47 protein-coding genes (2 of these 47 cut by a window edge) are annotated in these 57671 nt (G+C 55.2%); 29 read left to right on the forward strand and 18 right to left on the reverse strand.

The window, feature by feature from the left end; genetic code table 11:
- Together OEL83_13570 and OEL83_13575 are read right to left on the reverse strand one after the other, a co-directional pair.
- Nucleotides 1-1558 carry the 5' portion of a PAS domain S-box protein gene (locus tag OEL83_13570; GenBank protein ID MDK9708065.1) on the reverse strand. Its footprint begins 797 nt before the window's first position, so the window shows 1558 of its 2355 coding nt (coding positions 1-1558); it begins with the start codon at nucleotides 1556-1558; its stop codon lies beyond the left edge, outside the window.
- Nucleotides 1542-2180, reverse strand: coding sequence for an MEDS domain-containing protein (locus OEL83_13575; protein ID MDK9708066.1), 639 nt, complete (start codon nucleotides 2178-2180; stop codon nucleotides 1542-1544). Before OEL83_13575 ends, OEL83_13570 begins: the two co-directional genes overlap by 17 nt.
- A gap of 586 nt (nucleotides 2181-2766) precedes the next feature.
- On the opposite strand from OEL83_13575, the gene OEL83_13580 reads away from it, so the two are divergent.
- Nucleotides 2767-3867, forward strand: coding sequence for a hypothetical protein (locus tag OEL83_13580; protein MDK9708067.1), 1101 nt, complete (start codon nucleotides 2767-2769; stop codon nucleotides 3865-3867).
- Nucleotides 3868-3887: 20 nt separating this feature from the next.
- Here OEL83_13580 and OEL83_13585 read toward each other — a convergent pair whose 3' ends face one another.
- On the reverse strand, nucleotides 3888-4217 hold the full coding sequence (locus OEL83_13585) for a hypothetical protein (GenBank protein MDK9708068.1): 330 nt from the start codon (nucleotides 4215-4217) through the stop codon (nucleotides 3888-3890).
- Between the two features lie 441 nt (nucleotides 4218-4658).
- On the opposite strand from OEL83_13585, the gene OEL83_13590 reads away from it, so the two are divergent.
- The 4 genes from OEL83_13590 (at nucleotide 4659) to OEL83_13605 (ending at nucleotide 8557) form a co-directional block, all read left to right on the forward strand.
- Complete coding sequence (locus tag OEL83_13590; GenBank protein MDK9708069.1) at nucleotides 4659-5609, forward strand: diguanylate cyclase; 951 nt, start codon at nucleotides 4659-4661, stop codon at nucleotides 5607-5609.
- A 193-nt stretch (nucleotides 5610-5802) separates the two neighbouring features.
- Nucleotides 5803-6159, forward strand: coding sequence for a DMT family protein (locus tag OEL83_13595; GenBank protein MDK9708070.1), 357 nt, complete (start codon nucleotides 5803-5805; stop codon nucleotides 6157-6159).
- 104 nt (nucleotides 6160-6263) lie between these two features.
- Complete coding sequence (locus tag OEL83_13600; GenBank protein MDK9708071.1) at nucleotides 6264-6668, forward strand: hypothetical protein; 405 nt, start codon at nucleotides 6264-6266, stop codon at nucleotides 6666-6668.
- Between the two features lie 149 nt (nucleotides 6669-6817).
- Nucleotides 6818-8557, forward strand: coding sequence for a cyclic nucleotide-binding domain-containing protein (locus OEL83_13605; GenBank protein ID MDK9708072.1), 1740 nt, complete (start codon nucleotides 6818-6820; stop codon nucleotides 8555-8557).
- 39 nt (nucleotides 8558-8596) lie between these two features.
- On the opposite strand, the gene OEL83_13610 is transcribed toward OEL83_13605, so the two are convergent.
- Entirely contained in the window at nucleotides 8597-9763 is a 1167-nt protein-coding gene (locus OEL83_13610) for a response regulator (GenBank protein ID MDK9708073.1), read from the reverse strand.
- A 409-nt stretch (nucleotides 9764-10172) separates the two neighbouring features.
- Nucleotides 10173-10913 carry a protein phosphatase 2C domain-containing protein gene (locus OEL83_13615; protein MDK9708074.1) on the reverse strand — a complete coding sequence of 247 codons (741 nt, stop codon included), beginning with the start codon at nucleotides 10911-10913 and terminating at the stop codon, nucleotides 10173-10175.
- Nucleotides 10914-11113: 200 nt separating this feature from the next.
- Here OEL83_13615 and OEL83_13620 point away from each other — a divergent pair, with 200 nt between their 5' ends.
- A complete protein-coding gene (locus OEL83_13620) occupies nucleotides 11114-13129 on the forward strand; it encodes a protein kinase (protein MDK9708075.1) in 2016 nt (671 codons plus the stop codon).
- 26 nt (nucleotides 13130-13155) lie between these two features.
- Here OEL83_13620 and OEL83_13625 read toward each other — a convergent pair whose 3' ends face one another.
- Nucleotides 13156-13644: an FHA domain-containing protein gene (locus OEL83_13625; protein ID MDK9708076.1), complete on the reverse strand. Its 489-nt coding sequence runs from the start codon at nucleotides 13642-13644 to the stop codon at nucleotides 13156-13158.
- Nucleotides 13645-14201: 557 nt separating this feature from the next.
- On the opposite strand from OEL83_13625, the gene OEL83_13630 reads away from it, so the two are divergent.
- The 3 genes from OEL83_13630 to OEL83_13640 are packed head-to-tail and all read left to right on the forward strand — an operon-like array spanning nucleotide 14202 to nucleotide 19015.
- Nucleotides 14202-15137 (forward strand): ABC transporter ATP-binding protein, encoded by a 936-nt coding sequence (locus OEL83_13630; protein ID MDK9708077.1) that lies wholly within the window; start codon nucleotides 14202-14204, stop codon nucleotides 15135-15137.
- 12 nt (nucleotides 15138-15149) lie between these two features.
- On the forward strand, nucleotides 15150-18059 hold the full coding sequence (locus tag OEL83_13635; GenBank protein ID MDK9708078.1) for a Gldg family protein: 2910 nt from the start codon (nucleotides 15150-15152) through the stop codon (nucleotides 18057-18059).
- A 2-nt stretch (nucleotides 18060-18061) separates the two neighbouring features.
- The gene (locus tag OEL83_13640; GenBank protein MDK9708079.1) at nucleotides 18062-19015 is read left to right on the forward strand and encodes a DUF4340 domain-containing protein; all 954 of its coding nucleotides are present in this window, start codon (nucleotides 18062-18064) and stop codon (nucleotides 19013-19015) included.
- 35 nt (nucleotides 19016-19050) lie between these two features.
- Here OEL83_13640 and OEL83_13645 read toward each other — a convergent pair whose 3' ends face one another.
- Nucleotides 19051-21123 carry a hypothetical protein gene (locus OEL83_13645; protein ID MDK9708080.1) on the reverse strand — a complete coding sequence of 691 codons (2073 nt, stop codon included), beginning with the start codon at nucleotides 21121-21123 and terminating at the stop codon, nucleotides 19051-19053.
- A gap of 11 nt (nucleotides 21124-21134) precedes the next feature.
- Nucleotides 21135-22589, reverse strand: a complete 1455-nt coding sequence (locus tag OEL83_13650; GenBank protein ID MDK9708081.1) for an MBOAT family protein — start codon at nucleotides 22587-22589, stop codon at nucleotides 21135-21137.
- Nucleotides 22590-22918: 329 nt separating this feature from the next.
- On the opposite strand from OEL83_13650, the gene queC reads away from it, so the two are divergent.
- The 10 genes from queC to OEL83_13700 all read left to right on the forward strand — a co-directional run bounded on the left by queC (nucleotide 22919) and on the right by OEL83_13700 (nucleotide 29927).
- Entirely contained in the window at nucleotides 22919-23623 is a 705-nt protein-coding gene (gene queC / locus OEL83_13655; GenBank protein MDK9708082.1) for a 7-cyano-7-deazaguanine synthase QueC, read from the forward strand.
- Nucleotides 23624-23980 (forward strand): 6-pyruvoyl tetrahydropterin synthase family protein, encoded by a 357-nt coding sequence (locus tag OEL83_13660; GenBank protein ID MDK9708083.1) that lies wholly within the window; start codon nucleotides 23624-23626, stop codon nucleotides 23978-23980. It abuts the gene before it with no gap.
- Nucleotides 23977-24702: a 7-carboxy-7-deazaguanine synthase QueE gene (gene queE, locus OEL83_13665; protein ID MDK9708084.1), complete on the forward strand. Its 726-nt coding sequence runs from the start codon at nucleotides 23977-23979 to the stop codon at nucleotides 24700-24702. The genes OEL83_13660 and queE overlap by 4 nt, the downstream gene beginning before the upstream one ends.
- Nucleotides 24703-24778: 76 nt before the next feature.
- Nucleotides 24779-25246: a preQ(1) synthase gene (queF, locus tag OEL83_13670; protein MDK9708085.1), complete on the forward strand. Its 468-nt coding sequence runs from the start codon at nucleotides 24779-24781 to the stop codon at nucleotides 25244-25246.
- A gap of 25 nt (nucleotides 25247-25271) precedes the next feature.
- The gene (locus tag OEL83_13675) at nucleotides 25272-25637 is read left to right on the forward strand and encodes a translation initiation factor Sui1 (GenBank protein MDK9708086.1); all 366 of its coding nucleotides are present in this window, start codon (nucleotides 25272-25274) and stop codon (nucleotides 25635-25637) included.
- A 12-nt stretch (nucleotides 25638-25649) separates the two neighbouring features.
- Nucleotides 25650-25868 carry a YwbE family protein gene (locus OEL83_13680; GenBank protein MDK9708087.1) on the forward strand — a complete coding sequence of 73 codons (219 nt, stop codon included), beginning with the start codon at nucleotides 25650-25652 and terminating at the stop codon, nucleotides 25866-25868.
- 163 nt (nucleotides 25869-26031) lie between these two features.
- Complete coding sequence (locus OEL83_13685; GenBank protein MDK9708088.1) at nucleotides 26032-27081, forward strand: tetratricopeptide repeat protein; 1050 nt, start codon at nucleotides 26032-26034, stop codon at nucleotides 27079-27081.
- 180 nt (nucleotides 27082-27261) lie between these two features.
- On the forward strand, nucleotides 27262-27819 hold the full coding sequence (locus OEL83_13690; GenBank protein MDK9708089.1) for an RNA polymerase sigma factor: 558 nt from the start codon (nucleotides 27262-27264) through the stop codon (nucleotides 27817-27819).
- 69 nt (nucleotides 27820-27888) lie between these two features.
- A complete protein-coding gene (locus tag OEL83_13695; protein MDK9708090.1) occupies nucleotides 27889-29022 on the forward strand; it encodes a tetratricopeptide repeat protein in 1134 nt (377 codons plus the stop codon).
- On the forward strand, nucleotides 29019-29927 hold the full coding sequence (locus OEL83_13700; protein ID MDK9708091.1) for a hypothetical protein: 909 nt from the start codon (nucleotides 29019-29021) through the stop codon (nucleotides 29925-29927). Before OEL83_13695 ends, OEL83_13700 begins: the two co-directional genes overlap by 4 nt.
- Nucleotides 29928-30116: 189 nt before the next feature.
- Here the strand turns inward: OEL83_13700 and OEL83_13705 are convergent, their stop codons facing one another.
- A complete protein-coding gene (locus OEL83_13705) occupies nucleotides 30117-32159 on the reverse strand; it encodes a methyl-accepting chemotaxis protein (protein MDK9708092.1) in 2043 nt (680 codons plus the stop codon).
- Between the two features lie 211 nt (nucleotides 32160-32370).
- Nucleotides 32371-32838, reverse strand: coding sequence for a cache domain-containing protein (locus tag OEL83_13710; protein ID MDK9708093.1), 468 nt, complete (start codon nucleotides 32836-32838; stop codon nucleotides 32371-32373).
- A 412-nt stretch (nucleotides 32839-33250) separates the two neighbouring features.
- On the opposite strand from OEL83_13710, the gene OEL83_13715 reads away from it, so the two are divergent.
- From OEL83_13715 to OEL83_13730, 4 genes are read left to right on the forward strand one after another with little or no spacing between them, the layout of a single operon-like run.
- Nucleotides 33251-34678 (forward strand): efflux transporter outer membrane subunit, encoded by a 1428-nt coding sequence (locus OEL83_13715; protein ID MDK9708094.1) that lies wholly within the window; start codon nucleotides 33251-33253, stop codon nucleotides 34676-34678.
- Nucleotides 34679-34695: 17 nt separating this feature from the next.
- Nucleotides 34696-36009, forward strand: coding sequence for an efflux RND transporter periplasmic adaptor subunit (locus OEL83_13720; GenBank protein ID MDK9708095.1), 1314 nt, complete (start codon nucleotides 34696-34698; stop codon nucleotides 36007-36009).
- Nucleotides 36006-36728, forward strand: a complete 723-nt coding sequence (locus tag OEL83_13725) for an ABC transporter ATP-binding protein (GenBank protein ID MDK9708096.1) — start codon at nucleotides 36006-36008, stop codon at nucleotides 36726-36728. Before OEL83_13720 ends, OEL83_13725 begins: the two co-directional genes overlap by 4 nt.
- Entirely contained in the window at nucleotides 36728-37939 is a 1212-nt protein-coding gene (locus tag OEL83_13730; protein ID MDK9708097.1) for an ABC transporter permease, read from the forward strand. The genes OEL83_13725 and OEL83_13730 overlap by 1 nt, the downstream gene beginning before the upstream one ends.
- A 24-nt stretch (nucleotides 37940-37963) precedes the next feature.
- On the opposite strand, the gene OEL83_13735 is transcribed toward OEL83_13730, so the two are convergent.
- Nucleotides 37964-40429 (reverse strand): transporter substrate-binding domain-containing protein, encoded by a 2466-nt coding sequence (locus OEL83_13735; GenBank protein MDK9708098.1) that lies wholly within the window; start codon nucleotides 40427-40429, stop codon nucleotides 37964-37966.
- A gap of 724 nt (nucleotides 40430-41153) precedes the next feature.
- Between OEL83_13735 and OEL83_13740 the strand changes: the two genes are divergently transcribed.
- The 3 genes from OEL83_13740 (at nucleotide 41154) to OEL83_13750 (ending at nucleotide 44728) form a co-directional block, all read left to right on the forward strand.
- Complete coding sequence (locus tag OEL83_13740; protein MDK9708099.1) at nucleotides 41154-41771, forward strand: SH3 domain-containing protein; 618 nt, start codon at nucleotides 41154-41156, stop codon at nucleotides 41769-41771.
- Between the two features lie 275 nt (nucleotides 41772-42046).
- Nucleotides 42047-43459, forward strand: coding sequence for an FAD-binding protein (locus tag OEL83_13745; GenBank protein ID MDK9708100.1), 1413 nt, complete (start codon nucleotides 42047-42049; stop codon nucleotides 43457-43459).
- A 3-nt stretch (nucleotides 43460-43462) separates the two neighbouring features.
- Nucleotides 43463-44728: a (Fe-S)-binding protein gene (locus tag OEL83_13750; GenBank protein ID MDK9708101.1), complete on the forward strand. Its 1266-nt coding sequence runs from the start codon at nucleotides 43463-43465 to the stop codon at nucleotides 44726-44728.
- Nucleotides 44729-44755: 27 nt separating this feature from the next.
- Here the strand turns inward: OEL83_13750 and OEL83_13755 are convergent, their stop codons facing one another.
- The 3 genes from OEL83_13755 to OEL83_13765 all read right to left on the reverse strand — a co-directional run bounded on the left by OEL83_13755 (nucleotide 44756) and on the right by OEL83_13765 (nucleotide 49590).
- The gene (locus OEL83_13755; GenBank protein ID MDK9708102.1) at nucleotides 44756-45847 is read right to left on the reverse strand and encodes a response regulator; all 1092 of its coding nucleotides are present in this window, start codon (nucleotides 45845-45847) and stop codon (nucleotides 44756-44758) included.
- Nucleotides 45844-49299: a response regulator gene (locus OEL83_13760; protein ID MDK9708103.1), complete on the reverse strand. Its 3456-nt coding sequence runs from the start codon at nucleotides 49297-49299 to the stop codon at nucleotides 45844-45846. The genes OEL83_13755 and OEL83_13760 overlap by 4 nt, the downstream gene beginning before the upstream one ends.
- 132 nt (nucleotides 49300-49431) lie before the next feature.
- Nucleotides 49432-49590 (reverse strand): hypothetical protein, encoded by a 159-nt coding sequence (locus OEL83_13765; protein MDK9708104.1) that lies wholly within the window; start codon nucleotides 49588-49590, stop codon nucleotides 49432-49434.
- Nucleotides 49591-49643: 53 nt separating this feature from the next.
- On the opposite strand from OEL83_13765, the gene OEL83_13770 reads away from it, so the two are divergent.
- Entirely contained in the window at nucleotides 49644-50054 is a 411-nt protein-coding gene (locus OEL83_13770) for a hypothetical protein (GenBank protein ID MDK9708105.1), read from the forward strand.
- A gap of 128 nt (nucleotides 50055-50182) precedes the next feature.
- Here OEL83_13770 and OEL83_13775 read toward each other — a convergent pair whose 3' ends face one another.
- The 4 genes from OEL83_13775 to OEL83_13790 form a co-directional block, all read right to left on the reverse strand.
- Nucleotides 50183-50638, reverse strand: a complete 456-nt coding sequence (locus OEL83_13775; protein MDK9708106.1) for a TraR/DksA C4-type zinc finger protein — start codon at nucleotides 50636-50638, stop codon at nucleotides 50183-50185.
- Between the two features lie 106 nt (nucleotides 50639-50744).
- Nucleotides 50745-52751, reverse strand: a complete 2007-nt coding sequence (locus OEL83_13780) for a substrate-binding domain-containing protein (protein ID MDK9708107.1) — start codon at nucleotides 52749-52751, stop codon at nucleotides 50745-50747.
- 186 nt (nucleotides 52752-52937) lie between these two features.
- On the reverse strand, nucleotides 52938-54284 hold the full coding sequence (locus OEL83_13785) for a PhoH family protein (GenBank protein MDK9708108.1): 1347 nt from the start codon (nucleotides 54282-54284) through the stop codon (nucleotides 52938-52940).
- A 32-nt stretch (nucleotides 54285-54316) separates the two neighbouring features.
- Nucleotides 54317-55828: a 1-acyl-sn-glycerol-3-phosphate acyltransferase gene (locus tag OEL83_13790; GenBank protein MDK9708109.1), complete on the reverse strand. Its 1512-nt coding sequence runs from the start codon at nucleotides 55826-55828 to the stop codon at nucleotides 54317-54319.
- Between the two features lie 336 nt (nucleotides 55829-56164).
- On the opposite strand from OEL83_13790, the gene OEL83_13795 reads away from it, so the two are divergent.
- Complete coding sequence (locus OEL83_13795; GenBank protein MDK9708110.1) at nucleotides 56165-57160, forward strand: radical SAM protein; 996 nt, start codon at nucleotides 56165-56167, stop codon at nucleotides 57158-57160.
- A gap of 46 nt (nucleotides 57161-57206) precedes the next feature.
- Nucleotides 57207-57671 carry the beginning of an NrtA/SsuA/CpmA family ABC transporter substrate-binding protein gene (locus tag OEL83_13800; protein ID MDK9708111.1) on the forward strand. The gene runs 510 nt beyond the window's last position, so the window shows 465 of its 975 coding nt (coding positions 1-465); its start codon is at nucleotides 57207-57209; its stop codon lies beyond the right edge, outside the window.

Genomic DNA, 57671 nt, shown 5'->3' on the forward strand with positions numbered 1-57671 from the left:
TGACGGGCCACAGGCCGGAGCCGGGCAACCATGCAAGATCGATATCCTCGCCTATGAGCCGGCGGAGCATTTTCAGCATACCCTCAATGGTGTCGTTGAGGTCTATTACCCTTGGGGCAATTGTTTGTCTGCGGGCAAAAGCGAGTAACTGTCTGGTAATATCGGTGGATCGGCTGGCGGCCTTATGGATTTCTTGTAGGTCGGCATACAGGGGTTGAGAGGGATCAAGCTGCTCCATGATCATTTCCGTGTGGCCAAGGATAACGCCGAGCATGTTGTTAAAGTCGTGTGCTACTCCCCCGGCAAGCTGGCCAACCGACTCCATCTTCTTAGCCTGTAGCAACTGACTTTCAAGTCGTGACTTTTCCTCTTCAATGCGTTTTCGCTCAGTGATGTCGTGGGCTACACCATGCACGAGCCGCAGGTTGCCATTATCAGCATAATGGAAGTTGCAGGTCCACAGTAAGTGAAAAACTTCCTGGGTGATTTGGTTGATTTGGCGATTTTCAAATGAGCTTCGCAGGAGGTGGTGGTTTGTACAATCGCTAAACCATTTTTCTGTTTTTTCCAGGTCTTCCGGATGGATAAAGGCGAAAGCAGATTTTCCAAGACATTCCTCTGGTGGAAATCCGAAAATCCTTTCCGCGCAATGGTTTACATAGGTAAATCGGCCAGTTTCATCAGTTCTGGTAATCAGATCACTGGTTTCTTCGACAATCCTCCGATATTTCTCCTCGCTGGCTACAAGTTCCTCGGCAACCCGATATTCGTCTGTTACATCTCGAAAGACCAGGACTACACCACGAATATTTCCAGTATTATCAAGAATAGGTGCCGCAGAATCGGCAATCTGATAGTGAACCCCGGATTTTGAAATGAGCGAGGTATGATTGGCAAGATCGACTACTTTTCCTGAGGCCAATACGCTTTTGACTGGGTCGGGGGCCGGTTGCAAGGTGTGGGTATTGACAATGCGGAAAACCGTGGACAGATCGACTCCCAAGGCCTCTTCAGCCACCCATCCGGTCAAGGCCTCGGCGACCGGATTCATGTTGGTGACTTTACTTTCTATATTCGCAGAGATTACCGCATCACCAATGGAATTGAGGGTGATGCGCAGATCTTCCTGTTTCTCCTGGAGTTCCATGGTTCTTTCCACCACCCGCTGCTCCAAATCGGCCATAAGGGCCTCATTGAGTGTTCTCTGGGCCTTTTCTTCAAAAACCACGCCGAGCATGTTGGTGAAATTCTGTAAAAATGGCACATACGGCTCAAAGACATCGCTTTCAGCAATTTCGAGATACAACTCCGCATAGGTAACTGTCTTGTATTTAACCGGAAGAATCCTGGTCATCGGGGAAATTTGGGTGGCGCTGACTGATGGAGGAGAAGTCTGGCAACCGAATCGGTACGACAATTTCTTTATGCCAGCCACCCCCTTGAGCCCCTGACAAACGAAATCGAGCATCGATGTCTGGCTTGGCATGAGGGTAACCATACTCTGCAGTATGGTGATTCGCCCGAGATTTTCGACCGAAAGGCTATTGGCGGTGCTCATCGGATCCGTCTCCCTGCAGATAGTCTTCCGGCTCGATATAAAAAGGATTGTTGATTACACTGCCGTTTACAATCATCTGCGGGTGAACCTTGAGTACTTCGAGAATCGTCGCCCCATCAAACAAGTTGGCATCATACTGACAAACTGCGGTGACTGGATGATCCCTCAGCAGCATGCTCACCCGCGATTCGTATTCAAGAAGACGCTCTCCGCCGGGAACCTGCTGCACCTCCGGAGTCATCTCGCCGATAACTCTGGCGGCATGAAAGCCCATTGCCAGTGCGTCGTTATAGTACGTGGTAAGTATCTCCAGCATGCGATCAGGGTCAAAAACCCCATCCTTAAAATATACCTCTCGTGTTCCCCCGAAAATGATGGCGTTTTGTGCCTTCCGGTCATCGTAGGAGATATTGTTGGTGTGCAGATACGCCCTGATTTGATCTTCAGTCAGTCTTCCAGAAAAACATGCGGTGCGTTCACCTGCTTGGAGACCGGAAAGGAGAAATTTGAGAAGCGAGTCGACTCGCTCTTCCTCGCTGGTGAAAACCAGGCACAAGTGGGTCCCGATAGGAACTTTTTCCGCTGTAAAACCAAGGGATACCTCTGGGTGGTTGTGGTTCATGATAACCTCCTGTTTATCGGATTTGCGTCTTTAATAACAGGCCCTCCTCAGGCGGCAATAGTTGGCACTGGTTTGTAATAGTATTATAAACCGGCAACTATTGGTAGGGGTGTTTTATATGCAAGGCGGTGATTCTCGGTAATCTCTTAGTAGCTTACTCCTGAAAAGCTGCTATAAAAACCAAGAATATGGGTTTGGTAAAACCTTGGTAATCGAGGTACCTCCAAGGTACTTATACCCCTCAAGGGGGCACTAAAAAGAGTCCCCTCTACAGTGGGAGGGGATAATAGCCCGCTTTTAAAGAGGATAGGGATGATACTTTAAGGGTGCAACCGAAATTGGCTGCAACTACCAAGTCATTTGGCGATATGTCTGACGCTTTGAGCATTGTCCTGTAGCCGGGTCATTTTTCAACAACGGCTTAGCGTTATAGAAATTCATTAAATATGCCGGTCCTTCTTGATGGGAGGGGGGCTGCGCCCTATACTGTCTGAAGGTGGTAAGCATGTTTGTTTTCTCCATACATTGCAGCACAAGACAATCAAACACAAGGTCGTGAACAGCGCCTTGTCCCATAAGGAAATCTATGAAATCGCCAACTCCGCCACCTGCACTGCTCCAGATTATTCAGCATAACTGTGATGTTTCCGATGCCCGGGATCACGGTGTTTATTCAATGTGCACGATGGTTCTCAAGCTCCGCAATCTTTATAAGTGGGAGAATGGCCTCCAGCCGTGGCAAGAGCCTGATGCAGCTGAGCTTCTCGACTGGATTGAGGCAAAGGAAAATTATTGGGCAACTATAGGAGGAGAGGCGCTTTTTCCGCTGCCGCTAGCCGGCAAAACCCTCGATCCGTTCCAGCTCGAAGAGATCAATGGCACTCTTGCAGAAACCTCCCTGGTGTATGGAGCCGGATTCGGGAGGTCGATGAAGACCATTTTTTTTCTCGCCGAAGTCGTTGAAAAGAGGGAGATAGAGAGCTGTCCAGTGATTATCCTCGATAAAGAATTTGCCAGAGAGATGGCTAGTCCGTTTGCCATGGTTCAGGATGGCCTTATCCTCATTCGCAAGGAGTCGCTGCGATTTTTTCTTTGGGATCAGATCCAGGAAGTGCGTTCTTCCTGCAGAAATTCCATACTACAGGCACTGCGCACCTATCCGGTCTTCAAAGACGGTTTGCTTGACCAGGAACTGCTGAAAACGGAACTCGACACCATCGTAGAAAAAGAGATGAACCTCTTCGTGTATCACGAAGTCGGTGAGATTCTGCAGACCACTCTAAATTCGGAGGCACTGCAGATGATAGTCGGGCATTTCCCGGGTACGGTGATCGAACATGTCGGCAGGGCGGTCAAAGATCTCCTGGCCGACACGCATCCTCACGGCCTTTTGGCGTATCTTACCAGGGAACAGCGTGAGTCATCCCTTGGTTTTTATCTGTCCTTTGCCGATGGCCTTCGGCAAAGGCTCTTTCCGGAGATCATGGCCGCCTGGCCGCAATTTCTTGCCGATCGGGACTGGCAGCATGTCGAGCAGGCGCGAATTGCCTGTTGGGACAGAAACCAGGCGCTGGCCGAGCAGATCCAGGCGATCTGCTCAATGATCGGCAACGATTCGGATGAGCTCATCATGAACCGTTTTAACCTGCAGGTTCTGTCACCATTGGGCCTGGCAAAACCGCTGTGATAAGGGGCTGAAAATGGTGTCTATTGCACCTTCACCCGCACCTCGATGGCGTTGATCCTGTCGATGACGACTATTGCGTCGAAGAATTCCTTCTGGCTGAGTTTTTCCAGGTGCAAAAGGCCGTTTTTGACGTTTGCCACCACCCCCGAAATCGTCTGCCCGGAGGATAAGGTGACGGTGACCATCTTGCCCTTGTAGGCGAGGAGGTTGTCGGTAAGGCTCGTTTCAATGTTGATCTTTGGTGCGGCACCTGTAGGTTCAGCTGCGGCTGAGATTGTCTGAGCGCAAAATGTTCCTGATATGATCATGGTCAGTGCTAGGGCAATGGCGGTGATTATTCCGTACTTCATGGTTCGGATCCCCCTGGTTGTTGGTGTGCTTGATGGGCAGCTTGTCTGCTCAAACGAAACCTGTCCTTGTGGTATAACCGGTTTTATTTGCACCGTTACCAACGATTTGAATACGGATTGCTAATTATTTCAAGAGAATTGCAGGGCGCACCGGTATGTCGAGGCAGGATTAGTTTCTTGCCGACCGGCGATCCTTCGTTGCCGGCCTTGCACCGGCTGTGGGCGGGTCGCGAGGGAAAACTTTTCTTTTGCCATTGTTCGGGAATGTGGTAATTAAAAACTGCCTTTCGAGGAAGACCAGGTTGGCCAAAGAACTGCGGTGTTTGGCTGTTTGGCGAGGGGCCGGCCATGTTTTGTGGTTTCCTCAGCCTTGGTTCAGGTATGGCTCTGCGCGCCGAGCGCAAGGTGAACGGGTGCTTCTCTTCACGCTCTCAAACTGATATGGAAAAAAAAACGGAAGAAGATTCCCCGACCATTCTGGTGGTCGATGACAACCCGGTCATAACCAAGATTCTTGAAGAGCTGTTGCTCCGTGCCGGCTATCGGGTGGTAGTTGTCACTGGAGGCGAGGAGGCCTTGCGGAGTCTGGATGCCCACAAGGTAGATCTCATTCTCCTTGATGTCGATATACCCGGCACATCGGGCTATACGGTTTGTAGAACTATTAAACAGAACCCCAGCACTGCCTATATTCCAGTAATCTTCGTAACTTCCCGAGGTGAGCGGGAGGATATCGTAAGCGGTTTTGAGGCGGGCGGTCAGGACTATATCATCAAACCGTTCACCCGTGCCGAACTGCTTGCCCGGGTGCAAACCCATATGACCCTGCGCAAGGTTCAGAAAGAACTCCAGGCAAGCGTTATCCGCTACCGCAACTTGTCCATCCTCGACGATCTCACCGGTTTTTACAATACCCGCTATCTGTATCAAACCCTGCAGGTCCAGCTGGAAAAGAAACAGAATCTTCCGCTTTCGGTGGTTTTTATCGATATTGACAGTTTTAAGAATGTTGTCGATACCCACGGCCACCTCAACGGCAGCAGCACCATCGCCGAACTGGCGGAGGTCATTATGCCGCTTTTGCCCGAGGGCTGTTATGGGGTGGCGTATGGCGGTGATGAGTTCGTTCTGGTTTTACCCAGGCATGGTCGTAGCGAAGGCGGCAGACTAGCCGAGCAGATCCGCGTGGCAATTGAACAGGAGAAGTTTTTGACGTTTTGCGATCTCAATGTGCATATCACCATCAGCAGCGGTATCGCCACCTATCCAGACGATGCTCAAACCCTCGACGACCTGCTGGCTGATGCCGATCATGCCCTATTTGAAGCGAAACGCTTAGGGAAAAACAAGGTGGTGAGTTTTTCCGAGATGGTGAAAATGGAACCAGCTTGAAGCTGGATTGGCGCTGCTTGTAGAGATTTTTCTACCCTGGCGGCAGCTTTTTGACTATCAGGAAAATAAGCCTGTGGTGTACACTGAGAGTGATCCGTACCGCAATGAATATGCGGGTCTGCTTCGATTGGTAAAGACATTTCCTTGGTTTTCCCGCTTTGTACGGTATTGAATTGAAAAGAAGAGTCTTTGTATGAATAGATTGGCAATCACCGTATTTTTGTTGTGCTGCAGCAATATCTTCATGACCTTTGCCTGGTATGGGCATCTCCGTAACCACGCGCATAAGCCGTGGATCATCGCGGCATTGATCAGCTGGGGGATTGCCCTGTTCGAGTATCTGTTACAGGTGCCCGCCAATCGAGTGGGACATGAGATTATGCCGGTGGGACAGTTGAAGATCCTCCAGGAGGTTATCACCCTCTTCGTGTTTGTACCTTTTTCGGTCTTTTACCTAAAAGAAAAACTATCCATGGATTATCTATGGGCCGGTTGCTGTCTGCTCGGTGCGGTTTTTTTCCTGTTTCGCAGCAAACTGTTTCCCGCCTAAGTGGATGAAACGATGTTGATCGACTGTGCTTTTCTATCACTGCTTTCTAGATTGTCTACGCGAGTATAGTGGCTGGTGCGGTAAAGTTTCGGGCGAGGGTGGAAATGATCGAAAAATCGCGAAAGGAGGGTGGTCGGGAGATCAGGATGGGCCGCATCGGTGATCGGCCGTATTGGGTTCTCAACCTGTCGATTTTGATCAGGGCTGTCCATCTGGTCGGGGCAGCTGTCGTACTTTCCTCCTTTTTGCTGGCTGGGGTAGTCCGGCCTCCCACTCATTACGCAGTGATTGCCTATGCCAGCGGAGTGGCGCTGTTGATCGCCGAAGGCATCAGGCACCGGCAGATTTATCGCGAATTGGCGGGGGTGTCGACTTTTGTCAAGTTGTTGCTTCTGGGTGCCGCGTACCATGGGCTTGTGCCGCCCCGGGAAACCTTGCTGTTGATTTTCATCCTCGCGTCGATTGCCGCGCATGCCCCGAAACAGGTGCGACACCGGCTTCTTCTGTAGGATTGGTAAAACGGCACTGTTGTAACATATTGTAAGTATATAGCAAGGGCATAGGTTTCATAAGTTTCGTTTGCGCAAACAAGCTGCTCAACTCAGTTTTATACTGGATAACCAAGAAGTTCTTTGTCGAACGTACCCTGAATGTCTTTATGAACAGCTTTTTAGCAAAAATAGCGCAACTTGATTCAATACGGGATGTCATTCTCCTCTCCCTTCATGGTGAACTGCTTTTTGGCAGTCAGGCCCAGTCTTCGCCCTTGGCTGAACAGGAGATTGCCCTGTGGCGGGCAATTATCAACGATCTGGACAATCCGCTATCGGTGGACTTCGTTTTCGACAAAGGCCGGTATTATCTGCATGCAACCGATCTTGGTTTTGTCATCGTCGGCATGCATCACGGCAAAGGTATAAAAAAGATCCGCACCGCCTGTGCGAATATGCAGGAAAAACTCGCCGATCCGAAAGTCAGAAAGAAAGTGTTGCTGAAGATGCTCGACGACAGTGACGAGAAAGTGAAGCCGCATATTGTTAACGCCCTTGTCCCCCTCGCCGATGAGGAAGTCGGTAAGATCCTTCTGCCGTATCTTCAAAAAGGTGGACAGTTCCAGCCGAGAGTATGGGAGAAATTGCTGCTTTCGCTCTGCAAGGTGCTTGGTCAGTGCGCATTCTACGAAGCCTTGCCGCCATTAAAGAAGGTGGTCCGGACCTATTCCGTCATTACTAACGGCGCTGGTGGGGTAATTGGAACCGCTGCCAAGCGGGCGGTGGAGCAGTTGGAGTCGGCCCGGGTGGAGGCAAGGAAAGCGGCGGAAAACACCTTGGGGATGCGTTTGCCGCAACTTGGCGAAAAAGCAATGAGGCCCGAGGCCGATGTATTGCCGCCGGGCGAGGTAGGGGCGACGGAGCAGCAGGTGGTGGAACTATTGGGGCAAGGACAAAAAGGGCAGGCGGTTGCCCTGGTTCTCCAGCTTGTCGTCAGCAACGCTAGGGCGAAACGGTTTCAAAAAGCGGAGCAGCTTCGTGATTGGCTTATGCAGATTGATCCCATGGCCCTGGTCGAAGGCATTCGCGCTGCCGAGATCATTGAACAGGAAAAAACTGCAGCCATTGATGCCGCATATTTAGTGACCTGGAAAGAACTCCTGGACATCCTGTCGCCGGAAGAATTTTCCGCCCTGTACCATTCAATGACCCGGAAAATCTATACCATGGGTGAGATGGTCGCAAAACAGGGCGAGTTTCTAACCACCTTGTTTTTCGTCAACAGCGGCAGCGTCCAGATCTATGCCATCAGTCAAGGGAGGGAGGTGCCCTTGCAAACTGTCGGGCCGGGGGAGGTCATAGGTGGGGAAATCCTCCTGGATGTCTCTGCCTGGACGGTCAATGCAGTCAGTAAGGTGGCCGATCTGTCACTCCTGAGCCTTGCCAGTCTTGGGCGACAGAAGGAGAGTTTCCCGGCCCTGTATTCGAAAATCCAGGACTTCTGCAGCAGATTTTCCTCCCCCAATGTCCTCTTCAGAAAAACCAACAAGACCCGCAGGAAGCATCCGGACCGGAAAAAGATATCCGGCAGGATAAGCATCGACCTGCTCGATAAACGGGGAAAAGAAACCGGAATGGCAATAAAGGGGGATCTCCTTGATCTCTCCAAAGGAGGGGTTGCCATCAGTTTACGTTTTTCTAAAAAGAAAAACGCCCTGGCCTTTTTTGGCAAGGCGATCAGACTGAGCATTGGTGCCGATGCCTCGGCTGCGCCTTTTGTTTGCAGGGGAAAGGTCATGGCGGTACGGTGCCATGACTTTATCGGCAACGACTATTCGCTGCATGTGGCTTTTGCAAAAGAACTGAGCAATACGGAGATCCTATTGGTCAGCGGCAAGCAGCGATAATCGCGGTTCAACAGCAAATTTTTGTGTTGGGCGGCACCGTCATTTTAATACTGGTGTAGTACCGGCTCCAGTGCGCAGGAGATCGATTATCTTGTCTTTTGGGCTGTTCGGCTGGACGTTGACAATGGTCGCCGGCTGCCGGGGCAGGAGGACGCGGTCGGTCTTTCCTCCGGTTGTGATGTATCCCACCCGAAATTCACCGAATTGTGAACCGGCCCCAAGTGCACTGAGCTGCAACAGGGCCATATTTAAGGCCGGTTCGTTATCGATGTCGGTGGGGCTGCAGCGTATCCCGGCCCCCTTCCCGAGGAGGTCAATGAGTTCCCTGTTCGGCCCGGCGTCTTCTTCATCCTCGTCAAGCCTCAGTTCCACCGCCTCCAGATCGGCAAAAGTCTGAGGTGTGGGGAAATCTTCCGGCAGGACCAGGTCGTCAAGGTCGCTGGCCATGGCCACAGGTGCCTTGGTGGCTATGGCCGCTGGTGCCGGCAGAGACTCCTGGCTGTCGCCGGGCTCCATATCGTCACCCCCTGATTCGTCCTTCATCCCCGCGGCCTTCATGATGATCGGTTGCAGTCCGCTGTTAATGATGTCCGTTCGCGGCGCGCAGGCATTGCGAAGAAAAAGCGTTACCGCATCCCAGGTAAAGACCTCCAGCGCTGCATCCATGCCGGTCATCTCGCCAATCCGCGCATCAACCAGCTGACCGTCGATAAAGAAGAGGACTCCACCTTGCTGCGACACCTTGTCAAGGACGCGGATTGTGCAGGTTTTGGCATCCATTTCCATGAATTGCAGGAAGACCGCCGGAGAAACATCATGCATGGTACCGCCTTCGGCCTCCTTGCGCAGAGTCGTCATAATCACTGAGATGAGGTCATCGGCTTGGAAGGGTTTGCTGATATAGGCGACTATGCCGCCGGTGGTGGCCAGCTGGTGCATCTTTTCCAGGGGCATCCCGGAAATAATTGCAACAGGAATATCGGGATAATTGTCACGAATATGCTTGAGAAGACTGATGCCATCCATCCGTGGCATCACCAGATCAAGAATGACCAGGGAGAACGGAAGTTTTTTCAGCAGTTGGACGGCCTCAAAGCCATCGTTGGCCATGACCGCGGTAAAATGGTCACGGTAGCCCGCCAAAATTTGTTCGAAGGCGGCCCGCAGTATCCGGTCATCGTCGACAAAAAGAATCTTCCTCAGCATGTAGGTCCTCGCGTTTCGTTTCTCGCTAATTCCCCTCCTGGCCGGCAATTCGAAAATGGCGGAACGCCATGAAAAGGCCACTTCCCTGCCAGAACCCGGTGACGGATTGCCAGAGTACCCGGATTTACAGGCTTGGCCAAGTATTTTTACAGAGAAATAGCTGTCTCTCTGCCTCTCCCGTACAGACTTCTTTTTATAATGGCTGTTATTTATTCAGGAAAAGATTATCGATATACCCCACCGATCCAGGGCCATAGAAGGTTGCCTAGTCCGGGGTATTGAGGGGGGCGATCGGAGAGGAAGTGGGCCAGCAGATTCGGATTGGCAAGGGGACATTCTGTCAAGTTGCAGAAGGGTGCCCAGATTCTTCTTCATCGCCAATACCGTCTGGTTAAAGATGAATGGGATGTCAGGGAAGGATTTCAACGAGGGTCACGGAGGTGTTGTCGCCGCCGCCGGCATCGTTGGCCATGTTGATGAGAATATCGGCCTTGAAGGAGAGAGGCGCGTCGTAGCCGAGTATAGGCAGGATTTCCCACTCATCGACCATGCCATGCAGACCGTCGGTGGCAAGGAGATAGATATCGCCCGGTTGAACCTGCCGGCAGACAATATCGACGATGAGCTTGGCATCGATTCCGACCGCCCGGGTGAGGACGTTGCGCAGGTTGCTTCTTTCGGCCTGCTCCCAGGTGAGTATTCCCCGGTCAACTTGGTCCTGCACCAGAGAGTGGTCGATGGTCAGCCTGTCGAGGATTCCCCGGCGAAAGCAGTAGGTCCGGCTGTCGCCGACATGGCCGAGGACAATATGGTCCTGACAGAGGATGAGCAGCTCGCCGGTGCAGCCCAGGCCCTTATGTGTCGGGGTGGCGGCGGCATGGGCCTGAATTTTGGCATTTGCCAGGAGAAAGGCGGCATGTACCCGCTCTCTTCCCTTGTCCACGGAAGGCTCCCGGGGGCCAGCGAAGGTCTCGGTGACCGCTGCAAGAAAGAGGGCGCTGGCCACCTCTCCTCCGGCGACTCCTCCCATGCCGTCGGCTACCATAAAGAAGCCGCGGTCGAGGTCTGCCGCGCACACATCCTGGTTGTCGGGGCGTTTTAAACCGGGATCGGTTTTGCTGTATGCGGCGACGCGGCTGCTGTGGTTCATTTCTTGGAAAGATCCCCTTGAGAGGTGGTTTTGCCGAGCCCGCCTTTTCAGCTTACTGCCTTGTACCAACTCTTCACCGGATAGAAATAACAATTATATCGATCAGCGGAGGAGGTATGCTATTATGACAGGGACAGAAACGCTATCCGGCCAAAGAACGATCATATCATTTTTCTCAACAATCTACCAAGACACTTCGTATGGCTACCAATCAACCACAGCAACTCGGCGATAAATACCTCCTTCTCGACCGCATAGGGTCAGGCGGAATGGCGGAGGTGTACCGGTGTAAAATGTCCGGGACAATGGGTTTTGAGAAACTCATCGTCATAAAAAAACTCCTGCCGCAGTTTGCCGGGGACAGGGAGGTGGTTTCGCAATTTATCGCTGAAGCGCGCCTGGCTGCCCTTCTGCAACATGAAAATATCGCGTATGTTTATGATTTCGGAGAGATAGACGGAAATTATTTCATCGCCATGGAGTATCTGTTCGGCAAGGATTTGCAAAGCATTATGCAGCGAGCCGGGGAAATGGGCCGGCCTCTCACTGTCGACCAGGCCCTGTACATCGCCATGAAGATCTGTGAGGGGATGGCTTATGCCCACGCCCTGAAAGACCTGCAGCAGCGGCCGCTTCATATCATTCACCGCGACCTCAGCCCGCACAATATCTTTGTAACCTACGATGGCAAGGTAAAGATCATCGATTTCGGCATCGCCCGCGCCGAGTTGTTCGACAATCGGACCAGGGCCGGGATGGTCAAGGGCAAGATCTCCTATATGTCACCGGAACAGCTCACCGCCCTGCAGATCGACCGGCGCTCGGATATCTTCTCCATCGGCATCCTGCTTTATGAGATGCTCAGCGGCAAACGCATGTACAACGGTGACACGGCAACCCTTATCCGCAAGTGCATGGACGTCGACTACGAAAAACTCGAGGATAGCCTTCCCGGGCTGCATCCGGCCATCTACCGGATAGTCGGTAAGGCACTCGCCAAGAACAGGGACGAACGCTACGAGTCATGCGCCGGGATGCGCGCTGACCTGGAGGAATGCCTGTTCATTCTCGCCGAGCGACCGACGGCGGAAACCTTGCAAACAGCAGTACTCCGTTTGTTCGCCAAGGAATTCGAGGCAGAACGCCTGCTCATCCCGGCGGGAGCGGCCAAACCCATTGAGGGTAGCGCGTCGGCTGCCGATGGCGTTTTTGAACGGACAGTTGTGTGTGAGATTCCGGAAAAGGGGGCACCTATTGCCATTGACCCGCCGACTGCACCGCCTCCTCCGAAAAGATCTTCCCGCCGGATGAGCTGGAGGGCGGCTGTCATGGCGGCGGGCCTAGGGTGCCTGTTTGCCGTGTTTATGCTGTTGCGGTCTGGAGGGAACGGGGAGCAAGGGCAGAAACTCGCCGCCGAATCGCCGAGCCACGATCAGGCGGCTGGTGCTCCGCAGCTTGCGGCCTCACCACCGCAATCTGTACCTAAGGTCGAGGTTGAGCAGCAGGTTCACCAGCAATCGCCGCAAAATTCTTCACTACAGGAGGAGGTGAACGGTCAGGACAACACGGTGCAAGCCCTCCTATCCCAGGCCGAACAGGCGATGAATGGTCAGGGCGGGAAAAAACCCGACCTCTATCTGGCCCTCGATTTTTTCCGCCAGGTTCTGGAGAGGGAGCCCGACAATGCCCAGGCCCTGGCTGGAATGCGCTATATCGGCGAGCAGTATGGCGTGTCTGCCGAACAGGCGATGCGAGCCGGACATTTCTCTGAGGCGGAGGCCCATTTGCAGAAGGGTCTGGCCATTGCCCCGGCAAACCACCGGCTTGGCGAACTGCAGGTAAGGCTTGATGATGAGCGGCGGGAAGCAAGCAGGAAATTGATCGCCAGGGCCGAGGATGCCCTGCAAAGGGACAACCTCACCACCCCGGCTGACGATTGCGCCTACGGGTACTATCAGCAGGTTCTGAGGATGGACGACAAAAATTCCGCGGCGACGCGAGGAATTGCGAGGATTGCCGATAGATACGCCGAACTCGCCGAGGAGGCCTACCGTAATATGCGCATCAATAATGCCAAGGAATATGTGCGGCAGGGGCTGAGCATTGCCCCGCAGCATCGCCAGCTCCGGCAGTTGCAGAGGGATCTGTCGCGCAGCAAGCCGGGGATTTTCTTTAAAAGCATCGAAAAATCAATCCGGCCAGTTTTTCAGCAGTAGTCTGCTGGTGGTACGGTGCTTGCCGCTCAGCCGAAGAGTTTTTGCAGAAGCCGGGAGAAAAACGATGTCTGCGGTTGCTGCGGCGCGGCTGCGGTACCGGGGCTCTTTTTGTTTGCCGTACTGCCTGTGTCCACCTGTTGCCCGCCGATGAACTGGCTGGTGTCGATGATCCGTGTCTTGTCATCCTGATAGATGTCCGGTTCCTTTGCCGCCTTCTTAATAAGGTCAGAGCGATCAAAGATCAGTTCATGCTTGCCGATGGTAATAACATCGTTATGGCGGAGATTGTGCATGGTGATCTTGATATCGTTGACAAAGGTGCCATTGGTACTGTCCAGATCCTTGAGGACAAAGGTCGTCGCAACCGATTCGATCCTGGCGTGGTGGCCGGAAACCGCCAGATTATCGATGACGATATCATTGTCCTTTCTTCGCCCAATCCGGCAACTCTGCCCAACCGCCAGCGGATACTCCAGTATCTTTTTTTCCTTGAGACGTAAGATTACAATCGGCATGCTGTCCTCCTCGGGCGAGTCTTTGCTTGGTCACTGAGCACCTCATCTTCATATATCAAATTTTTATATAGCAATTTCCGCAGTTGGCGGAAACGTTTTTTAACGGCTCCTCTTGACATCGCCAGGGCAGTTTTTACCTTTAGTGCCGATTGCGGTTTTGATCCGGAAGTGGCTGTTCCGGAGGAAAACTGAAGTGATGGCGGGGTAGGGCCGGGTCTTGCTGTGGAGGTGGCGGACGTGGCTTTTCGGGAGGGTACCGGTATCCTGCGTGAACGAACTTTGTCTTCGGCATTTGCCGGGGTTTTGCCCGATTTTTTGTCATGCAGGTCCGCAGTTCTTCTCTTTTCCTGGTTTTCGCCGCTTTTCCTGATCGCCATTTATCCCGCAAGCAGGTACAGAAAAATTCGTACCGCAAACGGATATGAAAGGCTCCCATTACATGGGACTCCCGGTGGGCTCGGTACTTACCGGAAAGCGGTGTTTATACCGCAAGGATATACGTTTCGTTTGAGCAGACCAGCTGCTCAACTCAGCTTTATCAAAACATGGAGTGGATAATGATAACTGTTGAAAATATTACGAGAAAATACGGTGATTTCGTGGCGGTTGACAATGTCTCTTTTGCGATATCGCAAGGCGAGATTGTCGGACTTCTCGGCCATAATGGGGCGGGCAAGACGACGATCATGAAGATGATAACCGGCTATCTCGAACCGACCAGCGGTACGATCAAGGTGGGGGGCCGGGAGATCGGCACCGATCGCCGGCTCATTCAGCAGGACATCGGTTATCTGCCGGAAAACTGCCCGGTGTATCCGGAGATGACGGTCTTCGACTATCTCGACTATGCCGCGGCCCTGCACGGCCTGACTGAGGCGGAGCGGGCGCCGCTCATCGCCCGGGCCATTGCCCGGACCGAGCTGCAGAACAAGGCGATCAAGCCCATCGCCACCCTGTCACGGGGCTATCGGCAGCGCACCGGGGTAGCCCAGGCGATTCTCCACAATCCGGCTATCCTCATCCTCGACGAACCGACTAACGGCCTCGATCCGACGCAGATCCAACATATGCGCGGCCTGATCACCCAGCTTGCCGAACATTCGACGGTCATTATCTCCACCCATATCCTCCAGGAGGTCCAGGCGATCTGCGACCGGGTCATCATTCTCAAAGACGGCAAGAAGGCACTTGATTCCCGCTTAGGCGATCTGCGCACCGAAGGCCGGTTGCGGCTCACTGTAGGCACTGATGCGGACAAGGCCCTGGCTTTGTTTAGCACGGCCACCGGGGTATCCCAGGCAGCACCTTGCGCATCGGTTACTCAGGAAGGGCCAGGCAGTACCTTTGCCCTGACTCTCTCGGACCACGTCAATCGCCATGAAGTGGCGGCGGCCATCGCCCGCGCCGTTCATGACCAGGGCTGGCAGCTATATTCCATGGGCTTTGAGGCAAGAACCCTGGAAACCGTCTTCGCCGAGATCAGCGCGCAATAGGAGGGGAGAATCATGAAGACCATTTTTCGTATCGCCAAAAAAGAGTTTGAGGCATTTTTCAGCTCGCCCATTGCCATCATCTTCATCGGCGTCTTTCTGGCGGTGACGCTGTTTGTCTTTTTCTGGGTGGAGACCTTTTTCGCCGGCAATATCACCGAGGTGCGGCCCCTATTTAAATGGATGCCGATTCTCCTCATCTTCCTCACCGCCGCCGTAACCATGCGGCTATGGGCCGAGGAGCGGCGGGCCGGGACGCTGGAATTTCTCCTTACCTCGCCGGTGCAGCCATGGGCCCTGGTGCTTGGCAAATTTCTCGCCTGCCTTGGATTGATCGGCGTCTCCCTGCTGCTCACCCTGCCGCTGCCGATCACCGTCAGTTTTATCGGGCCACTTGATTGGGGCCCGGTACTCGGCGGCTATCTGGCGACGCTCTTTCTCGCGGCGGCGTATATCGCCATAGGTCTCTATGTCACCGGTAAGTCAGAGAACCAGATCGTCAGCCTGATCACCACCGTCCTCGTCTGTTCACTGTTTTATCTCCTGGGTTCCGAGACGCTGATTGCCTTTTTCGGCAACAAGGGCTCGGAGCTGCTGCAGCTTCTCGGTTCCGGATCGCGGTTTAATTCGATTACCCGCGGCGTGGTCGATCTCCGCGATCTGTACTACTATCTCTCGATCACCGGGGTCTTTCTGGCCTTGAATATCTACGGCCTGGAAAAGATCCGCTGGGCCGACAACCCGACGAACCGCCATCATCGCCGCTGGCAGCTGGCGGTTGGGATGATCATTGCCAACCTCCTTGTCGCCAATTTTTGGTTGGCGGGCATAGGCGTGCTCCGTACCGATCTTACCCAGGGCAATATCTATTCGATCTCCGAGGCAACCAAGGGCTATCTCGGCCAGCTGAAGGAACCGCTGCTCATCCGCGGCTATTTTTCCGCCCAGACCCATCCGCTCCTGGCGCCTCTCGTGCCGCGTATCCGCGATCTGATGGAGGAGTATGCGGTGGCCGGTGGCGGCAAGGTCCGAGTTGAGTTTATCGATCCGCAGGAGCACCCGGAGCTTGAACAGGAAGCCGGGCAAAAATACGGCATACGCCCGGTGCCGTTTCAGACCGCGAGCAAGTACCAGGCGGCGGTTACCAATTCCTATTTCGATGTGTTGATCCAATACGGCGATCAGTTCGAGGTCCTTGGCTTCCGCGATCTTGTTGAGATCAAGGCCGGGGGCGAAACGGATCTTGAGGTCGAATTGCGCAACCCCGAATACGATATGACCCGGGCCATCAAGAAGGTCCTGTACAGCTTTCAGGGTGGCGGTGACCTCTTCGCTGGAATCGGTAAGCCCGTTGAGTTTACCGGCTATATGTCAGGCGACGGCAAATTGCCGGCGGAGCTGGTTGCCCTGAAAAAAGACCTGCAGACAATCCTTGCCGACATGGCCAAAGAAGGCGGGCAACTCTTTTCCAGCCGAATGCTTGATCCGGATGCCGATGGCGGCAGCCTCGCGGAAAAGATCAGCAAGGACTACGGCTTCCGGCCGATGGCCGTCGGCCTCCTCGATCAACGGGTCTTCTGGTATTACATGACCCTTGCCAGCGGCGACCGGGTGGTTGAGGTGCCGCTGCCGGAGGACCTCAGCAAGGAAGGTCTGAAGCGGGCGATAGAGGCCGGATTGAAAAGGTTTTCGGCGGGATTCGGCAAGACCATCGCCCTGCATACCCCACAGGTCACACCGCCGATGCCCCAGTATGGCATGCCGGGACGGGGTATGCCGCATGAGGTCATGAACGATATCCTCGGCAAGGAGCATCGGATCACCCCAACCAACCTTGCGACCGGCCATAGCCCGGAGGACGCTGATCTTTTGATGGTGGTGGCCCCCGAGGCGGTTGACGACAAACAGCTTTTTGCCATCGATCAGTTCCTCATGCGCGGCGGCACGGTGGTGATTGCCACCTCGCCCTTTGCCATCGGCCTCGACCGTGACCTGACGGTGGAGAAAAAGACCTCCGGTCTTGAGGAATGGCTGGCCTTTAACGGTATCAAGATTGGTGAGGAGATGGTTCTCGATCCGCAGAACAGCGCCTTCCCGGTACCGGTACAGCGCCAGGTCGGCGGTTTTACGGTGCAGGAGACCCGTCTGGTCAACTATCCGTATTTTGTCGATATTCGTCCTGATGCTATGAATCAAGGCAGCGGTCTGACCGTCGGCCTCAACCAGCTGACCATGAACTGGGCTGCGCCGATCGAGGTCGATGCCGAAAAGAATAAGGAGCGCAAGGTTCTTCGTCTTCTGGAGAGTTCGGAAAAAAGTTGGACCTCGGCCGACACAAAGATCCAGCCGAATTTCAAGGCCCATGGCGAACTCGGTTTTGCCGCCGGTGACAGCCCCGGCAAAAGGCTCCTGGGGGTCGCTTTAGAAGGGCAGTTCGCCTCCTATTTTGCCGGCAAGCCCTCGCCACTCCTGAGTGCATCGGAAGAAGGGGAAAAAGGGGCCAAACCACCGATACCCGGCAAGCCGCCGGAGGAGAAAAAGGGACCAGTCATCGCCCGGCAGCTTGATAAGTCTCCGGAAAGTGCCAGGATCATTCTCTTTTCTTCAAATACCTTCCTCAGTGATACGGTGCTGGGGATCAATTCAAGCGTTATGCGTACCGCCTATCTTGAGCCGGTACAATTGATTGCCAACACCATCGATTGGTCACTTGAGGACCGTGGACTGTTGGCGATCCGCGGCAGGAGCCATTTTTCCCGGCCGCTGTTACCGATGACCAGGGATCTGCAGCTTATTGTCGAATATCTCAACTACGGCCTGGCCTTTTTCGGGCTGGTTGGGGGGTGGTTTATCAGAAGACGGGTGGCAAAGCGCATGGAAAAACGCCATCTGGCCTTGCTGCAAGCAAGTATGGGGAGGATATGACCATGTACAGGACGATACAGATAGCTACTGCCCTGCTTTTGGTCCAGCTGGGCCTGGTGGTGGCCCTGCAATTTGCCGGTACCGGCAAGGACCAGCCGGCAGCCAACGTGCCGCTTCTCGGGTTTGCCCCAGAAGCGGTGACCAGTTTGACAATCACCGGTCCGGAGAATGACCGGGTTCTCTTGCAAAAGAGCGGTAATGGCTGGGTCCTTCCGGAGTATTTCAACGCCCCGGCCAGTGCCAGCCAGGTTTCGGCGGTTTTGGCAAGACTTGCCGGACTGAAACAGGGCATCGCCGTCGCCACGACTGCCGGAGCCGGTAAACGATTCAAGGTTGCCGATGATCTTTTTCAACGTCATGTGGTCATCAAGGCCGGGGAAAGTGTCGTGGGAGACCTGTATGCCGGCACCTCACCGGGCTTTCGCCAGATCCACGTCAGAAAAGCCGGGTCGGAAAACGTCGTGGCGGTGGAGCTCAGCACCTTTGAACTGGAGACCAAGGCCCTGCAATGGCTTGATAAAAACATGTTCACGGTAAAGGAAGAGGACATTGAGGCCCTTGCCATTGCCGACTTGGTTTTGGAGAAAAAGGATGCGGCCTGGCAGCTGGCGGGACTTTCAGAAGGCGAGACAACCGATGCCAAGGCGGCGGCCGACTTGCTGGCCAAGGTGGCCGGATTGACGGTGCAGGCGGTTGTTGATCCGCAGGCAGCAAAGGCCCTCTTTGGCGGTCCCCCGGCCTTGCAGTTCACCATAACCCGCAAGGGTGGCGGCAAGGCGGAATATCGTCTTGCTAAGGCGGAGGGGGATTACTACGTCCTGAAACATTCCGAACGCGATTTGTACTGCAAGGTTCATTCCCTGCCGGTGGACAGTCTGCAGAAGGTCAACCGCGATTCCCTGATCAGCCGGGCACAGACGGCAGGGCCGGAACAGGCAGCGGAAAAGGGCAAATAACAAGGCAGTGGATCCCGTGTTCAGTCACGCGAACCTTAACCCTTTGCGTTATCTGCCGGCTCAGTTTTTCCGGTGAGGGCCTTAATCCGTTCCTGGCGAATTTCCGGTGGATTGGTTGGTGGTTTTTGCAGGAGGTACATGTTGAGAACCTCCTGAACAACGAGTTGTGGGGCGTATTGTTCGAAAGGCTTTGTAAAAAAATTATACACTATTCGGAAGTTAACGGTTTTTTGGGCGTGGGCACTGAAGAAACCGAAATACTTTTCGGAAAAAGAATCACCAATCACAAAAATCGTGGTTGCCTTGCCATGGGGGTTGTTCAATTCGCGCGTAGCGGTGGGCATACCCCCATAGTTATTGTAGACATGTTCCGGTATGCTTTTATCATCTATCCCCTTGGTGGCAAAATCGGAGATCGATGTGTAGATGGAATGGGGACGAGGCATGAAGGTGAGGTAGGTTTCGTTGCGGTGTAAAACTGGATTCAGACCAAGCGCGTAGACAAAAGGCGCATGCACCCAATCGGGCCGGACCTTTATGGTGAAATCGCTCAAAGGACTTGGTTCGAAGCTATAGGCTGGATACCTGCGCTGTATTTCCTCAATGAGTGCTCGGTAGGCAATAAAGGCGCCATAGTAGGTCCAGTGGAAATCGGTGCGATAGTAAAGTGGTAAGGGGGCTGCAGTGTTGGCGGTCTGCGCTTGTTGCTTGGCAAGGAGCAGGGCTTCGCTGAGGTCCACAAAGGGAACCGAGGAATGCTGTTTGAGGTGGCTGCTCAACTGATCAAAGCGGGTGGGTTTATTCAGGGCTTGTTTGGTCTTGAGAATCTGTACAGGCAAGTTCTCCGGATAAATCATGGCCTTGGAAGGAGCGAGGGCAAAGACGTAATCGATTCCCCGCGCCTTAAGCCAGTAATACCGTTCCTCAAGACAGACCCGCCAGGCCTCGAGTTCCTCGTTGTTGAAGGGAATGAGACCCATATAATCGGTGACATTATCGAACTGGGCGGTGATGTCTTCTTCGATACGCCTTTCACCATATCCCTCGAAAAACATGCCATTTTGCCCAAGAATTGCCTTAGATGAAGGCGAGAAACCAAGACCAAAAATTTTGATGTTCGCGTTGAGGTTAATGAGTTTTTCCCGAAAGGAAAAGTGGCGAACGAGGTTGTCTTCAGTTCCCTTGATGATTTTTTTGCCAATATCGTCAAATCGCCTCGGCTCCTTGGCGTTTTTCTGATTTGCCGCGAGTTCCTGCATTGAACCCAGGAAAGCCTTGCTCGGGTGGAGTGTCAGCCACAAGGGATAATAGAGAAGACCAAGAAAACAGGCAATAAAGGCCATAGCCCGGCATTGCTTCAGAGAAGGTCGTTTGGGCTGTGAGAAGACAAGGGCAATGACTGTGTGTTGTCCGGCAAGAAACAGCAGGCCGCAGGCTATGAAAGAGACCGGCAGGGGCCAATGGAAGGCAAAGGAAAGCAGCACAAGCAGGGCTGGGGCGATAAACAAATATAACCGCACCTGCTCGGGTGGGGATTTGAGGTAACGTCTGCCTGCAAAAACAAAAGCGGAAAAAAGAAATACGGCCAGGAATGCTAAAATTACGAGATCGTTGAGCGATGGCAATGGCAGCGGCAAATCTTTCAAGAAAAGTTGGGGATCACGGGAGGTCGAGGTAATTGCAAGGCCTGAACCCGTATCTCGAACCGTCGCATCGACACTTTTCGCCAGGTGTTTGGCAAGCTCATGGGCATCAATCTGGCGCTGCACACCGAAACGTTCAATCGTCAGTCCGTGGAGGACGATTGATCCGGTTGTTGTCATGGGGTCAATGCGCAGCAGATGATTACTCAAAAATGACCGCAAGATGAGTTCCGGCTTGCTTTCGCCGGCCGGATAGGTCTTGCCAGCGGCTCTCGCCTGGTCGTAGTTACCAGTAATGTTGGGCCAATAAACAGAAAAAATATCGTTTGTTGGGGCAACGATATGCGGCGTGAAAATTACTGTATTGAGCTGCTTCTCAAGTGTTACAAAATAAACCAAAAGAGGCAGGAGGGCCAGCGTTGCCAAGTGATATCCGGTGACTATGAGGGTGCGCCTGCCGAGCATAATGTGACCGTCTAAAACCTGAAATAGAGAAAAGGATTGTGGGTGCCGCTGATTAATTGCGCTGAACTGTAAACGATGATCAGCATCATCCAGATCGCTGGAACAATCGAAGTGAGAGAGGCCACGAGATACCGTTGCGGGGTGGCACCTGTATCGCCGATTTGTTGCAACCGTCCGAGAATCGACGGTAGGACTGGAAAGGCAAAGAGAATTCCGGCTGCAAGGGCGATATAGAACTGCATATTGATCGCGGCAAAAAGCTGGGCGTCGAGATAGGGAGGAGCATCGAAGCGCCAAAGCCCCGAAAGGAATCGCAAAGCTTCAGGGAGTGACTCCGCCCGGAAAAAGACCCAGCCAACCATAAATACTGCGGCTGTATAAATATGTTGAACAAAACGGGGGAGGACACTCAATACCTTGCCCAGCTGCCACCGTTCCAAGGCAAGAAACAAGCCGTGGTATAAGCCCCAGATAATAAAGGTCCAGTTGGCACCATGCCAAAATCCGCAGAGGGTGAAAACGATCAATAAATTACAATAGGTTCTGGCGGTTCCCTTACGATTGCCGCCGAGAGGGATATACAGATAATCCCGGAACCAGGTGGAAAGGGAGATGTGCCAGCGCCGCCAGAAATCTTGTATGGATGTGGCACTGTAGGGGTAGTTGAAGTTTTCGAGGAAATGAAAGCCGAACATTCGCCCAAGACCTATTGCCATATCCGAATACCCGGAGAAATCGTAGTAAATCTGCAGGGTGTAGGTGAGCATTCCAAGCCAGAGCAGGCCGGCCGGCAGGGTTTCACTCGGTAACGAGAATATTTGGTCGGCAACGGCGCCCATGGAATTGGCGATGAGAATCTTTTTACCGAGGCCAAGAACGAAGCGCTGGATACCGTATTGAAAATCTTCAACGGAAACGGTTCGTTTGACAATCTGCAGCGCGACATCGCTGTATCGAACGATCGGTCCGGCTATCAGTTGCGGGAACAGGGAGATATACAGGGCCAGATGGTCGGGGCGATGCTGCACCTTGGCATGATTTCGATAAACATCAATAATATAGCTGAGAGCCTGAAAGGTAAAAAAGGAGATGCCAATGGGGAGATGAATGGAGGCGACAGCAATTGTGCCTAAAGAGGTCAAAGCAAGAACGGTATTGATATTGTCAGCGAAGAAATTACCGTATTTAAAAAATCCCAACAACGCCAGGTTGGCTGCAATACCGGCACCGAGAACGAAGCGGCAGACCCGAGGCTGGGTTTTGGTCCTTTCTATCCCCAGGCCGATAATCCAGTTGACGGTAATTGAGAACAGCATCAGCAGTACGTACCCCAATTCACCCCAGGCATAAAAAAGAAGGCTGGCGCTGAGAAGAATGAGATTACGAAATTTGTACCCCACCGAAAAATAGAGGATGAGGACAACAGGAAGAAAAAGATAGAGAAAGAGGATGGAACTAAAAATCATTGCAGATTGAACTCGGTGTAGGGCGTGAATTATTAGCCGTCGGTTGCCGGTTTTTTCCTGGCTTGGAAGTGAAAGTGTGTGGTCAAAGCGTGATCATCCTCCGAATTGAACAGGGACTGAACCTACGGCACCTGAGGTATTTTTGCAAGGACATGTTATTGATGATGCAATAAACGCAGGACTGAAGTGGCAATGCGCTTCCACCACGGCCTATGAAGAAAAATCTTACATTTTTGCGTCAAAGTTGCTATAGCTGTGCCACCTGCCCCACGGCAGCATACCGGTCGCGGACCTACCCGGTCAACAAAAACAAGGACAAAATACCGAAGATGAAAACCATTGTTGTCTGCTCCGGCGGACTTGACTCCGTCACCCTTGCCCATAAGGTTGCCGCCGAAAAACAGCTCGTCGGTCTCGTTTCCTTCCTCTACGGCCAGCGCCACAAAAAAGAAGTCGATTTTGCCGGCCAGTGTGCCAGGCGCCTCGGCGTTCAGCACCTGCAGGTCGATATCGGCCATCTGGGGGCACTGCTCAGCGGCTCGGCCCTCACCGATACGGTCTCCGTTCCCGACGGTCACTACGCCGAGGAGACCATGAAGCTCACCATCGTCCCCAATCGCAATGCCATCATGCTGACCATCGCCTACGGCATAGCCGCGGCGCGGGGGGCGGAGGCGGTCGCCACAGCGGTGCACGACGGCGACCATTTCATCTATCCCGACTGCCGGCCGGGGTTTATCAAGGCCATGCAAGCCATGCAGGACCTTGCCCTGGAAGGCCTGGCGCAGATCACTCTGTATACACCCTTTCTGCACGCAACCAAGGCGGAAATCGTCACCACCGGCCAGCGCTTGGCGGTGCCCTTTGCCAGTACCTGGTCATGCTATAAGGGCGGCGAGATCCACTGCGGACGTTGCGGCACCTGCGTCGAGCGGCAGGAGGCCTTTGCCCTCGCCGGGGTTGCCGATCCTACCGCATACGCCGATGGCCGGTACTGGCGGGAAGCCGTCGCCCGGGCTCAAGGGGTGGCGTAGATGTATACCATCAATAAAGAATTTGCTTTTTCCGCCTCCCACCAGCTGCTGGGCTTGCCCGATGGCCATCCCTGCGCCCGGCTGCACGGGCACAACTACACTGTTCAAGTTGAGTTACAGGCCTCCGAGCTCAACGCCTACGGCTTTGTCCGCGATTACCGTGAGTTGGTCGCCTTTAAGGACTATCTTGAAGAAGAGATCGATCACCGCCACCTCAACGACCTGTTTGGCGACGACTCGGTGACGGCGGAAAAGTTGGCCAGGCGGTTTTTCACCTGGTGCAAGGACCGCTGGCCGGAGGTTTCGGCGGTGCGGGTCAGTGAGACGCCGAAAACCTGGGCGGAATACCGGCCGTGAAAGGTTCTCCGGGTATCACCATCTGCGAAATTTTTGGGCCAACGGTCCAGGGCGAGGGCCCGCTCATCGGTCTGCCGACGGTCTTTGTCCGCACCGGCGGTTGCGATTACCGCTGCCGTTGGTGCGACACTGCCTATGCGGTGGATGGGGCTTTTCGCGGCGATTGGCGGACTCTGTCGGCTGAAGAAATTCTTGCCGAGGTGCGGCGCCTCTCAGGCGGACAACCTTTGACGGTCACTCTTTCCGGCGGTAACCCCGCCCTCCAGCCGCTGGCCGGCCTGCTGGAACTCGGCAGGGCATCTGGTTACCGCTTTGCCATGGAGACCCAGGGCAGTATCGTCCAGCCGTGGTTTGCCGATCTGGCGGTGCTGACCCTCAGCCCGAAACCGCCTTCCAGCGGCATGGCAACCGATTGGCAGAAACTGGCAGACTGCGTTGCCTCAGCAGGCAAGGCGGCCCTGTCTCTGAAACTGGTTGTGGAGGATGAAGACGATTACCAGTATGCCCGCCGGGTGGCGGCGCAGTTTCCCAGCCTGCCGGTGACTCTCCAGCCCTGCAATATCATCAAACCTGGGACTGCAGAACAAGCCGCTCACGAAGATGACGGAGACCTTGACCGTTTACGCCGGCTGGTCGCGCGAGTACTCGAAGACCGCTGGTACGGTGCCAGAGTCCTGCCGCAGCTGCATGTCCTTCTCTGGGGCAATAAACGCGGGCGATAAAGCTGAGTTGAGCAGCTTGCCTGCTCAAACGAAACGTATGCCCTTGCGGTATAAGTAAAACAGGAGACAAAAACCCATGACCCAGGAAACAATCTACAGCAATCTCACCCAACTGGGCGGCAAGACGGCTCTGCCGCAGCGCCCGGAAGAGGCGGTTCTCGAAAGGGTGCCCAATCCGCAACAGGGGATCGCCTATCTCGTACGCTTTACCGCCCCGGAGTTCACCTCCCTCTGCCCAATCACCGGACAGCCCGATTTTGCCCATCTGGTACTCGACTACCTGCCCGGTGACTGGCTGGTGGAAAGCAAATCCCTAAAACTGTTTCTCGGTTCGTACCGCAATCACGGCGCCTTTCATGAGGATTGCACAGTCGGTATCGCCCGCCGCCTCATTGACTGCATCGCCCCCAAGTGGCTGCGCCTCGGTGGCTATTGGTATCCTCGGGGTGGGATGCCCATCGATGTCTTCTTCCAGACCGGCGAGCCTCCCAAGGGCCTGTGGGTGCCCGAGCAAGGCGTTGCCAACTACCGGGGAAGAGGGTAATTCGTAGAAAAATTGGGAGAAGAAAGTGGCCATCGACAAAAGCAAGGGAGCGCCTATCGTGTATTCGACCGAGCATGGGCGGATCTGTCCCGACTGCGCCAAGCCGGTCGGCGCCTGCCTATGCCGACAAAATAAACCGGTGATCCCGGCAAAAGGCGGCATCAAGGTTGGCCGGGAAACCAAAGGCAGGAAGGGTAAAGGGGTAACAACAATCAGCGGGCTACCTCTTGATGACGCTGCGATCGAGGCTTTGGCCAAGGATCTGAAAAAGCGTTGCGGCTCGGGGGGGACTGTCAAAGAAGGAATCATTGAGATTCAGGGCGATCACCGTGACTTTCTCCTCGAAGAGTTGGCCAAACGTGGCTGGCAGGCCAAACGGAGCGGGGGATGAGGTCATGAACGCATGAACGGCAAGGATCGCGCAGGTATCAGGATCGGTTCGGAGGTGGCAATTGTCCTGAAGGAAGATCAAGGCACCGGGACCTTGACCCGAGGCCGGGTGCAGGCCATTCTCACCAAGTCGCCGACCCACCCGCACGGCATCAAGGTTCGACTGGCAAGCGGTGCGGTCGGCAGGGTTAAAGAGATCTTGGGGGTGGAAGTCGGCAAGCCCCCTTCGTGATGGATCGGATTACCCTTGAAAGGCAGCGACCCTTGAGTAGGCATTGAGCGGAAAAACGACCACGTCAGTACGGTAGGCAGCCTAAAAATTGTTTCCCAAGATTTGCAAAAGCGACGGCTGGCCCTTCAGGTTACGTAGGAGCAGAAACGACAAGGAGGCAACAATGGCCCGAATCACGTTGACATTACTAGGGATCGTATTTTTTTTGTCCGGCTGTGGCGTGAAATATAATATTCAAGGTGAATATTATATGCAGCAGGGTGACTTCGGCGGAGGCCGGCAAGCCTTCGAAAAAGTCCTGAAAAAAGACCCCACCAACCCCACGGCTCTCCACTTTTATGGGCGTTTTCTTCTGGCGCAAAATAGGGCAAAGGCGGCACTGCCGTACCTGGAAAAAGCGGTGGCGGGTAATCCAGGTGACAGCAGTTACCATTTCTGGCTTGGAGTGGCATACGGCGAAAATGGTGCACGCGGCAAAGAGAGGGAGAGTTATCAGGAGGCCCTGCGCCTTGATAAACAAAACGTCCAGGCCCTGACCTATCTCGGTAATTCCTTTTTGCAGGGGGGGGAACTTGAGAAAGGCCTTACCAGCTATCAGCGGGCTCTGGAAATTTGGCCGGAAAACTCCCAGGCATTGTATAATCGCGCCTTAATCCTCAGGAAGCTGAATAGGGAGTCGGAGGAGAGACAGGCCTGGTTGTTGTATCTGCAGTCCTTCCCGGATGGGGTCTTCGCCCAACTGGCTACCGACCGGCTGAACAGCCTCGAAGATTTTTCCTACCGCAATTATCAATTAGGCTTGCGAACCCTCACCCTCACCGAAATCGGTTTCCTTCCTCTTTCCGCTACATTGTCAGCGGCAGCCCTTCCTTCCCTCGATCTTCTTGGGGGTACAGTTGCAGCAATGGAAAAGGGCACATTGCAAATTGTCGTCTACCAGCAAAACAATTTGCAATTGGCAAAAATGCGGGCGATGAGCATTCGTGACTACCTCGAGTCGCAGTTCCCGAAGTTGCAGGTGCCGTCACGTATTCGCATCAGTTGGTTCGATGTTCCCGAGGAAATCACTGTGCTCGACAAAAAGCTGGTACGCAAGGAGTCTGTACAGTTTTTCCTCTCCGATATAGGCAAGAGCAAACAGGGAGCCGGCAAAGAAGGGGTGGCCAAAGAGGAGGCAAAAACGATCTCGCAAAAAAAAACCCGGATGAAGTGACCCTTTTTCCCGACAGACGTATATATCTGTGAAAGCCACGAACAGGCGAGTGGCCACAGCCCCGATGCACACTGGATGCTGGGTAATATTCCTGGCGGGCTGGTGTCTTACAGCGAAATAAACGCAGCGCCTCTAGTGAGCAAATAAATTCTCTGAGATTAAACGACTAACCTGGCGCCAATGAACCTTTCAGATGAAGAAATAGTCGACGGGGTCTTGGCGGGGGAGAAGGAGCTCTATGCGGTGCTGGTGGAACGCTACCAGCGCCCGGTGTTTAACCTTATGTATCGATACTCCGTAAATACCGAAACAGCGGCGGATCTTACCCAGGAGGTGTTTGTCCGGGGCTATGATCGACTGCGATCATTTCGTTCGGGGGAAAACTTTTTCCCTTGGCTATATGCACTTGCCGTCAATCATGCCAACGACTGGAGCCGCAAGAGATCAAGGACCAGGATGAAGCTGGCGGCCTATGGACAACACCTTGAACTCCATGAAAAACTAACTGACCAACAGACCGCATTTGAGTCAAAAGAGGCGGCGGAGCTTATTGACGGAGCACTTGCCGAATTGCCGGTTGAGGTGAGGGAGTTGTTGATCTTCCGTTATCGGCATGAGCGATCGATCCGGGAGGCCGCTGAGGTTTTTAAGATATCGGAAAGTGCGGTCAAGATGCGGATTAAACGAGGCCTCGACGAACTGCAGCAGAGAGTGCAAAGGGCGGGTTTAGTAGCCTAGAAAAATCTATTGCATGTTCAAGCAAATGAATTTCGTCAAAATAGGTTTGGCCCTTGTGTGAGGGATGACATGGAAAACAGGCATTCTGACAGAGACACACTCGAAAAGCTTCTCGCTAAAACCCGGGAGCCGGAGGCGCCGCCTTGGCTCCTGACCAGGATAATGGCTGAACTGGACGACCGGCAACCATCTTTTTTGCGGCGAATTTGGACATGGTGGCGCCTTCCCGGATCTATTCGCCTGGCACCCGGCTGGCTGGCTGTCAGCGCGGTTATCACCCTTGCCGCTTTTTGGGCAGGAGGCTTGTATGAACGCCAAAAACTCATCGCTGAAAACCCTGCAGGCAAGGTGGCATTGTCGCTTTTGGCGGACGATGCCGAGGCCAACTACCTTATCGGCAGGGGAATGCTGGCGGCCGGTCATGGTGACCAGGCCCTGGTTTTTCTCGGACAGGCGGTGCGACAGAAACCTGGGGTGGCAGAGTTTGCCCATTGGCAGGGGGTAGCCTATTCGACTGTCGGCCAGATGGAAAAAGAGCGGCAGAGTTATCTGTATTCCGTTCAGGAGCAGCCGGGATATCTGCCGTCGCTCATCAATCTTGGTCATAGCTACTTGGAAAATGGTGAATACCACAAGGCTCTGGCGCAGTATGAAAAGGTACTTCAAATTGTCCCAGCTGATGAAGTAGCTCTTTATAATCGGGCTCTTAGCTATTATTTGATGGGGGATCTTACCCAGGCAAAACAGGCATTCATCGGCTATCTTGCGCAGCACCGCACCGGGAAATGGGCCCTTCGAGCGCTCGCCCATTTGCATCGCTTAGGCGATTTTATTTACCGCAGCTACCCAATAGGCGGCAGTACCGTGGTGGTTAACAGTCAAGATCTGTTGTTTGGGGATGCGCCAAGCAGGCAGCGGGAGGCAAGGCGGGTTGCTGAGGTCGCTTCCAGGGTAACAGACAGTGAGCTGCAGGTGGTGGTTTATTATCAAGGTGACAAAATTGCAGCCAAAGAAACAGCAAAGGCCTTACAGGAGCAGTTGTCCATATATTTGCCAGGAGATCAGGCCACCCGGATCAAGATTAGTTGGTTTGATGTTGCCGAGCAATTTGAGGACGCCAGTGGAACGGAGCGGTGGCTGGCGACCGGATTGCTGATTTTCACTACGCCAACGGAAAATTCGAAGAGGAGGAACTCAATATGAAAAAGACACAAAGAAAAGGAAACAAAGGACTGCGACCAGTTGCCATGATTGGAGGTGTTCTTGCGGTACTTTTTTCATTCGGAATCGCCACCGCAGGAACTGATACAACTGCGGATGACAGTGGGCAGAGCCATTACAGTAATCCCGCTCAGGCTGCACATGCCTCGCAATTGGCGACACAGGCGGCTCTTGCTGATGCAAGTGTTAAAGATGCCCAGGATAATCTCGATGCGGCACAAACCGCCTTAGCCAATGCAAAAACACCTGCTGATGTAGAGGCGGCGACGCTCGCCCTGAAAGAAGCGGAAGATTCGTATGCGGCAGCGTTGGCGACCGCTACGGGAGCCCAAAAAGATGCCATTGCTGGTTTGCGGACAGAGGGAAAAGGTTGGGGCGAGATAGCCCGCGAACTTGGAGTGCATCCGGGTTTGCTTGGTTTGGGACATACTAAAACCAAAGCCAATCGTGGGGAAGCGAAGGGACGGCTCAATGCCAAGGTAGTCACTGACGACGAACTGGCTGAGGCCACAGCCCGAAACACCAGGACCGGTAATGCCAAAGGGCATGGCCTGGGTCTGCAAACTGCACATTCACCTGAAAACGGCAGGAATACCCTGGCCGCGGCAAATATGGGGAGATCGAAGGGTGACAAAGGCAAAGACGGTGATACCGGTAATGCATCTGCAGCTGGCCTTGGGAGAGGAAATTCATCTTCAGCGGGTGGAGGACAAGGTAACTCAGGCGGCGGCAATGGTGGCGGCAATGGTGGCGGCAATGGTGGCGGCAATGGTGGCGGCAATGGTGGCGGCAATGGCGGCGGCAATGGCGGCGGTAACGGCGGTGGTAACGGCGGTAATGGCGGTGGCAACGGCGGTGGTAACGGCGGCGGGGGAGGCAATAAATAACCCGATGCGGTAGTCCTCAATAACCGGGTGCCCAGGCAAAAGCCAGAAGCCCAGGCACTTGGTTATTGGCCATTGGTGCTTGATTGTTATGGAGACACTCAATCAAGGATGGGGAGATTGAGATGCAGAGGTTCCGTGATATACCGATGGCAAACCCAACCGCCACCATTACGACAATCTCGAATTACCCTATATCTTGAAATTGTCGACGATACGCCTGAGCACCGATGCCAGTTCCTGCAGACTCTCAGCGCTTGCTTGAACATGACTGCTGTTCTCGGAAATCTCATTGGAAGCAGTATTGACATCGGCAATATCCTTGGTGATGGAGGCCGCCACCACCGAGCTCTGACTGACGTTCTCATTGACCTCGCCCATGCCTTGCGACGCCTGGGCTATGTTATTGGCTATCTCCTGCGTTGCTGAGGACTGCTCGCCAACTGCCGAAGAAATGACGGCGACAATTTCATTAATACCGTTAATGACCTCGGTAATTTGTTTTATCTCCTGCACCGTTGTCGAGGTGGTTTCCTGCATGTCCCATATCTGTTGTTTGATGCTTTGAGTTGCCGCCGCAGTCTGTTTGGCCAATTCTTTTATCTCATTGGCGACAACGGCAAAACCCTTTCCTGCCTCACCCGCCCGGGCTGCCTCGATGGTGGCATTAAGCGCCAGCAAATTGGTCTGCTCGGAGATCTCGTTGATGGCCTCGGTAACCTTGCCGATAGCCTGCCCGGCCTTGCCGAGCTCGGCCATTTTCGCTGATGTGGAGACCGCCTGTTCCACTGCGGAAAGTGAGATGGTATGGGCCTTCTGGGCGTTATTGGCGATCTCGCCAATAGTCGCGGTCATCTCTTCGGCGGCGGTGGCCACCATGGACGTGTTGGTGGTCGATTGCTCCATGGCCGCGGCCACATTGTTGAGATTGGTCGTCATCTCTTCGGCGGCGGTGGCAACGTTGTTGGCCCGGTGTGAGGTATCTTCCGAGCTTGCCGAGAGTTTCTCCGCGGTCTGGGTCAAACTGTTGGCAGAGGCATCGATGGAATGGGTGTTGTCGGCAATCTGTCCGATAATGCCCTGTAATTTTTCGATGAAGCGGTTGAAATACGTCGCCATGTCGCCAATTTCATCGGAGCTGGCCACGTTGAGACGTTTGGTAAGATCGCCTTCCCCCTCGGAAATGTCTTTGAGCATGTCGGCCGTCCGGCGAATCGGGCGAACGATGCTCCGGGTGATGATGATAATAAGCGTTATGCTGATCACCAGGCCAAGTATTCCGCCAATAAAGAGAATTTTGCTGGAATTGGTAACGATGCTTTCCATGCCGGCGGCGCTCTTCAACGTTTCGCCGATGCCTTCAACTGCCGTGGCCTCGGCCGATGCCGAGACGGCATCTCCCGCGACACTGCGTTTTTTGCCGAGTTCAGTCAAGGCGGTAGAACCGGTGACAAGCTTTTTCATGTTCGTCTTGTAACTGGAAGCGGCCAGCCTGATATCCTCCAGTTGCCCTATGCTGTTCTTGTTGGTGGTCTTTTTCTGGATTGCTTTGAGGGAGTTTTCCATTTCCTCAAATTTTTTTGCCGACTTTTCGATCATCGCCGGATCTTTTGCCAAAAGACCTTTCAGGGTATCCAGCTGAATGACATAACCGAGCTGTATGACATCATTCATGTCTCCGAGGTTTTGCAGTTGGTCTTTTAAGGCCTTGCCGCTGACATCGCCTTGCCGCATGATGTTGGCGGTCAGTGCACTGGTTTCCTCTTCGATAAATTCGAGGCAGGCTTTCATGTATTCCTGAGAGGCGGCATCGAGTTTTTTCCGGGTGGCCTGGATTTCCTTGCCGGTTTTTTCCGTGTCGGCGATCAAGGTCTCGTATTCGGCTATATTGACGGAGGCCTTGGCGGCGTTTTCCTTAAGGGTGGTCAACTCGGGGAATTTTCCGGTCAGATCGCCTGCATCCTGCAGGTTTTGTTTGACGTTTCCCAGATGTTTCCGTGAGCTCGTCAGAAAAGATTCGTTGTACGCCACATCATAGCCGTTCATATCGGAGATGGCCCTGAGAGCACCTCGCTCTATGCTGCTGGCAATGCGTGTCTCGGGCATATACTGATTTGATAAAATCTGTGACTGCTCAGCAACATCCTTCATGATATACAGGGCAACTCCTGTCAGTATCATGGCAACAGACAGAACAATTCCGAATCCCGCAATTATTTTTGAGCTGAGTTTCATATGTGGTCCCATGTGAAATTGAATGCTTCAGTACCGTGATCCGCACCGGAGTTTGACTTCACTCCTTTGTCCGCAAAAAGGCATTGGGCCTTGGTTTTGCGGAGCAGAGCTGGTTTTGAAGCAGCCGTTGTCGATAAAACGCACTAAAACTACAAACGGAATTGTTCTGTTATGCGTACCCCGAGAAAAACTTTCCTGTGACACTCCTGGATTATTTGCTGTACACTCCGCAGCCGACAATCAGGTCGCCAACTCGTTCCAGGTACATTGATTTCGGTTCGATCTCTTTGGAGACCGGGTTCATGAACTTGTAGTCCTGCCAGGCGCTCGTCTGTTTCTTCATGAGTTCGATGCGCTCTTTGTAGAATTCCTTGCCATCGGAATCTTTGAAATCGATCAATTCCTTGCCGACCATGCTCGCTTTCTGGCCATGGGCAAGGCATTTGGCATTCATGTCATAGACGACCACATACAGGTCGCGATCAACAAACTGGCCCTTGGGGTTGGTAATCTCTGCAAAGGCCTTGTCATTGCCGTTGGCTTTGATGAATTCAATAGCTTTTTTGACCATCGCCACCGCTTCATCCTTGGTACCCTGTTCAGCGGCACTGGCAAGGCCGGCCAGGCAATTGATAGCAAAAAACACAGTAAGACACGCATAGACGAATACCCTTTTCATAACTTGCCGCTCCTTTAAATTGTTGATTGGTGCACGGTTTTGACATGGACAGGTGTTGACCAGCCCATGTCACTATTTACAGAATTACCCATGTGGGTTTGATGCAATATTGTGTCAGGAAAGATGGTTTTACAGACCGTATACCTGCTCTTTCGGCATCTGTTGACATGTGCCCTGCCTTCAGCCAATGATGTCACAACAATAATAAAATTGTCAAATCGGTGAGTACGATTTTAAGAAAGATTGCCAAAGAGACCCGAACCCTCTATTGTGCAAGTTGTTCGCGGCCGGTTTCAAGGGCAGACAAAGCTGTCACACCGCCTCGATCCATCAGAGTTGCCAAGCATGAATGGTTACCGGCTGCTCCGGGTATATTATCCTTTCGCCAACCGAATTTTTCGGCATTATGCCAATGAACCGTTTCGCATCCTTTCTGACGATAGTTCTATTCTGGTATACCATGGCCGGCTGTGTGAAGGTCGGACCGGATTATCAGCCGCCTCCTACCTTGACGCCGGATGCCTGGCAAGCCCCGGCATCCCATGGTTTGCAGGCCGGGGTGGCCGAGCAGCAGATCCTTGCCCAATGGTGGACGGTCCTGCAGGACCCTTTGTTGACCGGTTTCATCGACCGGGCTTTGCGGGAAAATTTAGATCTCGAACAGGCCAGGGCAAGGCTCCTGGCGGCAAGGGCTAAACGCGATCTCAGCGCGGCGGGGATCTTGCCGAGCCTCACTGCAGGCGGTTCGGTGACGAGAAGTCACAGCAGCGGTAACCGTGGCAGCGGCACTGATTCGACGAGTTATTCCAGCGGCTTTGATGCCGGATGGGAGCTCGATCTCTTCGGCGGCCGGCAGCGGTCGGTGGAGGCAGCTGAGGCGCAGCTTGCCGCCGGTGAGGAGGAACTTCGCGCCATCCAGGTCTCCCTGCTTGCCGAGCTTGCTCTCAACTATCTTGAAATACGTACCTACCAGACCCGTCTGCAGATTGCCGGTGCCAACCTTGTTGCTCAGGACGAGACCTTGAGCTTGACAGAGGCCCGTTATCACAGTGGCCTGGTCAGTGAGATGGCCTTGCAGCAGGCGAAACATCTGGTGGCGAGCACCCGGGCCCAGATTCCCAGTCTGCAAACCGGTCTCGCCAAGGCGACAAATACCCTTGCCGTGCTCCTCGGTAAGCCCCCTGGTGTTTTGACGGAGGACCTCCGGATTCCCATGGAGATCCCAGCTCTTCCAGCCTCGGTTGCAATCGGCATCCCGGCCGAGACCCTGCAGCGCCGGCCGGATGTTCGTAAGGCGGAACGCCAGCTGGCGGCACAAACCGCCCAGATCGGTGTGGCCACCGCCGAGCTGTATCCCTCTTTACAATTAAAAGGTTCCATTGGACTTGATGCCCTTTCGTCCGGCAGATTCTTCAATTCGGACAGCCGCCGCTACTCCTTCGGCCCCAGTTTCAGTTGGACACTTTTTGACGGCGGGGCCACCAAAGCCAACATCCGCCTGCAATCCGCCCTGCAGCAGGAGGCCTTGGCCGTCTACAGAGCCACAGTCCTTGCTGCCCTGGAGGAGGTGGAAAGCGCCCTGGCGGCCTATGCCCTGGAACAGGACCGCCAGCAGGCCCTGCAGGAGGCGGTAGTGGCGGCAGCGCTTGCCGCGACACTCGCCGGCCAGCAATATCAGGCGGGACTGATTAATTTCACCGAGGTTCTTGATGCCAGGCGGTCCCTGCTGTCGTTACAAGATCAACAGGCATCCAGCAGGGCGACCATGGTTGGCAATCTGATACGGGTTTACAAGGCCCTCGGCGGCGGCTGGACATCTTTGAGCCCTCTATTAAACTGATAAATGGGAATGACACAATGACACCCAACAACACACCGGCAGGGCAGAGTAGCGGTCTTGCCGAAACCCTGGCGCTGCAAAAGAAAACCACCAAGAACAGGCGATTGAAACAGTGGCTGGTGTGGTTTGTCGCCATCGTCCTGCTTGCTGCGGCAGGTGGCTTCTGGGCACTGCGCGATACCTCCGGCCCGATCCACTACCGGACCCAGCCGGCCCACCACGGCGACATCACCATCACCGTCAGTGCCACCGGCAACCTGCAGCCCACCAATCAGGTGGTCATGGGCAGTGAGCTGTCCGGCACCGTCAAATCGGTTGAGGTCGATTACAATGACCAGGTGGTTGTCGGTCAGGTCTTGGCCCGGCTGGACACCTCGAAATTATCGGCCCAGGTCCGGCAGTCCCGTGCCGCCCTTGATTCCGCCCACGCCAAGGTCCTCCAGGCTGAAGCGACCATCAAGGAAACCACCACCGCCTTCGAGCGTCTTGTTGAGGCCGGCAGGCTCAGCAATAACAAGGCCTCGTCGCAAAAAGACCTGGATACCGCCCGGGCAGCCCTTGACCGCGCCAAGGCCGACCACGCCGGGGCCTTGGCCTCGGTCGCCCAGGCTGAGGCCACCTTAACCCTCAATCAGACCGATCTGGCAAAAACCGAGATCCGCTCGCCGATCAACGGCCTTGTCCTTACCCGGTCGGTTGAGCCGGGCCAGACCGTCGCCGCCTCCCTCCAGGCCCCGGTGCTCTTTACCCTCGCTGAAAATCTCGCCCAGATGGAGCTGCATGTCGATGTTGATGAGGCCGATGTCGGCAAGGTGCAGGCAGGGCAGGCAGCAAGCTTTACCGTCGATGCCTATCCGGACCGGAAATATCCGGCGGAGATTACCCAGATCCGCTTCGGGGCAAAAACCACCAGCGGCGTCGTCACCTACGAAACCATCCTCAAGGTCGATAACACTGATCTTTCCCTGCGGCCGGGGATGACCGCCACCGCTGATATCATCGTCACTAGGGTCGCGGACGCCCTATTGGTTCCCAACGCGGCCCTGCGCTTCGTCCCGAAAGGCATCGAAGGGGCTCCCGGTGGCAAGGGGGGCGGAACCGTTCTCAGTAAACTCATGCCCCATCCACCCCAGCGTATGGGCGGTAAGCGAAAAGAGGCCTCCGGGGGTCGAAAGGGTGGCAATCAAAGGGTATGGATCCTGGTGAACGACCAACCTACCCCTGTTCAGGTAGCAACCGGCTTGACCGATGGCTCGTCCACCCAGGTCACCAGCGGCGATCTGCAGCCTGGCCTGGAACTGATAACCGGTGAAGAGACTCTTAAAAAATGATGCCCGTCGACTCGACAATTCCGGGTGCCGCGCCCCTCATTGAGCTGCGGGGCGTCACCAAGATCTACGGCAGCGGCAGTGCCGCCATGCAGGCCCTGCGCGGCATTGATCTCACCATCCTGGCCGGTGAGTTCGTTGCGGTCATGGGACCAAGCGGCTCCGGCAAATCAACCTGTATGAACATTCTTGGCTGCCTCGATACCCCGTCTTCCGGTGACTTTTTCTTTGAGGGCCTGAGTGTCGGCCAGTTGTCGCGCGATCAACTGGCGCTTATGCGGCGGAATTGTCTGGGGTTTATTTTTCAGGGCTTTAATCTGCTCAACCGCACCTCGGCCCTGGAAAACGTCGAACTGCCGCTGATCTATCGCGGTGTGCCGCTGGCCGAACGGCACCGCCGGGCGCGGGCGGCTCTGGAAACCGTCGGTCTGGCCGGTTGGGAAGGCCATACGCCAGGGGAATTGTCCGGCGGCCAGCAACAGCGGGTGGCAATCGCCCGGGCCATCGTCACCGAACCGAAGGTGCTGCTCGCCGACGAACCGACCGGCAATCTCGATTCGGCGCGCAGCCGGGAGGTCATGGAGTTGTTGACCTCGTTTAATCGCCAGCGGGGACTGACCGTTATCATGGTAACCCACGAACCGGATATGGCGGCTTACGCCGGACGGCAGATCCATTTTATCGACGGCCGGATAAACACCGCTGCCGGGGGGGCTGTCTGATGTACTGGGAAACCATTATCCTGGCCTTTCGGGAGATCCGCCGTAATGTCATGCGTTCATCGCTGACCATCCTCGGCATCGTTATCGGCGTTGCCGCGGTCATTACCCTGGTGACCCTTGGCAGCGGCGCCACCGCCCAGGTTGCGGCGGAGATCTCAAGCCTTGGCAGCAATCTCCTGCAGATTCGTTCCGGCCAGGGGTTTCGCGGCCCCGGCGGGGCAAGCGGCAGCGCTAAGGCCTTCAAGCTCGAAGACGCCAAGGCCATTGCCCAGCAGATCAGCGGCATTGCAGCTGTTGCCCCGAACGCCTCGCGCCCGGCCCAGGTCATCGCCGGCAATACCAACTGGTCAACGAGCATCACCGGCAGTACCAATGAGTTTCTTTTTGTCCGGAGCTGGGTGCTCGCCGGCGGGCGCTCCTTTACCGAAAGTGAACTGCGCTCCGGCAAGGCGGTATGTATCTTGGGGTCGACCGTCAAAAAAGAACTGTTCGGCAATCAAGATCCTTTAGGAGCATCGGTGCGGTTTAACGGCATCACTTGCCAGGTGATCGGGGTTTTCGAGCAAAAAGGCCAATCAAGCGGCGGCAACGATCAGGATGACTTTGTCCTTATTCCCCTGCGCACCCTGCACAGAAGGCTGGCCGGCAACACCGACATCAATGCCATCTTCGTTTCCGCCGAGGATGGTGCCTCGACCACCAAGGTCAAGGAAGACATTGAAAAACTGCTGCGGGAGCGGCGGCATATCGGTGATGGTCAGGAGGACGATTTCTTTGTGCGCGATATGCAGGAGGTGATGAGCACCTTGACCGGCACCACCCGCATACTGACGACCCTTCTCGGAGCGGTGGCGGCGGTCAGCCTGCTCGTCGGCGGGATTGGGATCATGAACATTATGCTCGTCTCGGTCACCGAACGGACTCGGGAGATAGGCATCCGCCTGGCCATTGGGGCGATGGAACAGGATGTCCTTATGCAGTTTCTCGTCGAGGCGGTGGTGCTGTCATCGTTTGGCGGATTGTTCGGCATTGCCTTTGGCCTCGGGGCAGCGGCCCTGGGCGCCCAGGCGATGAATATGCCCTTTATCTTCAGCCCCGGCATTGTCGCCGTTGCCTTTCTCTTCTCAAGTGCCGTAGGCGTTATTTTTGGCTACTTCCCCGCCCGTAAGGCGGCACGGCTTGATCCGATTGAGGCCCTGCGCCATGAATGAATCAAGAGTAGGTGCAGACAAAGGTTAGTTTTTTTGGTCTCGGGCCACATGGGAGTATTCTACTTCATCCAGAACCCGCCTGATCAGGGCAGCAATTTCCTGTTTTACCAGTGGCTTGAGGGCGAATTCCTTGATACCCATGAGTGCCGCCTTTTCCTTGGTCATGGTGCTGCTGTAGCCGCTGCAGAGAATAATCGGCACGTCCGGCCTGATGCGCAGCAATTCTTCCGCTAATTCCCCGCCGGTGAGGACCGGCATGGTCTGGTCGGTGATGACCAGATCGAATTTCTCCGGTGATTCACGAAAGACTGCCAGGGCAGCGGTGCTATCGGTTAGAGTCATTACCTGGTAGCCGAGACTTTCCAGCAGCACCTTGCTCATTTCGGCGATCATCGGCTCGTCGTCGATGAAGAGTATCCGTTCGTGCCCTCCAGGAAAACTTGCCTCATCCACCTTCCCGCCGGTTTCAGTTGGCATGGCATCGGCAGCTTCCGGCAGAAATACGTGCATGGCGGTGCCCTGGCCGGATTCACTGTAGCAGGAGATGAACCCCCCGGATTCCTTGACAATGCCGTGGACAATCGCCAGACCCATGCCGGTGCCCCTGCCGGTCTCCTTGGTGGTGAAGTAGGGATCGAAGATCTTGTCGCGGAGTTCCGGGGCGATGCCGGTGCCCGAATCGACAACCGACAGCCGCACAAAGGTTCCTGGTTGGATCTGCGGTTCCCGAATAAGGTCAAGAGCGGTGAGGACAACGCTTTTCAGGGAAATTTCCATGACACCGCCTTTCTCCTCCATAGCATGGAAGGCGTTGGTGCACAGGTTGATGACGATCTGGTTGAGCTGCGTGGGGTCGGCGAGGATGGTGATATCCGATTTTTCTATGTTTTGACGGAGTTCGATTGTTGCCGGCAGCGACGGCCGGAGTATCTTCACCGCTTCTTTAATGAGCAGTGACGGCTGGAGAGTGATTTTTGTGGATTCCGCCTGACGGCTGAAGGCGAGGATCTGTTTCACCAAGTCCCTGGCACGAACCGAAGCGCGGAGGATCTCTTCAAGAAATACAGCCGTTTCCGATTGCGGGTCCTGCAGTTCCTTGGCGAGCTCGGCATATCCGAGAATTGCGGCAAGAAGGTTGTTGAAATCGTGGGCAATTCCTCCGGCAAGGGTGCCGATTGCCTCCATCTTTTGGCTTTGTATGAGCTTTCGCTCAAGCATCTTTCTTTCCTGTTCGGCGAGTTTCTGCGCGGTGATGTCGGCATCAACGCCGCGAAAGCCAAGGAGTTTCCCGGAGGAGGAACGTATCGGCACTGCCGAGGAAAGCAGATTGATTCGTGTGCCGTTCTTATGGACGGCCACCAGTTCTTCATTGCGGTAACTCTCCAAGGTCAGTCCTGCGCGTTGCAGCCTGTTTTGGACATCCGGCAGCGATTCTTCGTCGATAAAAGCATAACAGGATTTGCCGATCATCTCCTCCGGGTGGTAGCCGAGAAGACTGAGGGTGTGCTCCGAGCAGTAGGTATATACTCCTGCTGGATCAATTTCCCATATCCAGTCACTGATGGAGTAGGCGATGTCGCGAAAACGCGCCTCACTTTCCAGAAGTTCGCGGGTCTTGCGGTGGACGGCTCGATTGAGAAGGACAATAAAACAGATCGATATGGCAACGGCCAGGGAGATGGCGATGAGGGCAGGTACGAGCCAGGCAGGAAGGGCTTTCTTGCCGGTTGGGGCCATCCACTTGTTGAGGGTTTCGTAATAGAAGGAGTCCTGCTGTTTTTTCCACTGGCTGAGATAGGTGTCGATATGGTCGAGGAGTTCGCGGTGTTGCCCTTTCTTACTGGTGAAACTTATGGAAAAGGGCGAGAAAAGGATTGAGGTGCCAATGAGATTATGTTCCTGGGCGTGGCGGAGACCGAAATGTTGGGGGGCCACCCCGCCGTCAACCTCACCGTTCTGCACTGCCTGGAAGACATCGCTGTGGCTAGGGAATTCGATGATTTCGCAGTTGCCGCCAAGACCCTTAATGGTAGTGATAAAATTGCTGCCGCTGATGTCCTTGCGCATGATGCCGATTCGCCGCCCAAAGAGATCAGAGATGTTTTTTGAATGGGAGTCGGGTTTGACAAAGACCTGGCCCCAGAGCTGCAGCACTGACTCTCGGCCGTAATCCATGACCTTGGCCCGTTCGTCGGAATAGGCGACGGACATCATCAGATCGATTTCTTCATTTTCCAGACGCTGCAGCCCCTCGGCCCAACTGCCGGGGACAAAGGCCAGATTGGCGTTTTCTCTGCGGAAGATCTCTCGCAGCAGGTCGGGATTGATGCCCTTGGCCGAGCCGTCCTTGTCAATGAAATTAATCGGGGCAAAGGGGAAGATACCGATGCGAATGGAGCGGTCGTCAACCTCTCCGCCACCGCTTTTTATGGGGATGGAGAGGATCAGCAAGCAGATCATCAGGGAAAACCACTTGGCCGGAACTGTCACGACATCTCCTCTAAAAGAATTCGCCAGGACGTCTAGGCCCACTGCCTCCTGCACGGTAAAGCAAACGCGGGATACCACAGCTGACAATCATGACACCTGCCCGTGGGGAATAGCTTTCCCGCCGGTAGCGGGGAGAATTCCCGGCAAAAGTGTAGAGCAGACAGAAGAGTGTTAGCAAATGTACCAGGCAAAGTCAAATTGCTTTTAATGAAATAATTTGGCACCTTGTGGCTGTTGCGTCGATACCAGCTTTTAGGAATGGATGGGGGGAGAGCAGGAGGCCTTTGATGTATGGGTACCGCCGGTGCGGCGGCTGATCCGTCGCCCCTGCCGATGCGAGATTCTCGGAGACAAAAACGTGAAAAAGAGCTAAATTCGCGGGGAGTGGTGGCAGGTTCGGCCATCCGTTCAAACCGGTGGCACTTGGTTGATGAACCGGTGTTGGTTTGTGAAAAACATCAAAAATGGAGGTTGAGTCGTGACGCACTTCTGTCGTTTTGGCCGAGTATTTCTTGTTGCAGTGCTAGCCGGTAATTTGCTTTTGGCGCCCTTGGTTCCGGCATACGCTCGGGGAAGGGATGACGGTGGGCACGGCATTCCCCTTCCGCCGGGTCTTCCACCTCCACCGGGCGTCCATGGGAGTTTGCGGGTAACTGCACCGCCCTTACCCCCCGGAATACCCGTGCCGGTGCCGGTTCCGGTGCCCGTCCCGGGAGTGCCTTATGTGGAAAGGCACAGATCTCCTCCGGACCGGGTCTACGTTTCAAGCAGGCGTGATCACCGCGACTATCGCGATCGCCGGGATTACCGCCATAGACCGGATTATTACCGCCACCGGCCGCATGGCAGCGTTCACCACAGTCTCCCTGCCGGATTCTTTGCCCTGTCGGTGGCCGGGGCGGCGTTTTTCTACCATTCGGGTCTCTATTACCGGCAAACCCCGGCCGGCTATGTGGTGGTACAGGCGCCGTTCGGCGCCCGGGTACGGGTCTTGCCGGAGGAATGCTCGGATCTTTATGTTGACGGCCGGCGTTACTACGATTGCGATGAGGTTTTTTACGAGCCGGATGGCGATGAATATATCGTCATTGAAAGACCGTCCGGTTTTCGGATAATCGCCGAGGTTGGTGACGAGGTCCGGGTTAGAGCTGAATATCTCAACATCCGCTCGGGGCCGGGCACGCGTCACCGGTCGATTGGCAAGCTGTATCGCGGCGATGTGATCGAAGTGAGCGGCGTTGATGGGGAATGGTACTACGTGCGGCTTGCCAATGGTCAATACGGGTGGATCATGCGGGACTATACCCGCATATATCGAACCCGGCACGACGTGAAGGGGTGATCTGCAGTTCTGCGGCTGGAGGGGTATGAAGGTAGAGACCCCTCCGGCAGCAACCTCAGCTGGTGTCACATTTTTCCACAAACCCTTTGTCTTATTGAAAGGTTCACAGGCAGGTTGCCGGTACCGTTCTTAAATACCTTGCATGGTGCCTGCGCTGTTCCGTACCTCCCCACCCATCAGGCCCGAGAAGGCGATTTGCCGGTTTTCTTTTACAGAAACGGCCTTATCGTCTTCAGCACAGAGCTGAGTACCGGATCTTTAAGAGAAGGATACACATGGACGCAACGATTATCACCGAACTCGAAGCAATTGTCGGCGCCGAAAACGTCTCCACCTCCGCCACCGACAAGATTACCCATTCTTATGACGCTACCCAGCAGAGGTATTTGCCGGATGCGGTGGTCTACGCGACAACCACCGAAGAGGTTGCCAAAGTGGTCAAACTTGCCAATCTCGCCAGGATTCCGGTTCTGCCTCGCGGCGCCGGCAGTGGTTTTACCGGCGGCACCCTGCCGGTACGGGGAGGGATCGTCCTGGTGCTGACCAGGATGACCAAAATTCTTGAAATTGATACAGAGAATCTGACAGCGGAGGTCGAGCCGGGGGTGATTACCGCCGAACTGCAGCGCCAGGTGGAAAAACTCGGTCTGTTCTACCCTCCCGACCCGGCCTCGAAAGAGTTCAGTACCTTGGGCGGTAATGTCGCTGAATGCGCCGGTGGGCCGCGCTGTGTAAAATACGGGGTGACCAAGGATTATGTCATGGGCCTGGAGGTGGTCATGCCCACCGGCGAGATCATCCGCACCGGTGGCAAGACCCTGAAAAACGTCGTCGGTTACGATCTCACCAAGCTCTTTGTCGGCTCTGAGGGCACGCTTGGCATTGTAACCAGGATCATCCTCAAACTCCTGCCGAAACCGGCGGCCAAGAAGACCATGCTGGTGCAGTTTGAGACCATCGAGGGGGCGGCCAAAGCGGTGGCGGCGATCATCGGCGCCAAGATCATCCCCACCACCCTCGAATTCCTCGACGCCGCCACCATCAATTGTATCCGCCATACCAGCCCAATCCCCCTGCCCGAGGACTGTCGGGCCATTCTGATCATTGAGGTCGACGGTGATGCGGCATCGCTTGATCCGCAGATCGACCGGATACAGGAGCTGGTACGGCCCCTTGGCGTTCTGGCGGTCAAGGTTGCCGCAAGTCATGAAGAATCGGAGGAGATCTGGCAGGTGCGGCGCAATGTCAGCCCAAGTCTGCGCAGGGTTAATCCCGACAAGTTCAACGAGGATATCGTTGTGCCGCGCTCCAAGGTACCCGATATGATCCGCGCCCTGGAGAGGATTTCCACCGAATACGATGTGCCCATCGTCAACTTCGGCCATGCCGGAGACGGCAATATTCACGTCAACATCATGGTCGACCTACGGGAGCACGGCATGGCCGAAAAGGTCGACAAGGTGCTTGACGAGGTCTTCCAGGCCGCCATCAATCTGCGCGGCTCGATTTCCGGGGAACACGGTATCGGCACCGCCAAGGCCAAGTATCTGGCCATGGAGCTTGATCCGGCGACCATCGCCGCCATGCGGCTGATTAAAGAGGCCTTCGATCCCAACAATATCCTCAATCCTGGCAAAATCTTTACCGATAACCCATGCCAAATTCCGGCCACGACCGGCACGATCTAAGCGATGAGCAAGAATAAAAAATTACAGGACTTCAGCAAGGTTATCGGCGAATGCGTCAAATGCGGGATATGCCAGGCCCACTGCCCGACCTATCTCGTCGGCCGACGGGAAGGGGCGGTCGCCAGGGGCAAGATCGCCCTGGCCGCGGCCCTTCTGAGCGGTCAGGCGGATCTGGAAAAGCGGCTGCAGGAGGATATCTCCATGTGCCTGATGTGCGGCTCCTGCGTTGATAAATGCCCGAATAAGGTACCGACCCATGAGATCGTCGGGGCGATCCGCCGGCAGATCACCGACGATCAAGGCTTGTCCCTGATCGGTAAGGGCATTTCCACCCTTCTCGGTTCGAAGGCGCTGATGAACGGTCTCAGTAAGGGCGGGGCGCTGCTGTCGCCGATGCTGTTGAAAAAGGTGCCGGCATCAAGCGGCCTGCGCCTGCGTTTCCCGGCCCCGGGCATGGTGGACCGGACCGTGCCGAAGATCGCCTTCAGAAACCTCTTTGACCGGCTGCCGGAGTTTACCCCGGGGCGGCCTGATATGCCGGTGGTTGGCTTCTTCGCCGGCTGCTCGATCACCTATGCCTATCCGGAGATCGGCGAACATATGGTGGCCATCCTCAACCGCCTGGGATACTCGGTCTATTTGCCGAGGGCACAACGCTGCTGCGGTATCCCGGCCCTGTCCTCGGGCAATGGCAAGCTTGTCGAGGAGCTGGCCGAAAGAAATGTCGCTGCCTTTCAGGGCCGGGAGGTGCAGCACATCATCACCGCCTGCGGCTCCTGTAACGGCGGTATCGGCGAACACTACAAAACGATGCAGGGGGACTTTGCCGATTTTACCGGCAAGGTGGTTGATTTCAGTGTCTTCCTGCAGGATGCCGGATTGTTCGAGGAGCTGGCGGCGATGGAGAAATGGCCTCGGCGAACGCGGGTCACCTATCACGATCCCTGCCATTTGAAGGTCCAGGGGATAACAAAGGAGCCACGCCGCCTGCTTGCGGCCCTGCCCAATGTCGATTTTGTGGAGATGGCCGGGGCTTCTGCCTGCTGCGGCCTGGGTGGGACCTTTTCGGTATACCACTATCAGTGCAGCAGGGATATCGGGGCCAGGAAGATTCCGGGCCTCTTGGACAGCGGCGCCAGCCTTGTTGCCACCGCCTGCCCCGGCTGCATCATGCAGCTGCAGGACACCATCAATCACGCCGGATTGCCGGTCAGGGCAGTGCACGTCCTGGAATTATTGGCAGCGGCACTTGGAACGAAGGAATCGTAAGCTCGGCCAAAGGAACTTTCAACAGTCTCAGTTGCAGTCCAGGTCGCCGGGGTGATGCGGCAGTGTCGAGCAGCGACGGATGACCTCCTGCTGGGGCAGATCGAACTGAAATGGTCCTTCGGCGTACAGTTCCAGACAGGCATCAACCGCCGTGCTGTCGTAGAGGCTGCCGCGATGCTGGCGCAGCTCGGTCAAGGCCGCCTCTACGCCCAGCGCCGGGCGGTAGGGCCGAAACGAACTCTTGGCCTCGGCGACGTCGGCAACCGTCAGGATCTTTGATTCAAGAAGAATCTCGTCACTGCTCAGGCCATGCGGATAGCCCTTGCCGTCCAGCCGTTCATGATGCTCAAGAACCATGCGGGCACAGGGCCAGGGGAAGGGGATGTTCTTGAGGATGTCGTAGCTGATCTGCGGGTGGATCTTGATGACCTCCAACTCGGCGTCGAGAAGCTGGCCGGTGCGATTAAGTATCGACACCGGGATGCGGATCTTGCCGACATCGTGGAGAAGGGCGGCGATGCGCAGGCCCTCGATTTTGTCCGCCGGCAGACCCATCTTCGCGGCAATGGCGCAGGCCAGCTGGGCCACCCGCTGCTGATGGCCCGAGGTATAGGGATCGCGAATCTCCACCATCAGGGCCATTGAGCTGATAATGCCCTGCAGCATATTGCGGAGTTCGACGGTTTTTTCCGCCACCTTCTGTTCAAGAAGGGCATTTTGCGAGCGAAGCTGTTCCTTCATCAGCGCCATGGCCAGGTGGGCCTGTACCCTGGCCTTGACCTCGGCGGCATGAAAGGGCTTGGTGATGTAATCTACCGCCCCCAGGCAGAACCCTTGGGTTTTGTTGACGGTTTCACTCATAGCGGTGATGAAGATGACCGGAATGTCCTCGGTCCGGGGATTGTTCTTCAGCCGGGTGCAGACCTCATAGCCATCCATCTCCGGCATCATGATATCGAGGAGGATGAGATGGGGCAGGTATTTGTCGCAATATTCAAGGGCTGCCGCGCCTCTTTTAGCAATACCCAGGCGATAGTCCGACTTCAAGGTATTCACCAGCAGGTCGATATTGGTGGCATTATCGTCGACAATGAGGATGAGTGGTCGCGGATCGTTCATGCGTTTTCCTTTAGAGCCTTTTCGATCTGGCCAATGGTACGCAGGGCCTGGTCGTAATCATAGCGCTGGGTTTCCGTCTCCAGGGCCTTTGGCAATTCCCGGTTAATATTCTTGTGGCGAGTGAGTTCACTCACTACCTCTGTTGTAATTCTCTGGATCATCTCTGGATCGGCGTGGTCGATGGCCTCGGTGAGATGGGTGAGAAGGACAGTGATGTCAGCCGTTGTTCCCGGTGGTCGCACTTCTTCGGGCGCCGCCTCCTGTGGTGATCTACCCATCCCCTCCAGTACCCCGAGGAGGCGGGTCAATTCATTTTGCAGTTCCAGACAAAGCTCGGCGATATTGGCGGCCGGAGGATGGGTTTCGCAGCCCCGCTCCAGGGCGTCCGCAGCCTCGCGCAGTTCCCCGGCGCCGATGTTGCCGGCGCTGCCCTTGAGACTGTGGGCGAGGTGTTGTAGTGCCTGGCGGTCCTGCACATCCAAGGCCTCCTGAAGGCTTGCAACCGTTTTACTATTATCGCGGCAAAAACCGTCTAGGATGTCTTGAAACGTCTGCCAGTGCAGGCCGGTGGATTGCAGCACCGCGCCGACGTCGATACCTGGGATCGCAAGGGGAGGAGGGGGGGCCGCGCCGTCTGGTTTTGTGCCGGCATCTTCTCCGGTGGCAAGGCCCTCTGGTTCCTCGTCCTCTGGTTCAGGAAGGTATTCGTCGTCCGCAGTCCCGGCAATCCGTTTTTTGTTAAGCAGGTGGTGCCAGATCGTATAAAACAGCCGATCTTGGTTGATTGGTTTGGAGACGTAGCCATCCATCCCGGCCTCAAGACATTTTTCCTCATCGCCCTTGAGGGCATGGGCGGTCATGGCGATAATCGGTAAGGTCCGGCAGCCGGGGAGCTGGCGGATCCTTCTGGTCGCCTCCAGACCATTGACTTTCGGCATCTGCACGTCCATGAGCACGGCATCGAAGGTCTCGGCAGCGGCTTTGGCCACTGCCTCCTCGCCGTTGCCGGCAAGGGTGACGATGATTCCGGCACCGCCGAGAATTGCCTTGGCCACCTCCTGATTGGTAAGATTATCCTCAACCACCAGTATCTTATAATCCTTTAAGTGCTTTTTATACATCGACGCCTTGGTGGTAAAGGAGGTCTTGGCGCTGCTTTTCAGCTGCCCCCCTTTGCCGAAGGCGTCCATAATCGCATCAAACAGGGTGGATTGAAAAATCGGTTTGGTCAGGAAACCGTTTATCCCGACCTGTTCGGCTGTCGATCGGTGTACCTCTCTGGCAAAGGCGGTCATCATTATGATCGGCATGGTCAGGTGCAACACCTCACGAATCCTCCGCGATGCCTGGATTCCGTCCATTTCGGCCATTTTCCAGTCCATGAGCACCAGTTCCACCGGCGGTTTGTCATTGCTTTCCTCCAGTCGCTGCAGGGATTCAGGACCTGAGGCAACGGTTTCTACCCTGAAACCGAGGGAGACCAGCATTTTCGCCATTATCTCCCGGCTGTCCCGGCTGTCATCAACGACAAGGACATTCAGGCCGCTGATATCGGGCGGGAAAATAAACCGCGAATTAGGCGGTTCATCGGCCTTCTCCAGCTGTACGGTGAAAATAAAGGTGGTGCCCTTGCCGATTTCGGTATCGACACTGATGCTGCCGTGCATCATTGTCACGAATTTCTTGCAGATGCTCAGGCCCAGGCCGGAACCCTCGTATTTTCTGGTGAGGGACGAGTCACCCTGGGTGAAGGGTTCGAAAAGCAGCGGCAGGTATTCCGGGGAAATGCCGGTACCGGTATCTTTGACGATAAAACGGAGAACGACTTGGCCGGCGGCGAGTCCTTCGGTTGGTTCGGCATGTTGAACACCGGCGAGAATGATGCCGCCCGGATCGGTGAATTTTATGGCGTTGCCGATGAGATTGGTGAGGATCTGTTGCAGGCGCAGGGAATCACCGCGGAGGATGCGCGGTGTGCTTGCATCGATATCCACCAGCAGCTCAATATCCTTGCTGGCCGCCTGATTGATAAAGACATCCATGACCCGGTCAAACATCTCATCGAGTCTGAACACCCGCTCCTTCAGTTCCAGCTGGCCCGCCTCGATCTTTGAAAAATCGAGGATATCATTGATGATGCCGAGAAGGGCGTAGGAGGAATTATGAACGATATGCAGGTAATGTTCCACCTCCGGCGTCAGATTCTCGCCCAGAGCGAGATCGGTGGCGGCGATTATGCCGTTCATCGGGGTGCGGATCTCGTGGCTCATGTTGGCAAGAAAGCGGCTCTTGGCGAGTGTCGCGGCCTCCGCCAGCTGCTTGGCCTGTTCCAGTTCTTGGTCGAGCTTTTTGTGCATCTCGATTTCCCTTGTGAGGGAGAGATGCGAGGCCTTGATCCGCCGGTTGAGTTTTACCACCAGAAAGGTGAAGGCCGCGTGGCTGCAAAAAAAGATAAAGGCGACAAGGAGCCAGGGGCCATAATTGTGGAGGATATCGTCGATACTGACCTTGCCCAGATCCTTATAGGGACCGAGACGCAGGGACATCATCAGTTCCATTACCGGCTGGTAATTGAGGGGGATGGTCCAGCCGGCACAACCGGCGGCAAGGGCTGCCGGGGAATCGGGGCTCATCTGCAGAAGGGCGATTGCCACCTTTTCTGCCAGCTCATCAGCTGTTCCCTTGACTTTGGCCATTGGCCAGTCCGGATATTCCCTGGTGGTGCAGAGATATGGTGTTCTCTCGTCCACATCGTGCAGCCGGGGAAAGATGAAAAAATCCTTGAGGTCGATTTTCCCTTCGGCGCTCATCTCCTCCAGGGTATTGGTGCGAACCGTCCCGGCATCGACAACCCCGTCGCGAACGGCATAGACAACGTTGTCGTGGGTTTCACCAAAATACAGGGACCGGAAATCCCTGGTCGGATCGATCCCCTGTTCCTTCAGCTCCCGCCAGGCCATTCGCCAGCCACCCAGCGAATCCTCGGCTACCGCCATGAACGACTTGCCCTTCAGATCGTAGAAGTTCCTGACATCCTTGCGGGCAGCTTGGCTGAAGATAACACCACCATATTTCGAATAGGAGCGGCCGAGGCGCATCTCCTTTAAGGTGACGATGCGGTTAATGCCGTAGAGTTGTTCCAGTTCCACATAGAACGACGAGTTGGTGAGAATGAAATCGACTTCCCCGAGACGGACGCTGGAGGCAATCTTGTCATGGGCCAGGGGTATGATAACAAAGGTTTTCCCAGGGATGTGGCCGGTGAGATGGTCGGCAGTTGCCCCCCAGGTTTTCAGGCATTGTTCCGGGCCGCGGGTAGCAAGAACACCGATTTTTACGGTGCTTTCCTCAACCGTTTCGGTTTTTGCGAGGCTGGGATAGAAGAGGAGGAAGAGACAGAAAACGAAACCAGCAATGGGCCTAATATGGCGAAAGGTATTTGGTATGTGCATCGACCTGACTGTCGATTCCGGTCGACAGGCTCCTTGCTGAATTGATCTTGGCCATTGGTGGAAACCGCCGTGCCGTTCAGCATACCACAGACTGCAGCACAAATTGAAGGACTTTGACATTGAGACTGCCGGTTACTGTGGTTTGATGCAGGCCTTGGTGGAGTGTTCACCGTCGATTTTCCGCCGGGGGCGAACTTCTTGTAACACAATAGCGAAAAAGACGATATCATTGTCGGCAACGGCAGTCACCGGTGTTGCCGGGGGGTGGCAAGGCGGGGAAATAGCCGGCAACTGCAACTCCGGCGAACACTGAAAATGAATAAATTTCCAATAATGAGCACACTATGGATGCATATACCGAGGCCCATATATTCGTCGCTGCGATTCGAGTTCTCCAGCATCAAGGCGGATGTCCGCCAAATCTCGAGGATGTCTGCGCGATGGCGCGCCTCTCAGTTGAGCTGGGCCATACCCTGTGTCGAAAATTGGCCAAGCTGGGGATCGTCGAGACCTTTGAGGACCCCTTTACCATCAAGCTGGCGGTGGCCAATCACCTGAATATCGAGACGCTCCCCAAGAAGGAGGTCGAGGAGAACAGTCTCGCCAGGGAGTTGGAAAAGTTTCAATCGGAGAAAAAGAGCGTCGAGCAGAAGGTCGCAACCATTCAGGCTGAGATGGCCAAAAAGCGCCAGGATCTGTTTGCCGACATCGAGGCCAAATTTAAAAAGGAAATGGAGAAACAGCAAAAACGCTGAGACGCTCTGTTTGAATACCGTCTTATACCACAAGGGCATTAGTTTCGTACGAGCAGACAAGCTGCTCAACTCAGCTTTATACCGCACGGGCAGGTTTCGTTTGAGCAAACACGTTGCTCAATTCAGCTTTAAAAGATACCGGGAGCTTGGTTCATATGGATCTTCGCGAACCGGCTGCCCCTTTCGCAACGCTCGACCATCTCCTGGGCCTCGACACTGAGGGTGGCAATCGGCTGAATTTCCAAACGTTTCAAACCGATTTGCTCCCCGGTCATCTCGCAGTAGCCATAGCTGCCGTCGGATATTCTCGCTAAGGCGCGATCGATCATGCGGATATGGCCGCGGCTTCTTTTCAGCCCCTCCAGCTCGATGTTTATTTCTGATTGGGCGGTGGCGACATCGTACAGGTCGGGGGCTGCCAATCCGGTTTCCTTAAGCTCGTTTTTCGCCGAGTGTGACATGCTCAGCAGGTCTTGGCGCAGCTGTTGCAGCTTTCTTTCAAAGTACGCCAGTTGGGCCGGGTTCATATAGTCATCCTGGCTCGGGTAGTGATCGGTGGTTTCGGTGAATTCATTATTCAACATACCAGTATCCCTATGAAAAAAGATGAATGAAAGAGTGGAAATATGTCTCTGTCTGGGTTTGACCATGCGTTGCGATAGATGTCTGGGCGGTGATGGTCAGCCGCCATCAGCGCAGCCACACCTCTACCCTGCGGTTCTTGTCCTTGCCGGCCGCCGATGCGTTCGAGGCTACCGGTAATTCCTGGCCGCAGCTGGTGATTTGCCCGATGGTGATCCCCCGGGCCCGCAGCTGGTCGGCGACGCTCTCCGCCCGCACCCGGGCGAGCTTGATGTTGGCCTCGTAATCCCCGGCGTTGTCGGCAAAGCCGGCGAGGATGATCTTCCGGTCAAGTTTATCTTTCAGAAAATCAACAACCCGGCTGAGGTCCCGTTCGCTCCGGTTGTCGAGAGTGAACTTGCCGGAATGAAAACGGAAGTTCAGTGACAGCCGCTGGGCGTCGTTGGTTGCCTTCATATACTCCTCGACCTTGGCGGGGTTGGCGATTTGGCCGGGATCCGGCCTTTCGCTGAAGAAGGTCTTGATGTTCATGTCCACCAGATCGATTTTATTGGTGATTTCTTGTCCTTCCGGGGAATGGACAAACTCAATGAAATCCCTGACATGGCTGTTCTTCGGATGGGTCGGGGTATATAAATACAGCCGTCTGGCGATCGGGTAGTCTTCGGTGGCGACGGTGAAAAAGCTCGGGAAGATCGGTTTGGCACCGCTGTCGGCAACGGCGATGGCCTTGGCCTTGTTGATGTTCGGCAGGCTGGTGAAACCGATGCCGAAGGGGTCACCGGCAACCTGCGCCGACAGCTCCGGATTCGATTCGAAGCGCTTGATTCCTTGTTTCAACTCCAGTTTATCGAGGACAATCGACTTGAAGGTGTCGTAGGTTCCCGAGTTTTCATCCCGGGCGTAGACGGTTATCTCACCCGCCGTGCCGCCGACCTGCGACCAGTTGGTGATCTTGCCGGAGAAGATGTCGGCTATCTCCTGGACCGTCAGATTGCTCAGCCGGTTGGCCTTGTTGACGATAACGGCGATGCCGTCAAGGGCGATGACATGCTCGTTGGTGGTAGCGGTCATCTCTCCGAATCGGCTCAGTTCGGTGATCTCTTTCTCCTTGATTTTCCGCGAGGACATGCCGATGTCGCAGCTCTCCGTGGCCAGATCCTTGAAGCCGGTGGTCGAGCCATGGGCGTGAATCTCCACGACCTTGACTCCATCCTTGAAGGTTGCCTTAACGAGGGTCTCGTTTTCCTTCTGACCGGGTAGTTGTACGACCTTTTCCGCCTTGAGGATGTTGGTGAAATAGCCGCTGATCAAGGCGGGTGCGAGCTTTGCGCCGATGGTGTTTGAGCCGTGCAGGCGGAGGACGGTTTCTTCCGGCAAGTTTTTCGGGGCTTCCTGCTTCACCAGTGGCGCGATGGCGATGACCTGACCGCCAGCAGGATCCGGGACCTTCGCAAGCCCCGGTTGTTTCGCCGTTGCCGCCGACCCGCCTTCGGTTTTGCCGGTGGTCGCAAAGGCCGGAATCGGGATAGTGTCGGAGAAGTTGATAAACTGCAGCATGAATAAAATGATGCAGATCGGAACAATCGCCCCGAGGGCGAGTATCGCCCGTTTTTTCGACATCACCAGGTTGCCGATTATCACCTTTTTTGAGTCGTCTTGGTGTTTGCCAAGGGCTGCAACCTGCGGCTGGTGCGTGTCCCGCTGCGGGCCGCGGTCCGGGGAGGGGCGGCGATTTTGGTCTCCTGCCGCGGGCTCCGTCCTTTGCGGCGACGGAGTCACGACCTTTTTCTCGGAAAAACCTGCAGGTCCGGCGAGAAAAGCCTGTTGTTCGTGGGCGGCGATATTTGGCTCGGGCATGTTTTTGACGCTCACCTCCCGAAACGACCCCTTGGTCCAGGAAAGGATCGTCCGCAGGGCATCGATTCCCAGCAGCTCATCCTGCGCGGCAAAGATGATCCGGCCGTCATGGATGATGATCAAGCCTTTATCTTCCGCCTGGGTGACGCGGATCGCCTTGGTGGATTTTTTCGTGCAGACCAGTTGAATATAGTCCTCAAGATTGATATCGCTGAGGACGCCAAAAAAGCCGTTGTCTTCCGGGGGTGTTGCCATGTTCTTTTCCTGTATATTATTGCAAAAGGGGTTATCGGTATCTGCCGTTACAATTCTTGGTGATCTCCAGCTGCGTTGAGCAGCTTTGTCTGCTCAAACGAAACCAGCCCTTGTTGTATAAATGGTCTTTGTTAAGAAGTGGTTACGATGCAATTATGATCGTATTCCCTGATTGTTTTTTCGGGGCTAGAGGATGTTGCTTGCCAGTTCCGCCAGCTCCGAGCGCTCACCCATTTGCAGGTCGATATGGGCATAGATTCTCTGGCCCTGCATCTTATCGATCAAGGTACACAGGCCGTTGGAATGGATGCCGAGATAGGGGTGATCGATCTGGTTGATGTCACCGGTGAGGACTATTTTCGTACCCTCTCCGGCCCGGGTGATGACGGTCTTTACCTCGTGTGGCGTCAGGTTCTGGGCTTCGTCGACGATCATGAACATCTTCACCAGACTGCGGCCGCGGATGTAGGCGAGGGGTTCAATGGTCAGCTTGTCGCTTTCCAGCATGAAGCGCAGCCGCTTGAACATGTCGCTTTTTTCCGGGAACTGGCCGCTGATGACGGCAAGGTTGTCGTAGAGGGGCTGCATCGACGGCTTGAGTTTAGCGGTGAGGTCCCCCGGCAGAAAGCCGAGATCCTTGTTGGACAAGGGGACAATCGGCCGGGTGAGGAGGATCTGCCGGTAATCGGAGCGACTTTCCAGGGCGGCGGCCAGGGCAAGCAGGGTCTTGCCGGTTCCGGCCTTGCCGGTGATCGTCACCAGTTTTATCTGCCGGTTAAGCAGCGCGTTGACCGCGAAGATCTGCTCGGCGTTGCGCGGATTGATACCGTAAACCTCGCTCTTGTCGACTCGCCGTATGGCAGATTCACCATCCTTCTCCCCGCCGGTGAGGTAGGTGGCGAGGGCGGATTTCTTGCCGTTACGCAGGAGCAGGTATTGATTGGCATACAAGCGGGTGGGCAGCGAGATGTCCTTGGCGGACAGTTTGCCGTCGGGAGTGTTGAGTTTTTCAATCAGTTTGGCGGGGATGTTTTCGGCGCAAAGGCAGCCGCTGTAAAGATGGGACGGGTCGGGGACGTGATCGGTGGTATAGTCCTCGGCCATCAGCCTGACCGATCGGGCCTTCATCCGTAGATTGACGTCCTTGCTGACGAGGATCACCGAGTGATTCTTGTGTTTTTGCGAGATATGGTAGGCGATGTTGAGGATGCGGTGGTCCTTTTTCTCGGCGTTCGGAAAGATCATCTGCAGGTCGGCGTGCATCTCCTTGTCGAGGCGGATGGCGAGAACACCCTTGCCATCCCCAAGGGCCATGCTGCCGTTGAACAGCTTGCCGCTGCTGAGTTTGTCCAGTTCGCGGACAAACTGCCTGGCGTGGTGATTGATGATCTGCTCGCCTTTTTTAAACTGATCGAGTTCTTCCAGGACCGGAATGGGGATGATGATGTCGTGTTCCTGAAAGTTGTAGATGCAGGAGCTGTCGTGGAGGATGACATTGGTGTCGAGGATGAAGAATTTTTTGTTTTTCGTCATAGCAGTCAGGTGTCGGTGGCGAGAGATGGCGGTCATTGCAGGATAGTGGTTTCCACGTAGCGGTTTCGTTTCTGTTCTTTAAGCGCCAGGAGATCGACGATGACCAGGCCATCGACACAGTTGCTGAAGGCCGGATCGATATTGAAATCGATAAACCGTACTCCGCCTGGCTCGCAGAGTTCGGCGTACTGCTTGTAGAGCGGCGGGATCGCCGTGCCGAGATTGGTGAGCAGCGATTTCAGCCGCCGCAGGTCGCCGCGGTAATCGTTACCGACAAACTCCTTTGCCAGGTGCTCTACCGGCATGGAGAAACTGAACGGATTGCGCGAGCAGGGAAGGCCGGTATCGCCCGGAAAGTAAAGCTTGTAAAAATACACCAGCAGTTCCCTGGCCAGAGGCGGCATGGCATTGCTGATACTCACCGCCCCGAAGAGGTAGCGGTAGCCCGGATTCTTTGCCAGATAGGCGCCGATGCCGTACCACAGATAATCCGGGCTGCCCTCGCCGACCGCGCGAAAGGCCTGCTCGCGCAACCTGCCGATTTCCCGCATGACCGGGGAGGAATCCACTGGCGCGAGGAGATACATCGATTTTCCATCCGGAGTGGTGCCAAGGCGCTCGCCCTGGCTTATCGCCTTTTTCAGCTCGGTGCGCCGTTCCGGTCGGGCAATGGCCGACTCGGTAGCAAAAAGTGGTTTTTTGCCCTGGCCGATACGGTAGAGATGCTTTTTAAACATCTTCACCTTATCGCTGCGACGCACAGCCATGGCACCGTAAGCGCTATAAGGAATGATCGAGCCGATGGTCATGCGCAGCTGCCGGTGCTCCTGCCGGAACATTTCCCCAACGAGCATCACCGTCGACAGCGGTTTGGCCAGAAAGGAAGTGACATAGAAGGGCAGCGAGTTGCGGCCGGCTATATGGATCGGCAGGATGGGGGCCTTCGCCTGTTCGGCGATTTTTAAAAAGCCACGATACCAGTGCCCGTCCTTGATCCCATGCAGTCCAAACCTGCTGACCTCGCCGGCCGGAAAGATGATTACCGCCTGTTCGGCGGCCAGGGCCTCGCCAATTTGCTGAAGATGCCGTTTTCGGGAAATGCCCCGCATGTTGCGCACCGGCAGGAGCATGGGGCGGAGAGGACGTATCGCCATCAGCAGATCGTTGGCGACAATCTTCACATCGGAGCGGGTCGCGTGGATCAGTTTCAGCAGGGCCAGGCCATCCAGGGAGCCGATAGGATGATTGGCGATGATCAGTACCTTGCCCGACGGCGGGATATTTTCCCTCTCGCTGTCGGAGACGGCAAAGCTGAACTGGAAATAGTCGAAGACCTGCTCGATGAATTCGATGCCGTGCAGGTGCGAATACTGTGCGCCGAAATCGGTGAAGTCCTGTTCCCTGAGGAGGCGGCGTAAACAGCTTTTGACGAGTGGTTTGCCGATCCCGGTGCGCTGCAGGGCGGGGAAATGGTCGGTTATGACCTGGTCGACGGTGAACATGAATCTCTCCTTGTTGGTCGGCAAACGTGTCGGCTGAATCATAGTTACCCCTGTCCTGCCTCGTCGTGGCGGCAAGTGGGGCGAAGGCCTGGCTCTGGGAGCCGGTCTCTTGGCGGCTGCAATTATTGAAAGGATGCTGGACAAATGTTACGACAGGAATAGGAAGGTGATAAAAATCGGTGAGGATGGGGCATGCGGGTTGTCGTCATTGCTGCTGGGTGAATGTGCGGCAAAGGTACCTTTGTCCATAGTGGCAGATCGATTGGCAAATCAAATTGCAAAACTTTGTGGGAAAAGGTAGCCTTGGCCTCCAGTTAGAGATACGACAAGCTGCTCAACGCATCTTTGTCAGTTGCCTTTCAATTAAGGAGTGATGTAATGCATGGACTACAGCCGGCTATTGAGGAAATACTACGAAAAGGGCGGGATTGCGCCGCGCTTAGCGCCGATGAGGCGATCCGGCTGATGAACCTTGCCCCGGAAAGCCGGGAGGTCTATGCCCTTATGGAGTGCGCCGATTATCTGTCGCGCAGTCAGTTTGGCGGCAAGGGGGAAAAGCACCTGCACATCGGCCTGAACGTCGAGGCCTGCCCCATGGACTGCGCCTTTTGCTCGCTTACCCGGCGCGCCGGCCTCTTCACCGAGAGAATCGATTTCTCCATGGAGCAAATCCTTGCATGGGCCCGCCAGGGGGAGGCGGCCGGGGCCGACGCCCTCAACCTGATGAGCACCGGCACCTTCTCCTTCGAAAGCCTCTTGACGATCGGCCGCCGGCTGAAAGAGGCGGTGCAGGTGCCGCTGGTCGCCAACGCCCGCGATATCAATCACCGCGAGGGGGAGCAGTTGCTCGATGCCGGCTTTGTCGGCTTTTACCATGCGGTTCGCCTCGGCGAGGGCAAGGTCACCCCCTTTGACCCGGCGCGGCGCATCGCCACGATACGCGTTCTGAACGAGGTTGGACTGCGGTGGATGAACTGTGTCGAGCCGGTCGGCCCGGAACACACGGCGGCGGAGATTGTCGAACTGATGCTCCTTGCCCGCCGCGAAAAGGCAACTTACAGCGGCATCATGCGCCGCATCAATTTCCCCGGCTCGCCAATGGAACCGTATGGCATGATCAGCGAGCGGCGCATGGCCCAGATGGTGGCGGTCAGCCGCCTGGTCATGGGCGATACGGTCAAGGCCCATTGCGTCCACGAGCCGAACAGCCTGTCGCTTATCGCCGGCGCCAACCTGCTGTTTCCGGAGGTGGGATCGAGCCCGCGTGACGGCAAGGCCGATACCGGCGAGGGTCGCGGCCGGTCTGTTGACAAATGTTCGGAATTATTTAAAGAGATGGAGTGGGATCCGGGCCTGCCTTCCGGCTGTTTTTGATCACCGCCTGAATAAGGGGCGATTTTCCCATGCACGCGAGGAACCTATGACCGAGAAAAGAAGTACCATGAAGTTTCGCTGTATCACCTTGGTCGCGCTGTCTCTGGCCTTGCTGCTGCACGCCACCGGCCTCTTCGCCGAGGAACTGAAGGTCGGCACCTGGAAGACCGCCCAGACCATCCAGCCCTTTTTCTTTCAGGAGTTTCTGCCCCAGGGCGATACCGTCCGGGTCTTTCCTTTCACCAACCCGGCTGATCAGAAAACCGCCCTCCTTGCCGGCAGCCTCGACATGACCGGTACCACCCTGGCCCATGCCATTCAGTCGGCGGTCATGGGTCAGCCGGTGGTGGTGGTGGCCGCCTTGTGCAACAAAGCCTCGGCCCTGGTGGTGCGGAGTGATGGCCCGGTACAGACGGTCGCTGACCTGAAGGGGCGAAAGATCGGCTATGTGCCGGGCACCATGCACGAGATCCTGCTGCGTGAGGCACTGCAACGCAGCGGCCTGGCGCCG

Source organism: Desulforhopalus sp. (assembly GCA_030247675.1).
GTDB lineage: Bacteria > Desulfobacterota > Desulfobulbia > Desulfobulbales > Desulfocapsaceae > Desulforhopalus_A.

Excerpts from the sequence above, each read along its gene's own strand:
- OEL83_13575 (MDK9708066.1), bottom strand. The coding sequence starts at position 2,180 with ATGAACCACAACCACCCAGAGGTATCCCTTGGTTTTACAGCGGAAAAA.
- OEL83_13580 (MDK9708067.1), top strand. The coding sequence starts at position 2,767 with ATGAAATCGCCAACTCCGCCACCTGCACTGCTCCAGATTATTCAGCAT.
- OEL83_13585 (MDK9708068.1), bottom strand. The coding sequence starts at position 4,217 with ATGAAGTACGGAATAATCACCGCCATTGCCCTAGCACTGACCATGATC.
- OEL83_13590 (MDK9708069.1), top strand. The coding sequence starts at position 4,659 with ATGGAAAAAAAAACGGAAGAAGATTCCCCGACCATTCTGGTGGTCGAT.
- OEL83_13595 (MDK9708070.1), top strand. The coding sequence starts at position 5,803 with ATGAATAGATTGGCAATCACCGTATTTTTGTTGTGCTGCAGCAATATC.
- OEL83_13600 (MDK9708071.1), top strand. The coding sequence starts at position 6,264 with ATGATCGAAAAATCGCGAAAGGAGGGTGGTCGGGAGATCAGGATGGGC.
- OEL83_13605 (MDK9708072.1), top strand. The coding sequence starts at position 6,818 with ATGAACAGCTTTTTAGCAAAAATAGCGCAACTTGATTCAATACGGGAT.
- OEL83_13610 (MDK9708073.1), bottom strand. The coding sequence starts at position 9,763 with ATGCTGAGGAAGATTCTTTTTGTCGACGATGACCGGATACTGCGGGCC.
- OEL83_13615 (MDK9708074.1), bottom strand. The coding sequence starts at position 10,913 with ATGAACCACAGCAGCCGCGTCGCCGCATACAGCAAAACCGATCCCGGT.
- OEL83_13620 (MDK9708075.1), top strand. The coding sequence starts at position 11,114 with ATGGCTACCAATCAACCACAGCAACTCGGCGATAAATACCTCCTTCTC.
- OEL83_13625 (MDK9708076.1), bottom strand. The coding sequence starts at position 13,644 with ATGCCGATTGTAATCTTACGTCTCAAGGAAAAAAAGATACTGGAGTAT.
- OEL83_13630 (MDK9708077.1), top strand. The coding sequence starts at position 14,202 with ATGATAACTGTTGAAAATATTACGAGAAAATACGGTGATTTCGTGGCG.
- OEL83_13635 (MDK9708078.1), top strand. The coding sequence starts at position 15,150 with ATGAAGACCATTTTTCGTATCGCCAAAAAAGAGTTTGAGGCATTTTTC.
- OEL83_13640 (MDK9708079.1), top strand. The coding sequence starts at position 18,062 with ATGTACAGGACGATACAGATAGCTACTGCCCTGCTTTTGGTCCAGCTG.
- OEL83_13645 (MDK9708080.1), bottom strand. The coding sequence starts at position 21,123 with ATGCTCGGCAGGCGCACCCTCATAGTCACCGGATATCACTTGGCAACG.
- OEL83_13650 (MDK9708081.1), bottom strand. The coding sequence starts at position 22,589 with ATGATTTTTAGTTCCATCCTCTTTCTCTATCTTTTTCTTCCTGTTGTC.
- queC (MDK9708082.1), top strand. The coding sequence starts at position 22,919 with ATGAAAACCATTGTTGTCTGCTCCGGCGGACTTGACTCCGTCACCCTT.
- OEL83_13660 (MDK9708083.1), top strand. The coding sequence starts at position 23,624 with ATGTATACCATCAATAAAGAATTTGCTTTTTCCGCCTCCCACCAGCTG.
- queF (MDK9708085.1), top strand. The coding sequence starts at position 24,779 with ATGACCCAGGAAACAATCTACAGCAATCTCACCCAACTGGGCGGCAAG.
- OEL83_13680 (MDK9708087.1), top strand. The coding sequence starts at position 25,650 with ATGAACGGCAAGGATCGCGCAGGTATCAGGATCGGTTCGGAGGTGGCA.
- OEL83_13685 (MDK9708088.1), top strand. The coding sequence starts at position 26,032 with ATGGCCCGAATCACGTTGACATTACTAGGGATCGTATTTTTTTTGTCC.
- OEL83_13690 (MDK9708089.1), top strand. The coding sequence starts at position 27,262 with ATGAACCTTTCAGATGAAGAAATAGTCGACGGGGTCTTGGCGGGGGAG.
- OEL83_13695 (MDK9708090.1), top strand. The coding sequence starts at position 27,889 with ATGGAAAACAGGCATTCTGACAGAGACACACTCGAAAAGCTTCTCGCT.
- OEL83_13700 (MDK9708091.1), top strand. The coding sequence starts at position 29,019 with ATGAAAAAGACACAAAGAAAAGGAAACAAAGGACTGCGACCAGTTGCC.
- OEL83_13705 (MDK9708092.1), bottom strand. The coding sequence starts at position 32,159 with ATGAAACTCAGCTCAAAAATAATTGCGGGATTCGGAATTGTTCTGTCT.
- OEL83_13710 (MDK9708093.1), bottom strand. The coding sequence starts at position 32,838 with ATGAAAAGGGTATTCGTCTATGCGTGTCTTACTGTGTTTTTTGCTATC.
- OEL83_13715 (MDK9708094.1), top strand. The coding sequence starts at position 33,251 with ATGAACCGTTTCGCATCCTTTCTGACGATAGTTCTATTCTGGTATACC.
- OEL83_13720 (MDK9708095.1), top strand. The coding sequence starts at position 34,696 with ATGACACCCAACAACACACCGGCAGGGCAGAGTAGCGGTCTTGCCGAA.
- OEL83_13725 (MDK9708096.1), top strand. The coding sequence starts at position 36,006 with ATGATGCCCGTCGACTCGACAATTCCGGGTGCCGCGCCCCTCATTGAG.
- OEL83_13730 (MDK9708097.1), top strand. The coding sequence starts at position 36,728 with ATGTACTGGGAAACCATTATCCTGGCCTTTCGGGAGATCCGCCGTAAT.
- OEL83_13745 (MDK9708100.1), top strand. The coding sequence starts at position 42,047 with ATGGACGCAACGATTATCACCGAACTCGAAGCAATTGTCGGCGCCGAA.
- OEL83_13750 (MDK9708101.1), top strand. The coding sequence starts at position 43,463 with ATGAGCAAGAATAAAAAATTACAGGACTTCAGCAAGGTTATCGGCGAA.
- OEL83_13755 (MDK9708102.1), bottom strand. The coding sequence starts at position 45,847 with ATGAACGATCCGCGACCACTCATCCTCATTGTCGACGATAATGCCACC.
- OEL83_13760 (MDK9708103.1), bottom strand. The coding sequence starts at position 49,299 with ATGCACATACCAAATACCTTTCGCCATATTAGGCCCATTGCTGGTTTC.
- OEL83_13770 (MDK9708105.1), top strand. The coding sequence starts at position 49,644 with ATGGATGCATATACCGAGGCCCATATATTCGTCGCTGCGATTCGAGTT.
- OEL83_13775 (MDK9708106.1), bottom strand. The coding sequence starts at position 50,638 with ATGTTGAATAATGAATTCACCGAAACCACCGATCACTACCCGAGCCAG.
- OEL83_13780 (MDK9708107.1), bottom strand. The coding sequence starts at position 52,751 with ATGGCAACACCCCCGGAAGACAACGGCTTTTTTGGCGTCCTCAGCGAT.
- OEL83_13785 (MDK9708108.1), bottom strand. The coding sequence starts at position 54,284 with ATGACGAAAAACAAAAAATTCTTCATCCTCGACACCAATGTCATCCTC.
- OEL83_13790 (MDK9708109.1), bottom strand. The coding sequence starts at position 55,828 with ATGATTCAGCCGACACGTTTGCCGACCAACAAGGAGAGATTCATGTTC.
- OEL83_13795 (MDK9708110.1), top strand. The coding sequence starts at position 56,165 with ATGCATGGACTACAGCCGGCTATTGAGGAAATACTACGAAAAGGGCGG.